Below are 50,018 nucleotides of genomic sequence, written 5' to 3'. Positions count from 1 at the left end.
CTGAGGGATGCCCCCCGATCTGCACCGACGACCCGATTCTGGACGTACCGCCGGAGACTGTATGCAGAGATAGTGCGTTGTGCGCGCCGTCGCGGGAGACAGAACCGGTAGCCCCTGTTCCTGGATCGATCGTGCCGATTCCCGAGATCTCCTTACCGGCGGTTCCCGAGCTGATCCCCGGTACCGCGCAACCACTACCAGTGCAACAGGGCCTCGAGCTCAGTGATCCGGCGGTGGCCCCGGGCGCCCTGGTGACGGCCTCGGGTTCGGGATGCCCCCCGGGCGCCGGGGTGGCCCTGTCTGTGGAGGGCGTCAGGGCGGGCGAAACACAGGCCGATGCGGCCGGCGCATTCGAGGCCCCGGTCAGCCCGGTTGTCGCCGACATCGGGCGCCATGAGGTGTCCGCCGAATGCGGGCCGGTCCTGACCGCGCCACTGGATATCGTGTTGGTCAGTCAGGCCACCGGATCGACCGCCACCTCGGTGGTGATCGTCTTCTTCCTCCTCATCGGCCTGCTGATCTACCGGCGCCGCCTGCTCGCACCCCAGTCGTACCGCGAGGAGCCCCAGTCGGATCTCGAGGAGCCCCAGTCAGATCGTGGGGAGCGGTCATGATCGCCCGGTGGCTCGTTGCGGTCGCGGTGGCGCTCGGCGCAGCGGTCTTCGCCGCTCCCGGCGCCGGCGCAGCCGAGCCAGTTCAGATGTCGGTGACCGTCAACGGTCAGGACGCTGCCTCGGCTGGCCCGACCAACCCGATTCGCCTCGACCCGCACAGTCCGGCCCGCGTCCAGATGACACTCACCAACAACACCGCAGATCTTGTCACCGTCGGTGCCGTCGACGTGTCCGGTCATGTCCTCGGGTTGACCTTCTTCTCGTATCACACCGCGGTCGGCCTGACCGTGGAACCGGGACAGACCCAGACCCTCGACTTCGAACTCGACCCGTCCGGCCTCGACGGTCAGGCCACCGGCCTGATCAACGGGACGGTCACCGTCATCGACGGGGACGGTGCCGTCCTCGCCGAGACGGCCACCGTCACCGACGTGCGCGGCTCGCTGGTGTCGGTGTACGGGCTGTTCGGGCTCGCCCTGGCAATCCTGACCGCGCTGGCGGTACTCGACGCCGCTCTCGGCATCGCCCGGCGCCGGCTGCACGAGAACCGGTGGCGGCGCGGCCTGCGGATGCTCACCCCGGGCATCGGGATCGGGCTGGTGCTGGCCTTCACCCTGTCGGCGACCCGGGTGTGGGTGCCGACCCTGGATCGGTGGCTGCTCCTCGCCGGCGGGTTCGCGGCCGGCTTCTTCGTGCTCGGCTATCTCACCCCGACCCCGGACACGGCGGAAGACGTGGACGAGGACTTCGGCGACGAGATGGACGAGGACGAAGACGTCATGGACGAGGACGAACGGACCGGGCGGATCGGGCGGATCGGTGAAGATCCCACCGACCGGTTCTCGCCGAGCACCCCTGCCTCGGTGCGGCCGCCGGACACCCGCCCCTTCACCGACCGAACCACCCCCTGACCGGAACATGGAAACCGACATCGATCGTGTTGCCGACGCCCTCCCCGCGTACGAGGTGGGCGGCGAACTCGGCCACGGCGGATGGGGAGTCGTGCTCGCCGGACAACACCGCGCCCTCGGACGTCCGGTCGCGATCAAACAACTCCCGCCCGCCTTCGCCACCGACCCGGGCATCCGGCGACGGTTCACCGCCGAGGGCCGGCTGCTCGCCTCCCTCGACCACCCGCACGTGGTGCCGGTCTACGACTTCGTCGAACACGACGGCCTGTGCCTGCTGGTCATGGAGCTGCTCCCCGGCGGCACCGTATGGAACCGGTTCACCCGCACCGGATTCAACGCGCATGCCGCCGTCGCGGTGGCCCTGGCCTGCGCCGCCGGGCTGACCGCCGCCCACAACCGGTCCATTCTGCACCGCGACATCAAACCCGAGAACCTGTTGTTCGCCGCGTCGGGGGCGATCAAGGTGACCGACTTCGGTATCGCCAAGGTCATCGGCGGCAACGAAACCCTGGCGACCAAGGCGGGCGATGTCCTCGGCACCCCGTCCTACATCGCGCCGGAACAGGCCCGCGGCGGCGAGCTCACCCCCGCCACCGACGTCTACGCCCTCGCCACCATGCTCTACGAACTCCTCGCCGGGGAACTGCCGTTCCCACCAGCCGACGACGCGATGGCGTTGCTGTTCATGCATGCCTTCGATGACCCCACCCCGCTGCAGGAGACCGCGCCCGCGGTCCCCGACTCGATCGCCGGCGTGGTGATGCGCGGACTCGCGACGGACCCGACCCTGCGCTACCCGTCCGCCGAGGCCTTCGGGATCGCGCTGGCCTGCGCCTCGACCGGACGGTGGGGTCCGGGGTGGCTGACCACCGAGGGCATCCCGGTGATGGGTGCCGACACCATCGTCTCGGCCACCGGTCTCGGCCCCCCGCACACCCCGACTATGACCGACGGCGACGAGCATCCCCCGTTGCCGCTGACCCGCCCCCACGCCGCACCCCGGCGGCCTGTCACGGGCTCTCCCGGAACCGAATCGCACCGGGCGGACCCGGCTGCAACCGCCGATCCGACGGCACCGACCGCGGCCACCGGGCCGACCGCCTCACCCGACGTGACGGCTCCCGGGTCGCGTGCCACCGAGCCACCGCCGACGGTGCGCCCGTCGATCACCGTCCACGCCCGCGGCGCCCGCCTGGCCGACGTCTCCGGCGCCGACCTCGTCAACGTCCGCACGGTCGTGAAGCTCCCCTCCCCCCGCATTCCGCTGCTCATCGCCGCCGCCCTCGCGGCCATCACCGTTCTGGTGGCCTTGCTCGGTCTCGGTGCGCCCCCGATCGATGTGCCCCCGATCGGCGCCGTCACCGTCGCCGGCGCGGACCCGGCCGGCGGTGCGCCCGTCCCCCTCGATCTGACCGCGCCGATACCGGTGACGGTGGCGGGAGCCGGACTCGCCGACGCCGCGACCCTGGCCCTCGACGTCCTCGACATCCCGGTCAAGAACACCGCCGCCGCACCCCTGATCAACCAGGGCGGTGCCGCGGCCGCGACCCTGCCCCCACTCGGCGGACAATACTTCGTGGCCGGAACCCTCACCGGAACACTGACCCTGCTCCAGGCCGGCCAGGTGATTGAAACGTGGACGTTCCCGGTCCGCACCACCCAGCCGGCGACCACCACCGCGGCCGCCGTCGGACTCGCCGCTCTGGCCCTGTTCGCCGTGGCCTACCTCGAATCGTTCCTGCGCTCGCTGCGCCGGGGCCGGGGCCGGATCACCGGAATCATCGGTGCCACCGTCACCGCCGGTGTAATCGGCGCCGTGATCGTCGGCGCCCTCTGGATTCTCACCGCCCGCCCACCGACCACCACCACCGTGGTGGCCTGTGCGGCAATCGCGGCGGGAGCCGGGGCCGCGGCCGCCATCGGCGCCGCCCGCATCGGCCGTCGACGCCGTTACCGCCGGACCCACCGCAACACCAGATCCGCGGGGACCACCACCGACCAGCGGTAATGCTCGTACCCGCGGACCGCATCGCCCGGGACCGATCCATCCCCCGGCGAGCCCATCCGTGGAGCCAGCCGCGAGCCACGAATCTGCCCGGAGAGCGAGGGCCCGATGCCGGCCGTCTGGTCCTCGCCGCAGCCAGGTGAACGGGGGAAGTGGGACTGTCGCCGCGGATCGCGGTATCCACCCGAGGATGAAAGAGTTTGTCGCACAGTGGATGGAGCGGTTACGGGATCGCCGGGGGATCGGGCAGGCCGATGGTGGGGCCCGGGAAGGTGATCCCGTCGGTGCCGACACCGACACCGCCGACGGTGATCCCGGGGAGGGAAACACCGGGGATGGTGACGGAGATGGTCGGTGCGGGCGGCGCAGCCGTGGGCTCGGGTGCGGTAGCTTCTTGCGGCTCTTCCCAGCTGTGGCTCTCCCGCGGGCCGGTGTCGGCGGTTGCCGCGCCGGCGATTCCCCCGCCGACGGACAGGGCAACTGCGGTGAAGGCGATCAGTGGGACAGCGAATTTCAGAGTGTTCGACATGGTCAAACTCCTTGCGTGATGAGGTCGTGAGAGGTCTAGGGCGCCTCGAATCGGTTCGGATATCGCCGAGGTCAGGCCTTCGGCGCCTGGGCTCACCGCCGATCCCGAGGAAGTCCTTCGATTGGGCGCCCGGGCGGGTCGGGAAGTAGGGGGTCTGCGGCGACGGGGAGCGGCACTGGTCCGTCCCACCCACCTGTTACCGGCCGGTCGCGCTGTGGCGCGCGTCGACGCGGGCTCGAGGATTTGGACGAAAGATGATCCCGGTGGTGGTGGCCGCAGGAGTGGTCGATGCGGAAGGGGAAGTTTCGACACAGCGTCTTCGGGGTGATTCGTCGCCGTGCCGTGCGGTGTGATCGACGGTGACGGAGTCGGAGCGGGCAGCGCACCACTGTCCCGATGTCCTCGATAACCCGGTGTTCTCGGGTGGAAGGACTCGCCGCAGGTCCCTGCGCGCATGTGGCCCCACCGGGCCGGCCCGTGTCTGCGTGGGTCGGCCCTGTGGAGTTCGCGATCCCTTCCGGGCAGGAGATCGCGCTCAGCAGACGAACGGAATCGGGATGAAGCAGGGGCCGGGGCCGCCGCCCTGCGCAGGTGCCTGCTTGATCGTGCCGCCGTCGCCTCCGGGGGCCACTCCACCGTTGCCGCCCGCACCGTCGCCTCCGAGGCCCCAGCCGCCGAACCCGCCGCCGCCGGTGGTCGGGCCCGTGGTGGCGTCCCCGGAACGTGCGTTGCCGCCGTCGCCGCCGCTGCCCACCTCGCTGTTGCCGTTGCCGCCGCCGTTGTTCAGCCCGATGGTCGGACCGCCGAAGGAAATTCCAGGGGCACCGGCACCACCGTCACCAGCATTGGCGTCGCCGCTCTCGGCGTTGCTCTGCGCGTCGCCGCCCGTACCGGGGGCGCCGACACCCGGTGCACCGACACCGGGTGCACCGGGAGCGCTGCCCCCCGCACCGCCGGGCGCCGCCGGTTCGGCGGACGCGATTCCCGCACCTGCAGACAGCGCGAAGGCTGCAATGGCAATCGCCGTGATGGTGCGCTTCTTGATGTTCGACATGTGAAACTCCTTGTGTTGCTTGCCGGTTTTGCTGTCCCGACAAGATTCCCGCGAAAGGAAGCGAATTGATATCCACGGCAGGTCTGAAGTTCCTCACCCCTCCTCAGGGCATCGATACGGCACGCCCGGCGCTGTTGTGTCACGGGCGGCACCGAACCCGTTGACACACACTCCCTTCGCCCGACACAAGACGGATCTCCAAACAAATTGGTGTAGTGCCGATTTCGGTACGGCAACACCGTCAACGGGACCGCACAGGGCATCCGGCGGTTCGTAGACGATCCACCGCCTTGCTATGAGATCGACAGGAGGAACGATCGGCACGAGCTCGACAGGGGAGCGGTGCCGAGGAGGGGCCTCCGCTGGCCCTGAGGTGGAAGTCGGTGTCTGATCGGAGTGTTCGTCCATGCCGAGCTCAGCCGGGTGTGCGGGCCGGAGGAGTCGGCCAGGTCGGTCGTGGATGCGCATGGAGCGGGTGCACGAATTCCATGGGGGTGAGGAACTTCCACCCCCCGGTCGACGATTCCCACTGCGTGTCCGGGAGAAGCTAGTAGGCGTTGATCGGCACGGATCGCTGCCACCCCCTCAAAGAAAGACTCACCATGAGGCCCACCTCCCTTCGTTCGGCTCTTCTGATCGGTGCTGTCGTACCCGCAGCCCTCCTCCTTCCCGCACTGGCCTCGGCCGCCGAGCCCACGTCGGAAGATAGCCAGTCGGCATTCGAGCGCGAGATCGACAAGATCGGGTGGCACGATGGCTTCGAGATCACCGTCCACAAGGTGACCGCGAACTCGGACGATGACTCGGCGACACTCGATTTCGACTTGAACTACAAGAACCTGGTCGGAGTCAGCCACACCCCCACCGACAAGGCCTACCTCGAGGTCGATGGCGCGGTGGTCAAGCTGTCCTTCGACAGTCCCGAGATCGCGGGCGGCGGGGAAGCCTCCGGCACGGCGTCCGCCTCCCTGAAGAGCCCGTCGGACGCACCCGACGTCGACGACGTCGTCGACAGTGTCGTCCTCGTTTACGGCCAGGCCGACGCGAATCAGACCCGAATCCCGCTCGCCGAACACGACAGCGTCGAGAGCATCGAGCCGAGGGGCATCCCGGTCGGGATGACATTCGGCACCGACATGGAGATCACCCTGGACGAGGCGTTCCTCTGGCCGAGCTACCAGCCCGGTGAGAAGGACAAGCACGAGGTCTGGGTCAAGATCAACGCAAATTGCGGGCGCTGCTCGACCGGCGGATTCTCTGATGTCAACCCCGGCGACTTCGAGCTGACAGGACCGGACGGTCAGTCCGGCCGCGGCGACGATCGCGGCGGATTCATCGCCGAGAACGTTTACTCGACGAGCAAGATCGAAGGCGAGTGGATCGTGTTCGTCATGGACGAACCGACCCCCGGCGCATACACCTTCCTGTGGGAGAACAGCAACCCGGCGAAACCCGCACAGGCCTCGACACAGATCACCCTCTGATCGACCGAAACGTCAGGCCGGCACGAGCCGAACGACGGACTCGAACGGGTCCACCCGGCCGCGGCCGGATGGACCCGATGTACGCGCCGCCGGGTGTGCGGTCCGGCGCTCACTCGCCTCGCGGATATCGGACCGCGATGTCGTGAACGCACCACATCACAACACTGCCGTGGCGGGGATTGAGCATCCACAACCGATGGGACCGCGCCGGTGCAGTCCGGATGTCACCGCACGGGTAACCCTGAGATGATCATGCCGTGATAACCAGCCTCGTCCTCGGCGCTCTCGATGCCGACCATCTCGCAATCGCGGTGCACGGCCGTCGCATCCTGGGGCTACGGACCCCGGGGTTCTTCACGGCCGACGTTCCCCGCGGATCTGCGCACCGACGAGAACCACAGACTCGGTGAGGCACTGAAGTTCATCGAGGACCATCTCTTCGGTGCAGCTGTCCTTCAGAGCATCGCACCGTTGACGTCGACGGACAGCCGGACGCCTGACGGCACCCGGCACGGCACGGCCGGGAATGTGCCGCAACCTGTGGTCGCTGAAAGCTACGTGGGCCGGTGGCCACCTCGGTGGCGGCGGCGTTCGTGGAACCGGGCTCGTTGTTGATCGAGCAGAATCAGCCGGTCGCGGTGGATCCGCTGGGCGATGGCGAACCGGACGGTGAGGGTGCGGTTGCGCAGGGCGGCGGCGCGGGCGGCGGCCCTCTCGTCACCGAGCAGGTGCGCGGCGGCCCGATCGCAGTCGATCAGGAAATGCTCGAAGGCCAGCCGGGTCGGCGACTGCTCGTCGATCCGGGACATCCCGCGGTCTTCGATCACCTGCAGCGGGACACGCAGCACCCGGTAGTTCAGGCGCGCCAGCGCCACCGGCACCGAATCCAGACGCATCGTTGCTCCCCACCCACCGCAGATGTGATGGTGTTGCCGGCGCGTGCCCGGGCGATCAGCCGTTCGGGTGGAACGGGACACCACGGGTGCGGCGGGTGCCGAGCCGCCCGAGGAGTGCCTGCAGGACAGCGGCGCCGCCGCCGAGGACTCCGGCCAGCACACTCACCCGCACGATTGCGGTAGTCACAGCGATCCCCCCGGCCGCTCGGACTCATGGGGGGCGAACATCGCCTCGATGCGGGCCTTGATCTCCGCGGTACTGATCGCGCCCGTACGCGCAGTGATGTGCGCCGGGGCGGTAGCAGGTGTCGATGTCGTGGCGGGCATCAGTAAGTTTTCCCTTCTCGGGTCCTTGGATTGGGATTGCGCTGGTCAGATCATGACGGTGGCGCCGGCGACGCAGACCAGGGCAACTACCGCGGCCAGGGCGCCGAGGAGCAGGGAGCCGGTCACCGCCCAGGCGGGTGCGGACGCCGCGGCCGCGGCGCCGAGGGTGATCGACGTCCCGGACCGCATGCGCGAGGTCGCCGGTTCGTCGGTCAGGGGTGTCTGGTGGGTGCGCATGCGGGTCATTTCCGGGTCCGGGGTCTGATAGTTGTGGTGCGGTGCGGGTTTTACAGGCCGACGACGGTTTCGAGGGCGTCGAGTTCGTCGGCCAGGTGTCCGAGCATCGGGTGCAGGTCCGGCACGGCGGCACGGCACCCGGTGAGCCCGAACGCGATCCGGTCGTCGCTGCTCGTGGCGGTGATGTTCAGGGCTTGGCCGGTGGTGGGGATCGACAGCGGGAACAGGGCGTCGAGGCGGGCGCCGTTCCAGTACAACGGTGTTTTGGGTCCGGCGACGTTGGAGATCACCACGTTGAACGGGGGCCGCATCGGGCCGCGCCGGCCGAGGAGCATCTCGATGGGACTGTTCTGAATGTCGAACCGACAGCACACCGGCCGAAGCGGCGGGGAATCATGAAGCCACAGGTCAAGGCGTTCTGAGGAAGAGTTCGGGATACAGTTAGCGACGCGTTGCGGAAGTGCCCACGCTGCCAGCAGCGACGAACCTTTCAGCATTGGCAATCATGGCTTGAGGACAGCGCCATACCGCAGGTGGTCGTATTCGCAGGTCATGCGAATAACCAACTTACTAGTTGACATAAGGTTGATTATCGGCGCTTCGGAAAGGTGCTTTTACCAGCATATTTGGCGCGTGGCTTTGGCGGTCCGTGAGGAGGTGATCGGAGAATAGACTCCAGACGTCAAGCAGTTGCCGCCGTACGCGGCACCCGGTCGCGGTGGGGCTCCGTGGGCGCGGCTCGGTGCCACGGCTCGGTGATGCGCGCTAGTGGCAGGGTTCGGACTCGGTACGCCCGATGAAGGGGGTCTTCTGGTGTCACTGTCGTTGGCCGCGTTGGCGGACCTGGCCGAAGAAGAGGGCCAGGGCACGGTCGAGCTGTTTGCGCCGCGGGTGCGGTTTCGGAGTGTGGGCCACAGCGACCTCGACGCGTGCCTGGACTGGTTCGCCGAACTGGTGATGACGGTGGACATCGACGACGCCGACGACGTTGTCGCCGGTTCACTCGACTTCATGGTGATCCGTCTCGGGACCGAGGATCCGATCGCGTTGTGCCTGGACCAGTTCGATGGTGATCGTGAGATGCTGGCCGGGTTGTTCGACGGCAATCAACTCGCCGAGCAGGTCGAGGAACAGTTCGAGACTATGACCGTCGTCACCGAGGCGGTCCTGATCCCGAATATCGCGTTCGTCACCGAACCGCTGCGGGGCCACGATCTGGGTCTGTGGCTGGTGGCTGAGACGATTCATCGGATGCTGCCCACCGGGATGGTGCTGATGTGGCCCTACCCGGTCCTCGACCCCGACCCCGATCCCGACACCGGCGTCGATTCAGAGCCTGACGCGGGCTCGGCGCAGATCACCGCGCTCGACAGTGCCATCGGCCGGCTGGCGGACCATTTCGGGCGGTGTGGGCTGACCCCGGTCGAGTCGGCGCCGTGGGCGCTGGGCATGTCGACTGCCTTCGAGGCGCTCCCCGTGGCCCGGTCAGGGCTCGGCGTGGTCCGCAGGACCGTGGTGTCACTGACGCTCGAGCAGCTCCGGGCCGCGTCCCCGCCGCCAGCATCGGACGAGTAGCGGACCGACGCGGCATCGTCCGCCCCGATCCCGAGGAGGACCGATGCGCGCCGTTCGTCCCTCTGGACCGGTTGGGGTGCGCCAGTGCGGTCGCGATCGGCGGCTAGGTGACAACGCCGCCGCGGTCGTCGCTTGACGCGGAAGTGTCCGCGACCCGATACTGGACGTGCCCACGGCATAGCGTTCGTGGGAAGTGGACCCGGGAGCTCTCCGGACGGTGAGTCGCCCGGGTTTTGCGTATCTAGGGCAGGGTATGCACTTCAATGATGTCGGCCACGGCCTTTCGGTGATGTCCACCCTTCCCCCACGCCCAGGCGATTACGTCAGGAACCCAGAGCATCGGCTCGCTCGTCGGTACCGCGTGCCGGAAGGGGAACCCCGGTCCACTCGAGGCCATCAGCGCCGCCCGGATGACGTGCCGGTCCTGTCGATCCTGATCGCAGGATTCGAGCCAGAGCTGACGGACACCCATCGTGTCGAGGTCGGAGACCATCGCAGCAAGGGCCTCGTCGCGGGCACGGCGCTCCGGGCGGCCGTGCAGCCGCGCGACATACAGGTGCGCCTGCACATCGAGCGCAACGACCCCACGGATGATTTCGTGCGCTCTGCGACTGTCGTGTGACATGTGGATCCGTGCAGCCCTCGGGGCACGCAACGCCTTGAGTGCCTTACGGGCCTCGGCCAGATCGGCGGGAGCGATCGTCGCCGCGCAGACAAGGTAGTCACCGCGACGTGACTCGTCCGCGAACGCATGCATCGCTCACCTGCCTCTCGAAGTTCGGTGACGGCAACTGAATCACGCGGGCGTCCAGCGTTCAAACCAGCCTGGTGATGCTCCTGTGGATAAACATCGGCCTCGGCTACGGGTGATCCACAATCCTGAATCGATGGCCGGCGGGGCCGGTGATCGTCGCCGACCGATGATCGTCTCCGGAATGACGTGGTGAAGGACACCCGTCCACGCCCGCCGCGATACGGCGAAGTGCTCCCACCTTCGGATGTGCGCGAGCGTCTCGGACGGTGGCGCATGAGGCCTTGATAGAACAGAGGGGCTGATTACCGATGGTGAGCCTTGAGGGGGGCGTGTGCGTTTCAAAGATGAGCACCCAGAGTTGTTTCGCCAACTACATCCGAACCGCAATGTCGGGGTCGATCTCGATTCGATCCCGAACTCGTCCCAGGAGATGCTGTGGTGGCGATGCCCCGTCGGTCACGAGTGGCGCGATACACCGCTGCAACGGCGATCGCACGCGACGTGGAAGAAGGGGAACCCCAACGCCTGCCTGTACTGCATCGCCCCTGGCTGCATCGTGCACAGTTGCGGTCACCGCAGACTTCGGCCCAGCGAAACCACCTTTCGTGTGCTCGCCCACCCGTGCGACAAGTGCGAGGTCAAAGAGCACACCCGCCTGATCCTCGACGCGCTCGACGATTCGGCTGCGGCCGCGGTCCGCATCCTCGACGACAGCCCCCTCTACGACCTGTTCTGCGGCACGGCGGCCGACACAGTCGAATGGTGGGACGAGATCTTCCCCCTGGTCGAGGCATATTTCGTGCGGATGGTCAGCGTGTACGTCGCAATTCAGACTGTCGAGCATCGTCCCACTCTGAGCTGTCCGACATCTACCGTGCTCGGCGCGTGCATGCTGCGCATCCTCGATGCGCTGCCGCAGGACTGTCGTGAGGAGATGCACTCGGCCGTGCCGGACGATGCCAGGCAATTTCGTTCCACGAACCTTCCCGGCCGGCACACTGCCGGGGTCGGATGGGCGCTGAAGAAGCTCGGCTTCGACATCCTCGACAGAGCCCTACCGGACGATATCGAGCGGCGCGTGCAATTCTGCGAGCGACAACGCTTCTCCGCGACCGGGGAGTTGCGGCGACTCTCGGCAGTCCGGCGGGCGATTCCGCTGGTCATGCTCACGCTCAAGCTGGAACCGGACACCGCGCAGAAGTTCACGGCGCTGGCCGCCGAGTACGACACCACGGTCAGCGCACTCATGCGGATTGCCCTGCACCGATTCCTGGAAACCCCCGGCCGCTACAAACATCCGATGCTCCGCGAGGCGGAGCGGACCGGACTGTCCGACAAGGTCGAGGTCATGGTCAACCCGTCCAGCAGGCAACAGATCTGGCGCCTCGCCGGCCGACATGGGGACAAGCTGGGCACCGCGCTTCTTCGGGTTGCTCTTCGGCGCCTGCTCGAGAAGCCGGGTGACCTCTCCGCAGACCTGGAGAACATTGCACCGGTGCGCGATCTTCGGCCCGAAATCTTTTCCGCCAGGGTGAATGTGCACTTCGACGCCCCGCTGCGGGACAGGCTCGACGCCTTGGCCGCACAGGTGGGGTCCGACCGCGCCGAGTTGATGCGTCTGGCCGCGCAGCGTGTGCTCGAGGCCCCGGGAATGATCGAGCAGGCTGTGAACCGTGAGATCTTCCGCGGCGAGAAGAACAGAGCGCATCTTATGGCCCGCCACGCCCGTCGCCAGGCGCGGCGCCGCACGCAGCCGGACTGATCGACCGGACGACCTCTTCACCCACACGAACTGATCGACCACGGCTGCTGGTTAGTGTGTGGGAGCCGGGTTGCGTTGCGATGTATCCGCCTGTGGCGGTTACCAGGCCACCTGCGGTGTCCCCCGAATCGAGCTCCTGTAGGATGTCGCGGCCGGTGGCATTTCGAGACGCTGCGACCTGCGCGTTTATCGTCTACCTCACGGTATGGCCACCACGTTCTGTCTCAATTCCCTGGCATTTCTTCCGCCGACGGCTACGCCCGGTGGGCCAAGCCTGGCGATGGGAACGGCGAACGGACACTCTCGCGCCTGACCACCGGCCACGTCACCACCGGACCGGACGGGGGCCACCTGTACCGGTCGCCAGTCCGTCGTGCCGCCCGAACCGCTGTCCACCCCTCGTCAAGGCGCTGGTCGACACCCGCACCGGACACGCCGCCATCGGCGAGCACCACCTCCGAATAAACCCTGGCCACGCCCAAACCTGATCTTGCGGTGAAACAGCGGGAAGTACATGCTTGGAGTGGTTGAGCACATCCATCGGAGCGGGGAGGATGGGATGGCTAGCTTCAGGGAAGACGTCATTATCGAGGACCACAAGCTCATCCTCAAGGATGGCGCCGGGAATGAGATCGGCAGGTTTGACCAGGACGGCAACCTCATAATCCGTAGGGAGATCGCTGGTACCGTCGCCGAACTCTTCCAGTTGCGATTCTTCGAATTGTTCGGTGGCCGCAATGTATTCCTGACCGTCGGCGCAGACGAGGCACCCGGGGCGGTTCTGCTCTTGGACGGCAACGGTGGCCAGGCGATAGGGCTTTCTGGCCGCGACGCTACAGTCCTTGTCGGCAGATCGGGAAATGGGGGGGACATCCGTGTCCGTGACGTGTCTGGGAGGGACGTTCACGTTGTGAACGGATTCGAGGCAACGCTGACGGTCGGCACAAACGGAAACGACGGCGACATCTTCGTCCGCGGCAGTTCCGGCGCCAACACGATCAGTATGCGAGGCGAAAGCGCCCTGTTGACCGTTGGTGTTACCGGGAATGCAGGAGACCTTTGGGTCCGCGACGAGTCCGGGCGGCCCGTGCTCGACATGGATAGCAAAGACGCCAGTCTTCGCATCGGCGTAGCAGGGAAGGGTGGAAACATCTTTGTCACCGATGACGCTGAGGTCGACCGCATCCATCTCGATGGAAACAACGGTGACATTCGGCTGATGGGAGCCGACCTGGCTGAAGAGTTGAATTCAACGGTTCCGGTCGAACCTGGCTCTGTACTGGTGGCGGTCGGTCCCGACGAGGTCGCCCCTGCCAGCAAGGCGCTCGACCGCCGGGTCATCGGTGTGGCCTCCGGCGCAGGTGACTTGCAGCCGGCGCTTCGGCTCGGTTCTCGTCCTGGCGAGCACCGTGTACCAGTGGCACTCGTCGGCCGGGTGTACTGCATGGCTGACGCGGTCCACGGCGCCATCGTCCCCGGCGATCTGCTCACCACATCAACGACCATGGGCCACGCGATGCGCGTCGATGACCCGCCCTCTGCGATCGGTGCAATAGTCGGCAAGGCCCTGGCGTCGTTATCGCGCGGCACAGGGCTCATCCCCGTGCTCCTGACACAGCAGTAGGTGACGATGGCAACTCTTAGCGTGCGCGAAATTGCCGAAACCGCCCTCGGTAGGACCGGCAACCTTTCTGTCAACACCGACGTGTACGGGTACATATTCCGCGACACAGACGGCTCCTTGTTCGGCACGCTGGACGCCGACGACACGCTTCCCGGCACCGGCCAACCGACGACGCGGTCGCTGAAACGTCACCTCCAGACGATCTCTGGCGACGCAACCGATCTCGTAGTGTTTCTCGTCGGGCACGAAAACGACTTCTCCGGCGTAGTCAGCCGCGACGAAGTCACCACGGCCCAATACGCTCTCCAAGTCGCCCGTGACCTGTACGCCCAGGTCGATCTGGGGATCCGGCGCATCAAATGGATGCGTATCCCCCTGGCCGAGGCTAACCCAGCGTATATCGACATTTACAGCCGAACGTTTGCTGGCTGGCTCACCGCCGACTTTTCAGGTCCAGACGGAGGCATCGACCTATTCCTGGTGCAGACCTGGGCTGGCGACACTGCGGGCCGTTCGGCCGTCCGGGGGCCGTGCGACAAGAACGAAAAGTTCGAGTGGACCGGCGCGGTCCTCGAACTCTCTCTTCCTCGTCGTATCACCGGGATACTCCTCGGCCACGAGGTCGGCCACTACCTCGGTCTCGAGCACTCGGGGCCAGCCACCAACATGATGAACAAATCGAGCTTCAACACCAGCACGGACATCACCGCCAGGCAAGGAGAGCGAATGCGCTCACACTGCAGCGTCAGTAAGGTTGGTGTGTTCTGATGCGCGAGTTCACGACCCGCCATACACTCCGTGCCCGGTTGGTTCGCCGATCCCGCTGAGGAGCGATGATGGCCATCGAGAAAAACCACGACCCCTTAGACCGCCTCACACCGAACCTCCGCGAACTCTTGGCTCCTCGTTGCGACGAGCGCCCCCCGGTCGTTGGTCTCATCTCACCCGTGGAGGTGGACAAGCTCGTCGCCATCATCACCCGCAGCCGCGCGTTCGACGAGCCAGTGAACCCGCATCGCGCGATCCAGGTATTGGCATCTTCTGTTCCACCAGAGCTTTCGGTGCCGATCCTCGACCGTATCGTTGGCGAACCTAGCGCGTCGATTGCCGAGCGTGTCAACGCCGCCAATGAGCTCGGTCGCCTCGCCACACCCGAGGCGGAGCGTGTGCTCACTTCGCTGATCAATGACCGCGATCCTCGGATACAACAGGTTGCGCTGGTCGGGTTGGGCATGTGTGCTGGACCGTCCGTACTGGGGCAATTCGACAACATGGAGGAACCACATCACGCGGCCGTCCGCCGTCAGCTGACACTCGCCCGTGCACTCATCGCCTACCGCGACGGCCTGGATGGCCCGTTCCTGCCCGAAGTCAAAGGCGCCCAGCGGCAGTCGGGCAAAGACGACCACATGATCACACCCACCCTACGCATGAAGTCTGCCGCGGAAACCACGAAGGACCGTGCAGCATTGAGCGGATCGAGGTACGGCATCGAATTCAGCGACCAGAGCTACGAGCTCACATGTGGACGCGCGGAATGGACCGTCTTCGTCAACCGCGAGCTCGGCCGCTCTATCACCGCACTTGACCACTTCTTCGAGAGGCCCTGGGTCGCTGCCATACTCAGTCGGTGGTTCGGCCCGCGCGTCGCAAACTCGCCTCAGTACCTGGTGTTCACCAGACCGTTCGGCGACTCGGCACGCATCGACGTGGTGCGCACCGACGGAGAGCCGGTGTATACGGGGACCGCCGAGCAGATCGGTCCCGCGTTCTCATTCGCGATGACCGACGTCGACCGACCGGGCACCGCTCCGACTAACGTCGCGGGAAAGATCACCTCGAAGGGCGCCAACCTTGAGGTCAGTGTCTCCTCCGCAAAGCGCGTGGGCGTACGCTCCGCCGAGCCAGTGATCGTGCCTTGACGTGTCCGCTCGTGTCACCACATTTTCGCAACCAGTTTGATCTGCGTCCCGCATCGGCAGGCCAACAGTCCCAACACGAGTAATCGACTACCCGATTCAGCCAGATGCTGCACGCGTCCCGGCTGGGTAGACGCCCCCCCGAACGATCTGGATCACGTCGAAGTGGGCGAGTCTCACCACCATGGCGGATCCGCCACCGGCCCGCCACTCGCCGTGAGATTCCATCGCCGGATTCGAGACCAACCACGCCACACGTCGAATGCAATCTCACCCAATTGGCCAACTGGCCACTGAGTGGCCATCCCAGATGAGATTTGGCCACGAGTCTCGAGACCCTAATGGGAGTCGATCAGCGAGCCTTCGACAGATAACGGATCGGGCGGGGGAAGCTGATCACCGAGCCGCCGGCCGGTGAGCACCGCGAGACCCGGGAGTGAGGGTCGATTCCTAACTGTAGAGCGTGCCCCGGCCGGTTGGTGAGGTCACCTGTAGCGCTGATGGGATGTCGTGCCGGGCTTCGAGCACTGATCCATTAGGTCGACGCAGGGTGTCCTTAGGCTCGAAATAGGTTGAGCGACAACCGAAGGAAGGGACGGTGATCAATGATCTTCATCGGCGACGACTGGGCCGAACAACATCACGACGTACATCTGATGGACGAGACCGGGCGACGGCTGGCATCTCGGCGGCTCCCGGAAGGACTGGCCGGCATCCGGCAGCTACACGAACTGGTAGCCTGCCACGCCGAAGACCCAAGTCAGGTCGTGGTCGGGATCGAAACCGACCGCGGCCTGTGGGTGCAGGCGCTGACGGCCGCCTGCTATCGGGTGTACGCGATCAACCCGCTCGCGGTCGCCCGCTACCGCGACCGCCACCACGTCTCCGGGGCGAAGTCCGATGCCGGTGACGCCAAGCTGCTCGCGGACCTGGTGCGCACGGACCGGCATAATCACCGCCCGATCGCCGGAGACAGCCCGGACGTGGAGGCGGTCAAGGTCCTCGCCCGCGGACACCAGAACCTGATCTGGTCCCGCACCCGGCAGACCAACGCGCTGCGCTCGGCGCTGCGCGAGTACTACCCGGCCGCGCTGGAGGTGTTCGACGACCTACACGACCGCGACACCCTGGCCGTACTCGGTCGCGCCTCGACTCCCGCCGAGGCCGCGCACCTGACCCTGCCGGCGATCCGCTCCGCCCTCAAAAAGGCTGGTCGGCAACGCAACCTCGACAGTCGGGCCCGCGAAATCCAGGCCGGACTGCGGGCCCAGCACCTGACCGCGCCGGCGCCGGTCGTCGCCGCGTTCGCCGCCACCACCAGCGCCGCAGTCGCCCTCATCGTCGAGTTGAACCGGCAGATCACCGAACTCGAGACCACCCTCGCCGACCATTTTGAGGCACACCCGGACGCCGACATCTACCGCTCCCTGCCAGGACTTGGTGTTGTGCTCGGCGCCCGGGTGCTCGGTGAATTCTTCGGACGACCCCGATCGCTACACCACCGCCAAGTCTCGCAGAAACTACGCCGGCACCTCGCCGCTGACGATCGCGTCCGGCAAGAAACGCGCCGTGCTCGCCCGCCACGTCCGCAACCGACGCCTCTACGACGCCATTGACCAATGGGCGTTCTGCGCACTCTCGTCCAGCTCCGGTGTCCGCGAATTCTACGACCAGCGACGCGACGCCGGCGACCTGCACCACCAAGCCCTCCGCGCCCTCGGCAACCGCCTCGTCGGCATCCTCCACGGCTGCCTCCGCCACCGCACCCGCTACGACGAACACATTGCCTGGGACCACCGCCGTTCCACCCAGGCTGCTTGACGACTTACGGCCCTGGGATGTCTACAGCTCCGCTGCGCTCCGCCCAGGAGAAAGAACATCGTTCTTTTGACCTGCTGGCCTTGGCGATTCTGATCGACGGCGGCCGGGGAACAACCCCTGGCGGCGCGAGCGCCGGCACAAGGCTCCGAGAAACTTTCTCCACCCGTACTCGCTGCGCTCCCAGGAGAAACTTTCCCGGCCCAGGGGTTGCACCCCGTCCTGATACCGCCGATCCGACTCTCCCTTGCCAGCAGGGCAAAAAGAACGATCAGGGGCCGCAGGTGCCTGGTCCCGAGCACGGGAGTCTTCCGTTGACCAACACCATCATTCTCGATTCCGTCTTCGACCCGTTCGACGTCGCGCGCGTGATCTACGCCGAAGTCGCTATCCCTGGTGATCTGGGGTTCGACGACCTCGACGCCGGTACCCGCACCGTCCTTCTCGGCATGGTCTTCGACCTCGACCCGGACGACCCGCGCATCCTCGCCGCACACCGGCCGGTGAACCCGGCCGATTTCGGCCTCACCGCCTGACCCCAACCACCTGATCACCGAAGGAGAACCCGATATGACCCGCAGCACCGACACCATCACCGGCATCACCGTCGAAACCGACGGCACCTTGCAGGTCACCGACATGCGCGTGGACGACTTCTGGACCAGCCGCCGGATCGCGGACGGGCGCGGCGCGGCCCTGGACGCCGTCCGCGACTACCGCCTCGCCGCCTTCCCGATCGGCGGCAACGGACGCCCCGGTGTGGCCTGCCTGCTCGCCGGAGCCAACCACCGCTTCGACCCACGCCAACCCGAAAACCATGCGGCCCGCGCGATCGTCGCCCGCTACGGGTGCGGCACCGACACCCCGATCCGGGGACGGGCCGTCATCCTCGCCGGATGGGAAACCGACCCGCGACCGATCCTCGAGCTGGTCGCGCGCGAGCTGGTCGCGCAGATCAACGCCGACCTGTTCGCGGCCCCCCAGGCGCGGATGCTCCGAACCGCCTGACACCACCAAAGACCCACTGAGAAAAAGGGAAACACCGGACAGCTGATACCTGCCCGGTGTTCTCCTCTCACCCTAGGAGAGAGAACACCATGACCGCAAACACCACCACAACCGCCACCGCCGCACACGCGGAACTGGTTTACCTGAACCCGGTCGAGGCCGAGATCGAACCCAACACCCGCGACACCGTCGACCCGGTCAAGCTCGCCGAACTCACCGAATCGATCCGCGAACACGGCGTCCTCCAAGCGATCAAGGCCGTCCGCTACGCAGACGGCACCATCCGCGTACGCGACGGCCAGTGCCGCACCCTCGCCGCCCGCGATGCCGGTCTGACCAGCCTCCCCGCCCTGGTCACCGCGGACACCGCCACCAGCGACACCGAACGCGGCATCCAGAGGATCACCCAGCAGATCGTCGCGAACGATCACCGCAACGACCTGACCGACGGGCAGCGCGCCGCCGGTATCGCTCAGATGCTCGACCTGGGCGCATCGGTGACCAAGATTTCCAAAGCGGTGCACCTGCCTCGTGCCCAGGTCAAGGCCGCCGCCGCCGTCGGCACGTCGGCCACGGCGCGCACCGCCCTCGATTCCGGTCAACTCGATCTCGAGCAAGCCGAAATCGTGGCCCGGTTCGAAGCGGAAGGTGACACCGAGGCCGTCGAAAAGCTGATGACCGCTGGCCGGTACCAATTCCGTTACATCGCGCAACGGCTGCTCGACGACCGCGCGGAGAAGGCCGAACGCGCCGCCGCCGCCCAGCCCTACCTCGACAGGGGATACACGATCCTCGCCGAAGAACCCCAGTACGGAACAGATGTCCTGCTCGCCGACCTAGTCGCCGACGACGGCAGCGAGGTCACCACCGCCCACACCGAGACCGACCCGGCCCGGTGGGCGGTGTGGCTGAGCAAGGACGAACGCTACTTCGACACCGAGAGCGGCGAGGAAGTCGACGGCGAGGAGGTGGACTGGTCCACCGAGAACCACCCCGACGCCACCCCGTACGAGGGGCACCGGCACGCGAACACGGTGCAAACCCGCCAGGTCTGGACGCCGGAGTACGTGTGCCTCGACCTCGACGGTGCCGCAGTGGCGCTCTCACCGGTACTCGCAGCCGCCCGCGCCACCGAGGGTGAAGGCACCGAGGACGACGCTGCCGCAGCCCTGCGGAGGGAAGCCGAGTCCAAGGAACGCCAGCGTAAGGAACGCCGCCAGGTGCGGGAGCTGAACAAGCAGGCCTCTGCCGCGACCACCGTCCGCCGCGACTTCCTGCGCACCACACTGCTGGCACGCAAGACCGCCCCGAAGGGCACCGCCGCATTCATCGCGGCAACCCTCGCCGCGGACTCCGGACTGCTCTCCGAGTACAACGCCAGCACCCTGGTTTCCGAGCTGCTCGGCTTCACCGACTTCAACATCGGCAGCGGCGTGCTCAAACTGCTCGACACCGCTACCGATAATCGCGCCCAGGTGATCACCCTCGCGCTGGTCGCCGCCGCACTGGAGGCCCGGATGGTCAACGACGCGTGGCGCTCGCGTCCCCGAAGCGCCGACCGCTACCTGACCTTCCTGACCGAGCACGGTCACACCCTGACCCCGGTCGAGGAAGTCATCGCAGGACAGCGCACCCCCGACCACGTCGAGATCGACTGACCAACCCCGGCCGGGGCGAGGGACCCACCTCGCCCCGGCCAGGGGGCCAGCCGGGTTACCGCGAACACGCGGTCGGCCGCACCCCGCGCCGACGACCCAGCCCCACCCCACCAGCGCACACGCGGCGCGGGCTGCGGCCGAAGGCGGACCACTCGCCACCGCGGCCGGCCCGTGGACCCGGCGCACCAACGGCAGGTGCCCCGATAAAAAGAAAAAGCGCCGAGAAGCGAAAAGAAAAACAATCCGGGCACCTTTTCCCTTTTCTCTTTCAGTTTTCTATCGCCACGCCTCCGCATCAAGGCCGCTCCTCGGAAACTTTTCCACGCGGTCGTTCACTCCTTTATTTCGCGGAAAACTTTCCCCGCTCACCTTGACGCTCCGGCGACGCGCCAGAACCTTCGCCAGTGCAAGGGAGGGCGAAGATATGGGCAGGTGGGACCGTTATAGTGGTCTGCTCATCGGGGTTGATCGTGTGCCGTCATATCGCGAAAGAATGGCGTATCAATCATCTATTAATGGCCTGTAAATTTCTCTTCGAATAACTGGGAAGGGCTTGGAAATGGCGCAATTTTTCGATAAAATAGACACAATAGGAAATTCGACGGAGGGGGGGAATTGTGACGGTCACCGTATACACCAAACCGGACTGCGTTCAGTGCAATGCCACCTACCGCGCCCTCGACAAAGAGGGGATCGACTATTCGATCGTCGACCTCACCGAGAACCCCTCCGCCCGCGACCGTGTGATGGGACTCGGCTACCTCCAAGCGCCCGTCGTCGTGGCCGGCGACCAACACTGGTCCGGTTTTCGCCCCGACCGCATCGCGGCGCTCGCCAACTGGGAAGTATTGCAGCCGATGCAACAAATAGTCCGGTGAAAACACGGAGTGCATGGTGGCTCGACCTCCGCAGATTTCACACCATCTGTTCCGTCGATACGAAGGGCTGACCGACATGGCCGCAGCACTCGAGTTGGTGCCCGTCACTGGGGCCACCGACGACACACCTGAAGACCCGATCGAGGCCTCCGACCTGGGTCTCGACGCCCATGCCGATGTCGAGGTCCTGTGTCTGTGCGCGCTGCTGTGGGCGCCGGCGGACGCCGCAGCCAGGACTGTCGCCGCCCTCGCCGTCACGGATTTCGAACGGCCCATCCACCGCGAACTGTTCACCGTGATCGCTCGGCTCGTGAATTCCGGAGTTCCGCACGACGCCACGATGGTCGCCGCCGAACTCGAACGCACCGGCAACCTCGCCGGCCATCACGGCGCCGAGCGATCGCGCTACCTGGCGAACATCACCACCCGAGGCGCCGACCACATCGCCCTCGACCACTACACCCGCACCGTCGTCAGCCAGGCTTACCGCCGAAGCTTCCGCGCCGCCGCACGATCCCTCGCCCAGGCCGCGGACCAGCTACCGGAAGATCAACTTTACGAACACATGTGCGTCCTCGGCCGCCGACAGCGCGCCGCCACCGAACGTCTCGACAACCTCCGAGGAGCAGGCCAGTGACCATCCACACCACCCCACCGGCCACCGACGACGAACGCGACGCCTGGCAACTCCACGAAGATGGGCTCAGCTGGATGCAGGTCGGGCATGAGATCGGCTGCACCGAATCCGCGGCGCGGGCTTTCGCCGCCGCCTACCGGCACCGCACCGACGTCAACGCGGCCCGCAATCAGATAGGCCTTTTCTGACGACAGCGTCGGCCGCGACGCCCGCAGGACACCCAAGCTCCAAGTAGATGCATCAATGTTGTGTCTGATACAACATGTGGGTGGAGAACGAGGCGCCCGGCTCGGCGCGGCTGATGCTCGTCGGCAATGTGGTGCATCTCGATCCTGCCCCGGCCATGGCGGAGGCGATGATCGAGGGATGGGCACGGCAGCAGCGGAGCCGGTTCTTGAAGGAGCTCACGATCGCGGCGCGGGTCCGGATGATCAGACGGTTCATCGAGTTCACGAACCAGTATCCGTGGCAGTGGACGCCGGCCGAAGCTGAGGAGTGGATTAGTTCGTTGCGGTCCGGTGAGCGTTCTCTCGCGCTCTCGACCGTGCGCGGCTACGAGATCACCATCCGGCTGTTCTGCGAGTACCTCACCGACCGTCGTTACGGGTGGACGCAGGTGTGTCTCGACCGGTTCGGCCGCGCGCCGGAATTGGTTTTCCACGAGGGGAATTCGGTTCTCCACGTGGCGGACTACGAGGGCACCCCGCGCCGCAGGCCCTTGAGTTACGACGAGGTGCAGGCACTGTTCGACGCACTCGACACCCGCGTCGATACCATTCGAGACAGCGGGCGAAAGGGCGCGCTGGCGGCGATGCGGGACTCGGCCATGCTGAAGTTTTGCTACGCATTCGGGCTCCGGCGAGGCGAGGTCTGCCGGATCGACCTGATCGACCTGCGCCGCAACTCGCAGGCTCCGCAACATCGGCAAGTCGGCTCGGTCGCGGTCCGGTACGGCAAAGCTACGAAGGGTGGGCCCGCCAAGCGCCGGACCGTGTTGACGGTTCCGGAGTTCGATTGGATCGTCGAGGTGATCGAGCAGTACGTCACCGAGGTGCGGCCCGCGCTGGCACCCGGTTCACATCCCGCGTTGTGGGTGAATGAGCGGGCGGGCCGGATTTCACCACGTTCGGTGAACCTGGCGTTCGCCGGCGCCCGCCGCGAGTGCGGTCTCGACAGCGCGCTGGACCTGCACTGCCTGCGGCACTCCTACGTCACCCACCTGATCGAGTTCGATTATCCCGTCCGCTTCGTGCAGGAACAGGTCGGACATTCGCATGCCTCGACGACCGCGATGTACACCGGAGTGTCGAATGAGTATCGCAATCAACTGATAGCCCGCGCACTGCGCACCCGACTCGGCGAACTGTGGAGCGAACAATGATCAAAAAGATGGGCTACGAGTGGCACCTGCGCCACAAGATGGCCGAGCGCGACATCTTCCACACCTCCGACCTGGTCCCGCTGCTCGCCGAACGCGGAATCACCCTCTCCCGTGAGCAGGTCTATCGCCTGGTCACCCAGCCGCCCCAGCGGTTGAGTATGGACACCCTCGTCGCGCTCTGCGACATCCTCGACTGCACCCCGAACGACCTGATCGAGCCGACGATCGTCAACCAAGCCGTCCGCAAGGCGGCGAACGCCCGCTCCTCCGGCCCTCCTACGGTCCGGCGGACCATCATTCGACGTCCAACCCCCGAACAGTGACACCGCGTCGGCCGTCGCTCGAGCCGCTCGGCGACGTGCGCCACCGACTGATCAGCAAGATCACCTCGGTGGCCCCTGCGGTCACCGACCAACACGCGCAACAGATCCTCACCGACATCGGGTCGTGGCGGGGGCTCGGGGCGCGCACCCTCGACCGGCATTTCGCCGGTCACCCCGACGCCTTGACCGTCCCGGACTCGCACGCACCGATCGGCTTGGTCCGCCTCGCCTACGCCCTGGACGCGGCCGGGCATCGGGTCGTCCTTCCCGCCTGCGTCCGCTGCGGCAAACAGTGGCCGCGGCTGATCCGTCTTGCTCCGGAGGGGCGCTGCTGCGAGTGGTGTGTGACCAGGGAGAAGACCACCATCTGCGCCCGCTGCGGCCGCCGGGGCCACCCCACCGCCGTCCGGCCCGAAGGCGCGATCTGCCGCCCGTGCTACCAGGTCGATCCCGAACGCGCCGAAACCTGCGTCGCCTGCGGCCGTTCACGGATACCGTCGCGACGCGACTCCGATGGGCGTCCGTTGTGCGGCACCTGCGCGCGACCGGTGCATCGCTGCGGATCCTGCGGGCGCACCGCTGCCGCGAAGGCCTTCGACGCCAACGGGCCACTGTGCTCACACTGCTACCAACGCCCCGAACGTGAATGCGGTGGCTGTGGGCAGATCGCACCGATCGCGCTCCGCGGCCGCGGCGGCGGCGTAGACCTGTGCAGACGCTGTCGACCCGACGTTCTCCACCACTGCGTCGACTGCGCCCACTTGCGGCCGGCGAAGGCGTTGTGGCCGCGAGGCCCGGTCTGCGTCCGTTGTCACCGCCGCGCGGTGGCGGCACCGAAGCGCTGTGCCGGCTGCGGCAACGTTCGGGTCCTCACCGGCGCCGACGCGGCCGGCCTGCCCATCTGCAGTCCCTGCGCCGGGCGACCAGTCGACCACCATCTCTGCACCACCTGCGGAGAAGCGGGCCCGCAGCGCTACGCGCGCACCTGCCGGCGGTGTTCGATACGACGACGCCTCACCGACCTGCTGGCCGAAGAAACCGGCGATGTGCGGGAAGAGTTGCTCCCGCTGGTCGAGCATCTCGTCGGGAAAGAACGGGCGGACTCAACGCTGAGCTGGCTCGAGCGCGCCAAGCCGGCCGCGCTGCTGCGCCACCTGGGCGCCCTGACGAGACCGGTCAGCCATCGCGATCTCGACGACCTTGCCCCGTCCGCGGCCCTGCACCACCTCCGCGCCGTTCTGGTCCACCTCGAAATTCTGCCCTACCGGCTCGAACCTCTCGGCCGGCTCGAACCGTGGCTCGACACAGTGCTCGATACCCTTCCGCCGCATCAGGTGTCGCTGATCCGGCCCTACGCACAATGGAGTGTGCTGCGCCGGGCCCGCCGTCGCGCGGTCCACCAGCGGTACAACGACCAAAGCGCTGCCACCGACCGCAGCAAGATCCGAATCGCGATCCGGTTGCTGCGCTGGCTCGACGACCAGCGCCTCACCATCGGCCACCTCGATCAATCCCGCCTCGATCACTGGCTCGGCGGCAACCGCGAGAGGGCCTCCGGGATCAACGGTTTCATCATCTGGCTGAGCCGACGCGGACTCATCGGTGACGACATCATCCTGCCCACGAAATCGACCGCCCGTCCCACCGAGGTCCTCGACACCGCCGACCACACCGACTGCATCCGCCGCCTTCTCACAGACACCGCCACCCCGGTAACAGTCCGCGTCGCAGGGCTGATGGTGCTGCTCTACGGCATTCCGCTCACCCGCATCCGGTTACTCACCACCGAAGCGGTCACTCTGCGCGACGGCGCAATCTTCCTGACCTTCGCGCGGAACCCGATGCAGGTGCCCCCCGCGGTCGCCGTGCTCGTCACCGAGCTGGTCGCGTCGGCCCGGAACATGACCACCGCCGCATCACGGGGCCGCGCCCACTACCTGTTTCCCAGCCCGGTCACCCCGGGAGTGCCGCTCCACGCCCACACCCTCAGCGTCTCCCTCACCAGACTCGGCATCCCTACCCGAGTCGCCCGCAACACCGCCCTGTTCACCCTCACCGCCGAACTGCCCGCCCCCGTGGTCGCCGATCTGCTCGGGATGCACATCCACACCACCACCCAATGGGCGGACTACACCCGCCGCGACTGGACCCACTACCTCGCCGCCCGCAACGAACCGGACGACATCGCTCATGCCCGAGTGGTCCGCACCGAGGTGCTTTAGGGCGGTTCTTTGGTGAAATTGCGCATGAAGTCACGGGCAACCTGGTGAACTTTGGTGTTGGTTCGTTGAGATATTTCCGTCAGACGTTCGAACGCCTCGTCGCTGGAGATCCCGTGGAGGGCCATCAGCACGCCTTTGGCTTGGTCGATCTCGGCGCGGGAGATCAGGGCGGCCTGGAGTTGCTCGACGTGGTCGCGGGTCCGTTGCCACCGTTGGGCGTTACTGATCGCAGCCGAGGCCGCGGTGGTGAACAGCCGTACCAGTTGTTCATCGAAGGGATCGAAAGCTTCCGGACGGAAGCTGTACACGTTGAGTGAACCGATGAGTTCGGAATCCTGGCCTCGGTCGTCGAGAAGCACGGGCACGGAGAGGTAGGCGTGGATCCCCGCTTCCTCCGCGGCTGCGGTGAACTCGGGCCACTCGTGCCGGTGTTGACCGATAACCGCACGAATCGGACTACGGCTCTCGGCCGCTTGCAGGCAGGGTCCGCGGCCGGCGGCGTACTGACTTTCATCGATCGGGATGACAGTGTCATCGGTGGCGGCGATGGTCTCCGGCGATCCCGTGACGAGGCGGGTGACACTCGCGGCGTCGGCCTCGGGGATGGCCGCGACCGTCGTGTGAGCCACGCGCCGAAGCGCCTCCTCGAGCGGTTCCCGGGCGACGGCCTCATCGCGTAATACCCCGAGTGTCTCGCTGACGACGTCCAAGGCATGCGTTACCTCTGCCATCGACAGTCCCTGGGCGAAATCCTCGGCCACGGCGATCCTCCTCCATCAGGCCCGAATGGACCTGGCCAATACGGCGGCCGGGCCTGCCGGACGTGCCCTCGAGATTACGCTGTACACAGTCCCCGAGTGAGTGCGTGTGGGCAGGCCTCCGGCTATCACTGGGATGGCAGATCGGGAAGCGCGGTGGTCTCGGCGTCGAGCAGTGCGTTGAGCCAGATCAAGGCCTCGACCAGGGTGGTGGCCCGCACCGCCGGGTCGGGTTCGTGTTCGGCCGCCGCAAGATGAGCCCGGGCGGCACCGCGGTCATCGGCCAGCAACGCCAGCACCGACTGCGCGACCCGGCCCTGCTCCGGCGGGAGATCGCCGGCACCCATTGTGCGGCCCGCGGTGGTCCGGACCTCGAGGACGAACGACTGCCCCTTCTGCCCCGTGCCGAGGCGGGCGGTGACCACGTCCGCGAGCGAGTGGACAAGCCAGGTCAGTACATCCCCGTAGAAGCCCCGCCGCCCCGGCGCATTACCTGGCGCGTGCACGAGCGGGGACAACTCCGCCGACAGCGCCGCATAGTCTCGATCGGCGACCAGGGCGATCAACCGTCCGGCGAGCAACCGGGCCTGCGGATACGCCCGGCCACCGTCGTCCGAACTCATGACCCTCGGATACCCGCCCAGACCGGGAGAACACTCATCGGGTCCCCGAGAAAAGCGGGAACCGGCGGGCATGCGCCGCATCCTGTTTCGCGTCCCCGGCTCGCTGGATGCGGGTTCATCAGGCCTTCGATCAGCTTGTGGCCGCCTCGCAGCAGGCGAACATGAAACTGCATGACATCGCTGCCTGACTGGTCGCACGGGCCAACAACCGCGGACACCACCACGCCACCATCTCCTGGATCGGAAATGAATGCCACGCCAGCCCCGAAAGACCCGGGGGTGTCGGTGGCGGCGGACCGAAGGCTGCGAGACCGGCGCAGTAGCGGGCCGAGTCGAGGAAGCGAAAAAGAAGAGCAGCCCGTGCTCTAGCGGAACCGGTGGTCACCGGAACCCCACCTTCTACGGTTCCCCCAGTTCTCGCGAATCTGCTAGCCGTGTGTGGTCAGTGCCACAAGAAGTCCGCGGGCTCTCGGGGCCAACGCCGCGCACTTCGATCCCACGATCTCCGGTGGACGGGTCACCGCGCCCGGACCTGCTGCTGTGTCGGGTTCTGTGGCACGCTCGGTGACACGCCGGTGCCCGTTTTGCTGTGGCGCCGGGGTTTGTCGGGCAACGTTCTTGCTTGTGACGGTACCGCCCAGCACCGCAGGGCCCGTGCGCGCGGGCCCGCGCATCCGGGATAATCTTCTGCGCTCCGCGAGCGTGTGCGCGCCGATCAGCTCTGCAGACCTGACCGGTGCACTCGGCCCGCGGATCCGGGCCCTCGCTGCCGCGGGCCTCGGTGGGTGCCGATGAGGAATCGGACTGCCCGTCGTACCGAAAGAGATCGATACGACGATGTGGCCGCGATCTTCGAGCTCATGGCGGCGCTCGAGGAGGATGATCCGCAACGGGCCGTGCTCCGGGAGCAACTGATCGAACGGTGCCTGCCCCTCGCCGAACACATCGCCCGCCGATTCCACGGCCGTGGAGAACCGGTAGACGACGTGCTCCAAGCCGCCCGGATCGGGTTGATTCAGGCGATCAACCGCTTCGACGTTGCCTGGGGTTCGCATTTCTTTCGTTCGCTGTTCCCACCATCATCGGAGAGATACGTCGGCACTTTCGCGACACCGGCTGGTCGGTCCATGTGCCGCGCCGGCTACAAGAACTGCACAGCATGCTCGACCGGGCCACGGCCGACCTTGCGCAAGAGTTGGGCCGTGCCCCGACGTTGAGCGAATTGGCCACCGAACTCGATCTCGGCCCGGAGGAAGTATCCCAAGGACTCCTCGCCCGCCGCGCCTACAAGATCGAGTCGATCGACCGAATCTCGCGGAGAGGTGCCGGCGACGAGGACGATGGGGCACTGCTGGACAGGCTCGGGCGCGACGATCCCGGTCTCGAGTTCATCGAGAATCATCACACGCTGCTCCCACTGCTGGCGACTCTGTCGGAGCAGGAACGAACTGTGCTGAGATTGCGGTTCTTCGGGGAGATGACCCAAACCCAGATCGCCGAGCGAATCGGAGTCTCGCAGATGCAGGTCTCCCGCATTCTCACCAGGACACTGGCGCAGCTTCGAGAGAAATTCGACTGAATCGACACCTCATCCGGTCGCCGTGACCGAGAGGCTGCCGTTCAGCCACCGCAGCATCCCGAGGTGCCGCCGCGATGATCCTCACCGATGGAAACCTGGCTCGGGTTGGCCGACCTCGGAAGGCGAATGAGTCTTCTCGCGCTGGGGGTAGGCACGAGTGCCACCCTGCCGGTTCGACCGTGACCGGATGAGAAACACCAACCCACTCGCCGAGGACGTATCCCTGAGGGGATTACCACCTTGCCTTCGTCAAGTTGCCGTTGGGATGTCCGTTCCGGTTACACGGCGGCCGGATAGGTTTCCGGCGGCTCCGCGTCCTGCCATTGTGGGGTGCGTTCGAGGGGCGCCAGCGCAGTGGTGCGGTCGATGTGGATGATCGCGTCGAATTGCTCGGCGGCTCGGGCCCGGAAGTAGTGACTCTGCCGCTCGGTATCGGGCCGATAGATGACACCGATAGCGCGTTGAAGCATCCCGGAGGACAGCACCTGCGCTGCCCGGGACCGAGTGTCGAACCTCAACCAGAACTCGGCTTGCCCGACGTCGTGAAAGAAATTCTCGATGCTTCCCCACAGCGCAGGGCGCACCTGCTTGCGGTCGGCGGTCCCTCCCCAGTCGTCGGCGGCAGTGACCGTCCCGCTGTAGGTGCTGAAACCGATGATCCGACACTGGTCGGCGTAGTGATCACGGATCAGCTGACCCACATTCAACTCTCCGGCCGAGCCCATCTCGGTCGCGCGGGCGTCGCCGAGATGCGAATTATGCGCCCACACCACTAATTTCGCAGGCTCGCCACGCTGAGTATTCAGGTGTTCCCGGAGAGCTTGAACGGTGTCGAACATGTGCTGATCGCGCAGATTCCAGGAGGAAATCCGGCCGGCGAACATCGTTCGGTAGTACTGCTCGGCCGCCCGGACCAGCCGGGCGTTCTGCTCGGCGTAGAACTGCTCGTCCTCGGCGATCATGCCGTCGCGGCGGGCGTGCTCGACGGCATGGCGTTGCATATCCACCAACTGCTCGAGTACCTCGTCTTCGCACGACTGACCGGCGCCGAACGCGGCCGCGAAGCCGTAGTTCTGTCCGTCCCCCTCGAGACTGTCGAAACATCGGTAGCGCTCGCGAGCACGGCGCGCGGCCTGTGGGTCGACGTCGTCGAGGTAGGCGATCACATCCGCCGCCGAGCGGTAGAGGCTGTACAAGTCCATCCCGAAGAATCCCACCTTGTCGCGGGCTTGCGGCGTTGCGTCGTTGCGTGCGCGGAGCCACTCGATGAAGTCGACAACCACGGTGTTTCGCCACATCCAGGTGGGGAACCGCTCGAACCCGGCCAGCGCGGACTCGGGTGTGCTGTCCTCGCCCCGGCCCTGGACGTACCGGTTGACCCGGTAGGCATCGGGCCAGTCTGCCTCGGTCACCACCGCGCAGAAACCCTTCTCCTCGATCAAGCGCCGGGTCATCGCGGCCCGGGCGGCGTAGAACTCGTGGGTGCCGTGCGAGGCCTCCCCGATCAGCACGAATTGGGCGTCACCGACCCACTCGAAGAATTCCTCGTCCTTGGGGACACCGTTCGGACAAGCCATGCTCGCCGCCGAAACGATCGCGACCTCGTTGCCCTCGTCGACGGCAGTGGAGCCGGCGGATGCGGCGGCCAGTAGGGAGCGCACCTCCTCGTCGCTGGTTTGATCGAAGTCCCAGTAGGAGGCACCCACACCGTAGAACGGTGTCGGGGTGGTGGCGCAGATGATTTCGTCGGCGAGACGGCGCAGCTCGGTGCAACTCGATTCTGACGCGGCCGGGACCGCGACCACGGTTCGCGCCGGTTCCAACCGGTGCAGTGCCTCGAGCGCGGCCCGCATCGTGGCGCCCGTCGCAAGCCCGTCGTCGACCACGATCACCGTCTTCCCGGCGACGTCGAGGGGCGGGGCGCCGTCCCGGTAGACCCGCTCCCGACGCAGCAATTCGCGACCCTCGGCCTCGGTGACCCGCTGCAGATCGCAGGGGTCGACGTGCTCGGCGCGGAGCACATCGTCGTTGGTCACCATCACACCGCCACTGGCGATGGCGCCCATCGCCAACTCCGGGTGCCTGGGTAAACCGAGCTTTCTGACCACGAACACATCGAGTGGGGCACTCAGGCGTTTAGCCACCTGGTACGCGACGGGAACTCCGCCACGCGGTAGGGCCAACACCACCACATCGTCACGGTCGCGGTAATGGTCCAGCAGCACCGCCAGAGCCCGTCCGGCGTCTGCTCGGTCCTGGAACGTCTTCGCTGCCATATGTGCGCGCTACCCACCCCCGGCGCCCGCCAAACCGGACGCACCGCGGCGAATCGTTGACCTTGTTTCCGGAACCGGATACCCGGCCGTGTGCCACCGAGGCAGCCGCACGACGGGGTGCCGAGATGCGCTGTCATGGACTTAAAAGCCGAGACCGGAAACAGAGGAACGCTGTGGACATATGGGCCGAACAGCCCCAAATCCCCCACTTCCATGCCGACAGCAGGCTGGCGCCGTCTCCGCCCCTCGACATCCAGCTGACCGAACCTCGACCGGTATCCCGACCCCCATCTTGTGGCGCCGCGGACCCATCCCGCCGCACCGTTCGGGGAGGTCAGTCAAGCGGGGATCGACGGTTCACATCTCGCATTGGCGGGTACTGCACAATCATGAACACACGCTCCGCAACCTTGATCGCAGGCGCCTCGTTGACCGCCCTCGTGGCGGCCGGATGCGGCAACGACAACGGATCGACGGAGCGAGTCGAGGCGCCCCCCACCTCCCTGGAGACCACGGATACCGGCATGCCCACTCCGCTGCCCGGCGCACCGGAAGGAGCCTTCCAGTTACCCGGGGAGGTCGGCGACGACAACGCCTTCACCTACGACGAGGCCGCCGTCCCCGTGGGTTCGGCCGTGACCATTGACTCCGAGGAGCAGGACGGCCGCACGACGGTCACACTGAACGCGACCGGTCTCGCCCCCAACCGTGATTTCGGGGTGCACGTGCATACCCAGCGGTGTGGACCGCAGCCGCCGGATTCGGGGCCGCACTATCAGAACGATGCCGATCCCGCGGCCACCCCACAGAGTCCGTCGACGGACCCGGCTTACGCCAACCCGCAGAACGAGATCTGGCTCGACATCACCACCGATCAAAGCGGCGCCGCGCAGGCGTCGACGACCGTGAACTGGGAGTTCCGCGGCGGTGAGGCCCAGTCCGTGGTGCTGCACGCGCAGCGCACCATGACCGGTCCCGGCCAGGCCGGTATGGCCGGCGAGCGCCTGGCCTGCATCGATACGGACTTCTGACGCAGCCCACCTGCCAATGTTGTTGACTGGCCCCGCTGGCTCGGGAGCTGTGCGGGGCTGCGCCTCGAGTGGGTGATCATTGGCATCAGACACAGGCAGATCGCAGAACCAGGTTGGGGCGGCGAGACGGGACCTCGCCGACTTCTTCCCCCTCGCCCAGTCCACGAGCCGCACGAGCACCAGGAAGTAGGACATTTTTCGCTGCCGGCCTGGGTAGTCCCGGACTCCTGCCTGGATCGTGGTCACCGCTGAAATAGCGTCACCGAACCATGATTCGCTGATCTGTTCGCGGAGCTACCCAGTTAGTCAAGCAGTTCGGGCGTAACCGGAGGTCACGAGGCGGCGACGTGGACCTCGCCGGTGCCGTGCTACCGCACCCAACGCCGGTTTGCGTGCTCGATCGTCGGGTACCCACCGACAATCGAACCACTGGAAGCACCGGAGAGGATGCGGCGAATGCCCATTTGTGAAACGTGCGGCAACGACTACGACAAGTCCTTCACGGTCACCCGCGGTGACCGGTCCTCGGTGTTCGACAGTTTCGAATGCGCCGTCCAGGCGATGGCCCCGCAGTGCGATCACTGCGGCTGCCGCATCCTCGGCCACGGCGTCGAAGCTGCCGACACCATTTATTGTTGCGCGCACTGCGCCCGCCAATCCGGGCACGGCGGCGAAGTCGCCGATCGCGCCGCCACCGGTTGAAGAGCCCGGTCAACATTTTACGATCCGTCATCTGGCGGCATTCGGCGATTGCGACGAATGCCGCGGACACGCAAACCAAGGTTTTGCGCCGACGCCCGCCCGTGCTTTTGTTTTCGTGCCCCCGGCCCCCATTGCTCGGTGGCCTCGAATAGTCGTTCGCGCCTCTCAGCATTCGGTCACAACACCAGCGCCTTGTCGGCTGGCGGAAAGCCTGCCCGCGGCCGTTGATGACGTCGACGTCCCAGTCTTCCGGTGCACTCGAAATGGCGACCGATTCGATGATTGGCGTGTTCGGGCGGTCGCACCGGAGACTGTTCGCGGACCCTCCGCCGACCCGGGTTTCTCCTGTTTGCTGGCTCAATGATCGGGTAACGCGGTCAGTGCACGCACGATCACGTTTCGACAGGTAACACAGGAGTGAGTGAGCGATGAGTGATGAAGAGACCGGCGTGGTCACCGGTACGAAAGACAAGGACTACAACTTGATCTGGTTCGTCGAAGCCTCGTTGAGCAATGCCTTGCGCATGGAGAATTACATTCAAGACGCCGAACGCGACGGCGACACCGAACTCGCCGACTTCTTCCGGCGGGCCCAGACCGAAAGCCGCAAGGGCGGCCGAGAAGGAAAGAAACTGCTCGCGGCCCGGCTCGGCGGCTCCAATCTTTGAACGGCGGGCGGGTACTCGACGGTGCGGTCGATGATTGTTGTGTCTCCGGTCCGCACCGCGCCAGCACGGTCGATGATTGTTGCGCCGCTGCGCCCGGGATGCACCGGAGTCATTCGCGCGCGTCATCCTCACGCGAGGGTGATGCCCGTGTCCTCGGCCGATTCAATCTCGATTCGGACGCGTGCCGCGCATCCGCTCACCGGCGGTGTTATTCGGCGGTGCGGGTCTGCCGGCGATGTTGGGCGGTAGGTGCGCTGCCGGGAACCAGTTGATATTCGATGGCGTCTTCCTTGTCCGGCAGGCGGAATGCCAAGTCGTGGGCATCGAACAAGGTAAACCACTCGTCCCAGGAAACATGCTCGAGATACGGTGGTCCCTCCTCGGTGCCGGTGAAGTCGACGAACAACCTTTCCGTGCCCTGCCTGTCTTCTGCTGCCTCGTCCGTCACCTTCGCCGGCACACCGCCGTGCTGTTGAATCCACCGCCGGATCTTCTCGTGATCGGTGGTGGCGTGGGCGTCGATGGTCATCGGTACCTCGATCATCAGAGTCGGCGTTTGGGCGAATGTGCTAATGCTGGACGGGTCCGGTGCCGAGGAGATCGGCGTAATCATCGGGTAGTTGCGCCGCGACGTCGTCGAACTCGCCGCCGGTCAGGGATGCCTTCAATGCGGCCATCACCGCCCGCGCGTGCTGACGGGCCTGCTCCTTGCTGCAGCCCAGGCCCTCGTCCTCGGCGACTTTTTCGTAAAACTCATCGACCCCGAAACGCTCGCCCGGCCCGGTAGCGGGCAGGGTATCGGTGAACGCCGGCGGCAACTGCGCGGCGAGGTCCTGCGTCTCACCACCGGACAGCCGCCGGCCCAGCACCCGCAGCGTCGCCCGTATCGCGCTCTCGCCGTGTTCGATGGTGTCGAGCCCCGCGGTGCTGCGAACTGCGGAGACGAATTCTTCCTGGTTCATTTGTCCTCCACTCATGTGTGTGTTCCGCCAAAGATGCGGGGACGCAGCATTACCGGTGTGTGACGGTGGTGCGCTCCGTGTAGCGCCTCGACGAGGTTCACCGCTCCGTGCCGCGGCGGGTGATGGCGTCGCGGAGGCGGTCGAGTAGTCCGGCGATCGGGCCGAGTAGCGTCGCGGCCGGTGGCTCGTCGGCGGCGAAAGGATGCGGGCGGGTCGGCGCGAGCTTCTTGACCGATTCCACTTTCCGCCCGAGTTCGAGGAGTTCTCCGGCGGTGAAGACCATGCGCATGCGGGGGAACAGGACGCCTTCCTCTTCGGCGACGTGGCCTCGGATCTCGCGCATCAACGTGGCCAGTTCGGTGTCGAACCGGGAATTGGTAGGTGCCAGGGGCTCGAGGCGCTGCATCATTTCTTCCGCGCGGGCATGTCCGTGGGTGGCCCGTTCCGCTTCCAATTCGCCGAGCTCGATTTTCACCGCCGGATAGAGCGCCGCCTCTTCGGCCGCAGCGTGGCGGACCAGCTCGATGGTTATCTGATCGACCAGATCCTTCTTTCGGGCGGGGGCGCCCGCACTCCCCGAGACATCGAGTCCCTCCAGTTCGGCGAACATCCGTTCGACCTTGCGGTGATCGTGAGTGAGGACTTCGATGACGTCGCGTTGCTCTGTCATGCCTGATCCTTCTACCCGGTGTTTCGTCGTACTCGAGCATCGAGTACCCCCGTCGTCCTCACCCATTCATCCCGTCCGACGGCAGTTGCAGGCGATCCGGTAGATCGGGGAACGGAACGTCGAGCAAGGTATCGAGACACATCAACGCGTCCACCAGGATCTCCGCTCGGGCCACCGGGTCGGGTAGGCGCCCCGCCGCCGCGAGATATGTCCGGACGGCGACATGCTCGCCGGTGAGCTGAGCCGTCACCGTCCCCAACAGTCCACGCAACGACGCGGTCAGTTCCTCAGCCGCGAGCTCCTCGCCCTCGGTGGCGGACACGGCGGGCACGAGCACGTCACCGTCCTCGATACCGCTCTCCTGGTCGACGATCACCATCGCGATCGCGGTGATCACCCACCCGAGCACCCCGCTGTACGAGTACCGCCCCGACTGCGTCGGGGGGCACACCAGTGCCAGAACTTCCTCGGCGAGAGCGGGGATGCTCCGGTCACCGAGGAGCTGGATCAGATATCCGGCAACGGTGGCATCGGAGGGCACGCGCTCGCCCGCATTCGACGTCATGGTCTTCGAATGCCCCTCGATCCGCTGTTCACACCCATCCTGTCGCGGAAGTGTCACGCGGCACCAGCACACATTCGACGCACGGTCGGGCACCGTAAGAGGATGAGGCGGCGGGCACAGTGCTTGCCCTGCGGAATGATTCCCGGCACGGCGGCGTTGTAATGATCGGCCTGCGGGAGTGTGGGCACGTACGGGGCTGAACGGTTTCGACTGCGTACGTTGAGGTAGGGGAAGCGTGTCGGTGCAGGCAAGAGACCACCGTAAGCGTCGCTGCAAACATATAAGCGCCGATTCCAATCAGCGCGACTACGCACTCGCTGCCTAAGTAGCGACTGCGTGTCTGTCAGTCCGGGCTCGCCCTCGGCCCGGGTACTGGCATCAGCTAGAGGGCTTTACCGTTCGGCTCGGTCGCGGAGCCGAACGGGACAACTAACAGCGACTGGGATCGTCATCCTGGCTTGTTTGCGAGACTGGGAGATCCAAGTAGAGGCATAGCAAACTGCACACGGAGAAGCCCTAGCTTTGCTGCGTAGGACCCGGGTTCAATTCCCGGCAGCTCCACGAAAACCGGGTCGGTGAGCCCTCTAGCTCACCGACCCGGTTCTTTCTTTTTGTGCTGGAAACCATGGCCGTGGCCGCGCATCTCGAGGCAGACGGTCGGCGAGGACCAGACCTGCCGGCCCATGGGAGATGAACCGATCGTGCTCGATTCACCAGGCAGCGTCGACACGACGCCGGGATCCCGATCCCCGTCCGGGAGGTGTACGTGCCGAGAACGTCAACGTCCTCACACTGTCGACGAACCCAGCGGGAGGACACGACCACGGACCGAGCTCAGTCGGTCGTTTTACAACTGGGACCGGGGGTACGCGAAGGGCACGGAAAGGTGAGGAGGAATTGTGACCGATCAACCCGAGGAACCGAACCTCGACGACGTGATCGACCCGACCGAGCAAGCTCCACGGGATCGACGTGAACACGGTAAGTCCCCTGACCGCCTCAACGATGACTATCTCGAGTACCGCACCGAACAAGAAAGGATCGCCGCCGGAGTCGATGACTACGATCCGGATCAGGTACCCCCTGCCACCGAATGAGCGCCCGGATTCGCTCCCTTCCGTAGCCATGACCGTCCGACCCTCCGGCGAAATCGGGAGACCGCGAACGGAGGCCGGCGGCGAGTTACTCCTGCGTCGATGTCGCTGGCACGGTCGGGTGATCAGGGACAGGCGGGACGGACCAGGACGTAGATCTGCTGAGTTTGCTCTGGGGTCGGCCGCGTTCCGTTGTTTTCCGCGAGGGAACCGATCGTGGATTTCACTGCCTGTTCGTCGGCACCCTGGGCGATGTCCGTGCACGATGTGATGGCGATTTGCTCGATGTCCTCGTCGTCGCGGTCTCGTGAGAGATCGGCGTAGCCGGTGCGAAAGGATACGACGAACGCGGCGAGTTTGGCGTCATCGAGACGAGCTTCGGCGGTCTCCTGCGCGCTATCGAGCTCTTCCCGCGCACTCGATACCACTGCACTGCCCGAGGGCGCGCTGCTGAGCTGGTCGGAGGTTTGGGCCGAGTCTTCGTCTGTGCCGCATCCTGCGAGCACAATCAAGAAGATCGCGGTGATGGCTGCGCGAAGGGCTTTCGTCATGCCCGCTGGGTGCCCTGGTCCTAGGCGATCAAACCGGGGCATTATTCTGGGGCGGCCGTTAGCTCTCGGCAGCCGGGTACGACTGCCGCCGCAGTGCCCGCGCGAGATGTGCGGCGTTGCGGGCAACGGTGGCGTTTGGGGAGGTGACGGCGTTTCGAGCCGCGTACCCCGGGACTCGTAAACGAGCGGACAAGTGGAACACCGGGTGAAAACCCGTCCGGCTGCAGCCCTCGACGCAGACCAGGATTCGGTGACCCACCGAAGAGTGGGAGGAGGCGGTGAATGAGCGAGCGAACACCCGGGACGTCACCGGCCCGGGCCCGGACCGACGCTGCCTTGCTCGGGTTCGTGCACACCTGCCTGAACAACATGACGTGCCTGCAGGAGGCCATCGAGGCGGCCGACCGCGTCGGTGATGCGGAACTGGCCGAGTTCTTCCGGCGGGCGAAGGTGGCCAGCCGCGCCGGCGCCATCGATGGCAAGGTTCTGCTCGCCGACCGACTCGATGATGATGACGACGTCGGTGGCGGCGGTCGATCCGTGTGATCCGGGCATGAGGGAGCACACTGCGGTCCGGCGGATGTGGGTGCAGAACGTGGTGCTCGGGATCGGCGCGGTGTTTCTGGGCGTCGGTGCGCTCGCCTTCCTTCCGGAGATCACGTCGGACTACGATCGGCTGTCCTTCGCCGACTCCAGCACCGGTACCAAACTGTTCGGCCTGCTGGAAGTGTCGATCCTGCGTAATGTCGAGCACCTGCTGTTCGGCATCGGGGGACTGATCTCGGCCCGCACCGCACGGGCGGCGCGGGTCTTTCTCGTCGTCGGCGGAGCCGCCTACCTGATGTTGTGGGCCGGAGAGCAGCTCATCGACCTTCCCGGGTCGTCGAGCGCCCGGCCGCCTGGCACCGCCGACACCTGGATCCACCTCGGCGTCGGTGTCGGCCTGATCGTGTGTGGACTAGTGGCCATCGTCCTCGATCACCGCCGGACACCGCACAGGTGACTGTCCGCATCGGTGAGGCAGGAAGCCGATACCGGTGACGGACATCGTCGGCGGGTAGGGCTCGGAGGCGGAGAGCTGCGAATGCCGGGGCGGCACGAAGTTGATTTTCCTCGCCGGGGTGCGATCCTCGGCCATCAGGGACACTGCCGCCCACACCCGCCGACCGACCATCCTGTTGTGGCGACGCCGTTCTCAACGTCTGTGGGTTTCTCAGGAAACTTGTCGGAATCCTCAGCCCGGTTGCCTATCCCGTTAACGAATTCGCTAGTCATGCAACAGATGTCCTGCCCTGACGAAGGGCTTGATGTGTGAATGACGATGCCGTGTGGTGCCGCTTCGGTGCCCGAGTTGATGTTCCCGTATTCGCCGGGGGCGAGTGAATCCCTACAGGGGCACGGAGCCGCCCTCGTCGCCCGGGAGGTGCAGCTGCGCTGTCCGTTACGCGGGACCGTCGTTACTCGGTGGCGGTGTGGGGAGTCCGAGATGGTCTTGGATGCGGTCGATCTTGCGTTCGATGCGCTCCATGTCTTCGGCCTCGACCTTGAAGATCCAGTGCCGGGCACCCATCAGCAGGATCGCCTGGAACACCAGTTGCAACCATTCGCTCTGCCAGTTCTCGAAGGTCGCCGCGAGAAATTCGGGCCAGTAGTCGGTCCAGCTGAACGACTGGCCGTGTGATTGCTGCTCGTTGCGGAAGCTGATCATCTGGGTGACGAACTGGGCGAGCCAGGACCCCAGGAACAGCACCACCAGCACGTACACCGCACCCCACCGTCGCACGTGCCGCACCACGACTACCTCCACCTCGGCGGGATCAGTGCTGCCCACGCTATCGGGCTGCGGCGGTCGAGTCGGTGAACCACGCAGGGCGTGGCGCGAAGCCTCCTCGGGTGTGAACCGATGCAATCGGGTACCCGACCGGTGTACTGGCGAGATGAGGAGGTTGCCATGCCGCGATCGTCGATCAAGGACGAGAAGGTGTACGAGGAAGTACGCAAGGACGGTGCATCAAAGCAGAAGGCGGCGCGGATCGCGAACGCCTCCGCGAAGCAGGGCCGCTCCGGCACCGGCCGAAAAGGCGGGAAGTCGCCGTCGTATGAGGACTGGACTGTCGACGAACTGAAGAAAAAGGCCAAGGACGTTGGTTTGTCCGGCTATTCATCGAAGCGAAAGGGTGAGCTGATCGACGCCCTGCGCAACCATTGACCGAATGCGCGGCCGTCGTGCCGAGACAGTCGAGCAGTCTCGGACCGTCGAAGTCGTGGGGCGCATGCCGGGAAACGATGGACGCGAGATCGGACTCGTTAGGACTGCAATTCCCTGCGGGACGATCACCGGATCTCTCGTGAAGTGGATTCGTGTAGCACAGTGGGTGGTGCTGACCGCCGGCCGGCATGTTCGTGGTGTGGGCCCAGGGAGACCACAGTATCGACCAAATTGCTGTCAGCGTCGGTCAGGGCCGAGGTCGCGATCGTTGCCACAGTCGGCAGTGGTGTGTTCGAGTCCTGGGAAAGTTTCGTCAGCATCGCGAACGCGTGGGCGGCATCGATCCCGAACCGTGCGCGGGCCTCTTCGATCGGCACGGATTCCTCATCGAAGGCGTGCCCGGTCTTGGCGCTGCCACGCCGTGATGACGCGTCCCTCAGCCGGTAGGCGACGTCTCAGGAGCCAGTCGAGGCATCGATCCGACCGGCCGGCACGATCCCTTCGCTGACCAGCAACGGCGCTCGTCCTTCGGTGTCGGTCGGGTCGGTTCGATCGAGCGGGCCGCCGAAAGGCTCTCGCCTCATCCGGGCAACGAATGTGCGTGTGCGATGCACGGGCGCTCGGGTGCCGTGTTTCGGTCAATTCTTGGTGTGCCCGATCAGATGTCGATCCAGTGCATCGATAGTCAGTTCGATCACCGCGTCGAGGGTGCCGGGCTCTTCGAAGAGATGAGTGGCGCCGGGCACGAGGGCGACCTCGACCTTCTGCGCGGCGGTCATCTGTTCGGCAGCCTGGTGATTGAGTTCGATGACCGTGGTATCGAGGGCACCGACGATCAGCAGAGTAGGTGCGGTCACTCGGGCCAATGCCGCACCGGCGAGGTCGGGACGGCCACCGCGCGAGATCACCGCACGAACGCGTTGTGGCCGCTCGGCGGCGGCGATGAGCGCCGCGGCGGCTCCGGTGCTCGCACCAAACGTCACCACCGGCATGGGTGCCGTCGGGTCGTGGGATTCGAGCCAATCGAGCGCGCCGATCAACCGCTCGGCAAGCCGTGGGATATCGAAACGGTATTCACGGGTCTCGACGTCGACCAGTTCCTCATCGGCAGTCAACAGGTCCATCAACAAGGTGGCGTAACCGGCCCGCTGCAACGCGGCCGCCACTCGGCGGTTACGCGGACTGCGGCGGCTACTGCCGGCTCCGTGCGCGAACACGACCACGAATCGGGACCGCGGCGGCGCGTCGAGATCACCGTTGACCAGCCCCTCGGCCACTGGAAGCGTCACTGCACCCGCTGCGTACCCATCAGCGACCATCGCTGCCGCTCCCTTCCTGACTGCTCGCCCGTGCCAGGTGGCAGATCGTGACCCAATCCCTTTCCGGCGTACCCGTCCGTGCCCCGGTTAATCGGAACCTGTTGCCGGCGGCGGGCGCGACTACGCGTGCCGGCGGCGGGCGCGACTACGCGTGCCGGCCATCGGTGAAGATGTGTGGGCTCGTCCCCAGGATGACGATCCCAGTCGCTGTGGTTCCGGGGGCATCGGATCTGGGCTGTGTCCGGGCGGGGATGACGTAGCTCCGCGAAGAATGTGGTCAACGGCTTACGCCGCTTTCGGCCGTCGAGAATTGAAGGTTATTCGACAAACGCTAGGCCTGCGAGAATCCGCCGAGAAAGTGTCGATAACCCGAGTCGGAAATCTATGTCGAAAAACCCCAGCGAAGGGTATTTTCGACACATGCTGATCGGCTACGTGCGTGTCTCCACCGCAGACCAGAACACAGACCATCAAGTCGACGCCCTCCGTAAGGCCGGCGTCGACGCCAAGAACATCCACATCGAACGGGCCGGTGGCGCCAAAGCAACACGGCCCCAGCTGGATCTGGTACTTCAGCGGGTGCGCGAGGGTGACACCCTGGTGATCACACGACTCGATCGTCTCGGACGGTCGGTGCTGCACCTGATCACCCTCGGTGCCGAGCTACGCGAACGCGGTGTCGGTTTGAAGGTCCTCGAGCAGGGAATCGATACCGCCACCGCCGAAGGCCGCGCCATGTTCGGCATGCTCTCGGTCCTTGCCGAGCTCCAGCGCGAGCTGATCGTGGCTAACACCCGCGACGGGCTCGCTGCCGCCCGAGCCCGCGGACGCAAGGGCGGCCGGCCCCCGAAGCTCAGCCCCGACCAGATCGAACTCGCTCAACGGCTGTACGACGCCAAGGAACACACCGTCGCGCAGATCGCCGACATGTTGAAAGTGCCGCGCACCACGGTGTACGGGCACTTGAACAAACGGCCCGCCGCGAAGGTCACCAAGTCGGCGACATCGAAATCAGCCGGGCCTGTCCCGAGGGCATCGCGAGCATGCTCCACGTGCGGGAACGAACCTACAACCCGCGCGGAAGCGGCAAGCCAACGTGCCGACCTTGCCGTCGATTGGCTCCACCCAGATCCGGATGACCCCGAGACGTTGATCGTTCGAAATCACTGCCGCCATTGTGAACCCGGGCAGCTTGCATTCGATATCGCCTGCACCATCTGCGGAGACGGGCCCATCCTCGCCGGCGCACTCGCTGACCAGGCCATGGACGGCAGCCTGTCCGAGGCGGTTCGGCGATGGCTCACCACAGCCGGATGGGTCCTCACGCCACACCTGCTATGCCCGGACCATACGTGAGAGCGATGGCGATACCGCCTCACGCGTCGGCGAACTCATGACCGTCGGAACGAATACTGCACATTTTGAATACGACACCTCTACCAGTCGCAGCCTGACACCCCGATGTCCGCGAGAAAGGATCGAACCGGCATGAGCGCCGCACTCTCCGTCGTCCCAGGCACCCCCGAGCTTGCCGGTGTCGACCCGATTCAGCCCGAAGACTACGCAGATGACCTGCACAACGACGTCGAAGCGCTGTTCCTGTGCGCCCTGCTGTGGGCACCGGCCGAAGCCGCCACCCGAGCCGTCGACATCCTCGAGACCACCGACTTCGAACGCACCACCCACCGGGAGTTCTTCCGCCTCATCACCCGGCTGATCCGCGGCGGTGCACCCCACAACCCGGCCATGGTCGGAGCCGCCCTCGAGCAATCCGGTCACCTCGCCGGTCACCACGGATCCGAACGCTCCCGCCACCTCGCCAACATCACCACCCTCGGCGCCGAACACACCGCCGTCGACCACTACGCCCGCGCCGTCTTCAGCCAGGCCTACCGACGCTCCTTCGCCGCCGCAGCCACCGCCCTCACCCAAGCCTCACAGCAACTCCCCGAAGACCAGCTCTACGAGCACATGTGCGAAATCGGCCGCCGCCAACGCGCCTTCACCGAACGCCGCAACACCCTCAAAGGAGACAACCGATGAGCCTCGACCACCACGTCCACACCGACGACGAACGCGACGCCTTCCAACTCCACGAATCCGGCCTCACCTGGGCCCAAGTCGCCCACGAGATCGGCTGCACCGAGGGAGCCGCCCAATCCTTTGCCGCCGCCTACCAACACCGCACCGACACCGCCGCCGCGGAATCCCAGATCAGCCTGTTCTGACGCCCTGATACGCACCTGCTCACCAACGCCGACGAAAGGAGCCGCTTGCCGTGATCGGAAACCCGCAAGGACGAACAGAGCCCGCGGTCGCGGACGTCCGACCAGCCGCCGTCATCGACCCAGCAGGGACCGCCATCCTCGACAACTTCCTGCGAGCGCACTACCTCCGCACACTCACCACTGACGGCAACGATCACACAATCGAGTAGCCGGCCCGAGCTCGACGCCGAAGCTGCGTGTCAGACCCTTCGGGAATGCTGTCAGCACACGGCCCCAGCAGAAAGGTCCCCATGGCAGTGGCAGCACTCTTCGCGATCGGGGCGCTACTGATCTGGGCATTCGGCTCCATCGCCGCCCGACTCATCGGTGCCCTCATCATCTTCGAAGGACTGCTCCGCATCGGATTCACCGGCCCCCGCCCCCTCTCGGTTGCGATCCTCGCCACCGGAGTCGCCGCATGGCTGCTCGGACACTGGATCTGGGCGTACAAACACAAGGCCTGGCGCACCCGACTCGCCCTCAACGCCTACAGTCTCCCTGGCCTCCACCACCTCGCACCCATCGGAACGAACCACGCACCACACCCCACCGTGAAGTGGCCGTCATAGCGGTAGATGTGATTCACCCGCCGCACAGGAGGAAAGTTAATGCCCCACAGCCAGTTCCCACCCTTCGAACTGCACTTTGGCAGCGACATCGATCACTATGACGAGTTCTACCCACCTGATCCCGGATTCGGCTACCTGTACGTGATCGAATTCGACACCGGGTGGATCAAGGTCGGAAAGACCACCAACTGGCTACGACGCCGCAGCGACAACCTCGCGAAATATCGGAAGCTCGGCTGGGCCGTGACCCGGGCCCCATGGAAATCCTGCCTCCTGTCCAACAAAAGTCCAGACGATCGAACCCCATCCGACCTCGGGGCACTCGAGCAACGACTCCTCCGTGAAGCACGCCGAACCTCCGACCAACGCGAGTTCAACCCGTCCGTACGCGGCATCGGCCGCGACCCCTCCAAACCTGCCGCAACCGAACTATTCAGCGGCTGCTCATTCGACTACCTCACCGCCTACGCCGACGTGCTCGCCCGCACCGACGCTTTCCGATAGCAATATGGTGGGCTGCCGACCAGCGCTCCTGAAACGGCGGGTAGGCGGATGCCGCTAGACCTACAGGTCAGGCGACGCACCCGAACAGAAAGCTCAATCTGGCAGGGAGTAGTGGTAAGTGACAGGTGGCGCTGGACGACCAGGCCATTGATCAACCCCACCGACACCCGGTCGGCGAACGAAATGAGGGGAAATGGCAGCAGATTTTCGCGAGCTGACCGAGCGTGTGGGCTTTATCCACAACGCAGAAACACATGAACAGATCGGTGCAGGACGCCTCGACCTGTCACCGAAGGCAATCACGTTCGAGATGCCGGTCGACGACGATGTGACGACAAAGCTTGGTTTGTCGCAGTTTCCGACGTCGGACGAAGAACTTAGTGAGCGGTTCGTCTTCCGTGACCGGCACGGAAAGGTGGGACTTGGGCGATGCAACCTTCGTTCGTCGACAAGCAACTGGGGAGGGGGTCTACCCGGCTGGGTTCGGCTGGACGCGCAGTATGCCGTCGAGATCGGCACGCTAGACCAGGACTACTGGGCTGTAAACGGTCTACGCACCGAAATTGCAGGGCTTGCCGCATGGACGGGGCTGTCGTCCGTAACCAGTGAACCAGTTACCGACGAGCATGGCCTAATCAAGGGCGTCACCCAGAACGCGGTGTCAGGCGATCCGATCGAGATTGGGACCTCGTTCGGCCTGTCGATGTATCCCCACTTCTCAGCGACGGAGTCACGAGCGAACGGACGGTACACGCTCACGGAAAAGACCTTCGTTCAGACAAAGACTGAGGAGGCAATACCGTGGGAGGAGCACGTGCGTGCGCACCAGAGCATGCAGGACCTGATCGTCCTCGCATATTGGTCAGCGTGCGGGCTACAGGTCGCATCCGTCAGCAATGACCGTTACCCGGTGACTTCACCGGGATCTGGCCAGCGGATCGCTGACAAATGGCGTGAAGTCACAGCGACGTGGGGCGGACGAGGCAACTGGGAGACCCCGATGGAGTTGCCCGCAAATAAGCGAGAGCTCTTCGATTTGGGCGACCTCGGAGTTCGCAATGTGCGGCGTTGGATCGATGAGTCGGAGGACTGGCTTCGAATCGTCGGACCCCTCACGTCGTCCCAGTTCCAGAAAAATCCTCCGATCGAAGCGAAGTTCATGCAGATAGCCGTTGCGGTGGAGGGGCTCGGATACCGAATTGGGAAGCAAGAAGGTCTGATCAATGAGCAAAAGACTAGCCTCGCCTTTCCGAAGTACCTCGAACTTATCCACCAGTCCCTTGACTGCTCCATTGAAACCGTTCTTGAAGGTAGTCCAGACAACGGGATTGGCGCTTATTCAGATTTCGACTCATGGGCTAAGGAATTCAACAAGACATACAAAGAGGCGAAGCACGCGGACCATCCCTTGCCCGATTATGTTCGGGCCTGGGTGCTGGCGGAGTCCGGTGCACTGTTAGTTCGGTTATGGCTGGCGCGTCATTTCGGCGTCGAGCGAGAACGGTTAGAAAAAAATGCAAGATATCTTAACTAGAATTCGAGTGCGCGTTGAGATGCTGTGACACAGTGGATTGCCTTGTGAGCTGTTCGGACAAGTCGACAAGATGAGCAGCTATCGAGTGGCAGTAGCGTAGCGCTTCTGGACCCGAATCGAAGTTATAACCCGATCGACTTTTTGCGGACGGATTTGAAGGAAGTTTGACCGTCATCCCCCATCGGTCTTCGTACCGTTCCATCCAGCAGGTAGTGGCACCATCAGTCAGCGGATCATAGTGTGCCACACAGTTTCGGTAATCTGCGAGTGTTTCGCCGTAGGTGTCCCAACTCAACCTCAGCTCGGACCGGAACGGTTCCGGGATGTCAGGCGATTCCACTGCCTTACGTATTGACTTCCATCTTCCCTGTGGTCCAGGAGCGTAATGCTTCCACAGTACTTTTCGAATCGACTCATAAACGCGCTTTGCCGACCCCAGTAGTGCGTCGATTTCATAAAATACTCGCGGGTTGTTGAAATTTCCTTCGGTGGAGTTGGAGCTAGGGTAGGTACTATCAAATAGCCGACAGCCGTCGGTGTAAAGTCGAATCAGTTGATTCAAATGATACAGTGTGGCTAACAGGCAATACCTCACATCGCTTTCTTCGTAAAAGTCGGCGACTGCGTGGGGTCGGTTAACCTGAGCCAGTTGAATCGCACGCTCATTCAGAGACGATCCATCGGAATCAACTATCGCGAAGTCGTAGCCGGAATAAATTGGCAACCGCGTTGTCGCGAGGACGTTTAGGGGTATTTGAATTTCGCTGCCTGTGGCGATAATGCCGTGCTCAAAGATGTCTGATTCGGATGGATAGGCACCGCTCACGACGGTTCACTCCTTCAGGTAATGACCAAAGGGCGTGTCGCCCAGGCATCGTGAAGAAGCGTAATCACAGGGTTTGTGGATGCCCCGACTGGTGCGCGAACACGCGTCGGCTGGCAGTAGCCTCATCGTTCCGTCCCAGCCACCTGGCCTGGCCGACGCCGCGGCTCTCGGTGCAGGCCGCGTATAACGTGCGCAAGGCACGACACTGACCGATATCTGGATGAGGGTTGTTCGGCACGCGTTTCGGAATCAACCGATTGCAGTCAGGTGTCGATTCCACTGTCGCAGCGACCCGACAATGTGTCACAGAGATCAGGCAGGATGCTCGACATGGAAATCCATACTTCGAGAGAGTTAACCACGTGAACGATGCCGATCTCCAATCCGATCCTCGTACCGTTCTTTTTGCCTTCAACGAGGCAATTTGGGGACAGCGCTCCATGAAAGTCGCCTTGTCGCACAGCGATCCGCTTTTACGGACCTGCCTTGCCCAACAATGGCTGAGCCCCATGGTAGATAAGGCGCGGTCGGAAGGGTACGACCCAGATTCTGTCGCCAGGGCAATCGCCGAGCTTGATGACTCACACCCCCTGTGGGAACCGTTCGAACGAACCATGTTGCGCGGATTCGATGACTGGCCAGATTTACATACCGATGAGTGGGCCGTAGGGGCACACGATCGCCTTATCAGCGCCGACATCGAAACGGTATGGCTCTACGACCGAAGGGGTAAGACAGGAAACCTCGTCCACGGAGATGGCGATCCCTACGTCCCGTACCTTCTTAAGCTCGGGAGCGACGGGTGGAAGGTATTGAACGTGTGGAGTGAAATCGTACCGGTCCCGGGATGGCCGCCGACTCTGAGATAGCAGCCCTGGATGGCGTTTGGCCGCGGGCGAGATATGGGGCAGAAGTCGTCGATCTGGCGGGTTTGCCGACTCATTACTCCAGTCGCTGAAATCGGTGGTTTCTGAGCCTCAGGGCTGTTCGGATCGTCGGCGAGCGAGTTCGGCGCGTACTGCGTCGTAGGTGAGGAACGGTCTTCCTGGTTCCGCATGTGGGACGGCCTCGCGCTTGAGATCCTCCAGGAATTCTTCAAGCCGTTCCGTAGTCCACTTATCCAGTCCGGTGACGCGGCGGTTGTCAGGCATGGCTTCACTATCCACTCCATGTCCGACATCCGTCACGCCGGGAACTGTGTTCGCTCCCCGGCGTACATGCTCCGGGGGCGAGCGGTGCCGGACCGCAATCGATCGTTTCCGGTCCTCGAATCCGGCCGATAGCTGGGTAAGCAACGAGAGGAGCGTAGGCGTACCCGGTGCGGCCGCGTCAATTAGACGAAGCGTGGTTCGAAGCCGATACCCGCACTCGGTTTCCCAGCTGCTCAAGCATATGATTCAGCGCTTCTATCTCGGCCGGCTCGTCGCTCATTGAGGCCAGCAGATCGATGAGAGCCTGTGCGCGATCCTCACTTGGCAACTCCATGGCTCCGTCCGAGGGTGCTTTCAGGCCCTGAGTCTTGAGGTGTTCCAAGTACTTCACCACGCCAATAGCGTCGCGGAGGCCGAGAGGTTGATCCGGTTCGACCTCGTTGTATGCCATCCCCGTGGCGAGAGGAACCGAGGACTCGGAGAGTCGGTCTGGTTGGGTGTAGATGTTGCCTCCGGCATACATGTGGCGGGTCGCATCCAACAGAACAGGAACCGGCGCTTCGGCCTGCGGAATCATGGCGTACGGCGGTTCGGGAGAACGGACAAACGGCACGTAGAGTTCGGCGTAACCCGCGACCGCGAGGCTTTCCTTGTCAGCGAGTGGCTTACTCGGCCATCCGCTCGGTGTGAGACTGAAAAGTGCGGAGCCGTTAGGTTCCACAGTCCAGCCTGTACGGGCGTAGTAATTGCCACGAAAGTAGTCCCACCGGAACTGCAAGAAGGAGAACTCCCCAACGGGCGAAGAGACGGACCACGACCCAAAGAAATTATGGAGATCTGCGCGTACAAGTTTGGGCTGAAGTAGCCCAGACAATTTGATTTCTGAGGTTCGCCACTCGACCTCGAACCTGATCGCGCTGTCGGAAAGGTTCGTAACTCGCAATTCGTACGCGGTGAATTCCGTCGGCTTCGGCGGCTTCTTCGGCGGCACCTGCTGCAGCCAAGGAGGCTTGTGCTCTCGTGCGGTGTAGAAGTTTGAAACGAGCATGAGGTGACCTTCCCCGTCGATGGACGCCCGATCTGCGACACGCCTGGTGGAGAAATGCCGACGCGTGGGATGGTCGGTCCACTCCCTCGCTGGCGGCTCTCCTGATCCCCTAGCGCCACGAACTATGCCCTCAGCAGCCGTCGTACTTCCATGTGTCATCGTTGTTGTCGTAACTCCATGAGCCAGAGCCCGGGCCGTCGCCTTGATTCGTCGAGGAGGAAAACCGGACTGTGGCGTGTGGTCCGGCGACTTGTTCGATCACGTATGGCGATTCAAGGGGTTCCAAGTTCGCAATGTTTGTCGCGATGTCCTCAATCCACTTCTTTCGATCCTCCTGCTGGCATCCACTGGTAAGGGCGACTGCTGCCGCTTCCTCCCCTCTGCCCTGTTTGAGGCGGGCGAGGAGAGTTTGAAGATCCTCGTCCAGTGTCTTTCGGATTGGACAGTCTCGGTCTCGTGGTGGGGGTGGCTCGAAGCCAAACGGCCACACGGTAGTTTCGTCGTAGCAGATGTCGTCGAGCTTGGCGCCGGTGAGATTCGCGTCGCCCAAGATGAGGTTCCTCAATCTGCTTCGGTCGTACGCGGTGTTACCGAGAATGGCGCCGTTCAATCGTGCGCCGGTCAGATCGGCGCCGGATAAGTTGGTACCCCGCAGGTCGGCCCCCCAGAGGGTGGCACCAATCAACTGCACACACAGATCGTCCTTGGCTGCCGGCTCGGGGTTGTCGATGCAATCCATGTGAGCGTGTTGGGCGCGTATCCCGGTTAGCTTCGTTTCCTGCATGTTGGCGCCACGGAGATCTGCTCCATTAAGCGTGGCGGACCACAGGTCAGCGCCTTCGAGATTTGCGAAGCGAAGGTCGGATCTTGTGAGATCCGTGAGCAGCAATCTCGTTTCAATCTCTGGGGTGCTGGTCTCCTCTTCGCCGGTCGCTGGGGCGGCGATCTCCTGTTTGACGTCGTCATTTGGCGCTGGCGTGCATTGAGGGGTCCCCGGCGGCCCGTCCCCTGTCAGGCGACAATTTAATGCTGCACCCTCTAGGTTCGCGCCCACGATAGAGGCACCATTCAACTTTGCACTACTGAGGAGGATCCCTTGCAGTTGTGCACCATCGAGATCGGCCAACGTGAGGTCCGCGCCGGTGAGGTCGGCGGATCGGAGCACGATGTTACTTAGATCCGCGTGAGCGAGGTTTGCTCCCTGAAGTTTGATGCCCGGAAGATTCATCCCCTGCATCTCACCGTAGGACCGGTCGATGGGGTCCTTGCTCGTAATGACCTGCTCACGGAATGCGCGCACTAGCTCGTCGCGACTACTCGTCAGTTCGCGCTGGGCCTCGAACGACGATTGGAACAGGAATACCAGCAGGCCAACTATGACCGCGAACACGCCATCTTTGAACCACCAGGCCGGCTGGGGGCCCGACTGCTTCGGCACCCACGTCGACGGCTCCCGCCAGGAGAACGGCTTGCGCGGAATTGCCGGAGGGCTAGCC

52 protein-coding genes, 1 other RNA gene and 4 pseudogenes are annotated in these 50,018 nt (G+C 64.9%); 36 read left to right on the top strand and 21 right to left on the bottom strand.

Annotated features, from left to right (window positions below):
- Window positions 1-131: 131 nt before the first annotated feature.
- From MLGJGCBP_RS45655 to MLGJGCBP_RS45645, 3 genes are read left to right on the top strand one after another with little or no spacing between them, the layout of a single operon-like run.
- The gene (locus MLGJGCBP_RS45655; protein ID WP_201453370.1) at window positions 132-614 is read left to right on the top strand and encodes a hypothetical protein; all 483 of its coding nucleotides are present in this window, start codon (window positions 132-134) and stop codon (window positions 612-614) included.
- On the top strand, window positions 611-1,525 hold the full coding sequence (locus MLGJGCBP_RS45650) for a hypothetical protein (RefSeq protein ID WP_160098407.1): 915 nt from the start codon (window positions 611-613) through the stop codon (window positions 1,523-1,525). The genes MLGJGCBP_RS45655 and MLGJGCBP_RS45650 overlap by 4 nt, the downstream gene beginning before the upstream one ends.
- A gap of 7 nt (window positions 1,526-1,532) precedes the next feature.
- Window positions 1,533-3,533 (top strand): serine/threonine-protein kinase, encoded by a 2,001-nt coding sequence (locus tag MLGJGCBP_RS45645; RefSeq protein ID WP_160098409.1) that lies wholly within the window; start codon window positions 1,533-1,535, stop codon window positions 3,531-3,533.
- 220 nt (window positions 3,534-3,753) lie between these two features.
- Here MLGJGCBP_RS45645 and MLGJGCBP_RS45640 read toward each other — a convergent pair whose 3' ends face one another.
- Window positions 3,754-4,059, bottom strand: a complete 306-nt coding sequence (locus tag MLGJGCBP_RS45640) for a hypothetical protein (protein ID WP_160098411.1) — start codon at window positions 4,057-4,059, stop codon at window positions 3,754-3,756.
- 535 nt (window positions 4,060-4,594) lie between these two features.
- Window positions 4,595-5,113, bottom strand: a complete 519-nt coding sequence (locus MLGJGCBP_RS45635) for a hypothetical protein (protein WP_160098413.1) — start codon at window positions 5,111-5,113, stop codon at window positions 4,595-4,597.
- A gap of 602 nt (window positions 5,114-5,715) precedes the next feature.
- Here MLGJGCBP_RS45635 and MLGJGCBP_RS45630 point away from each other — a divergent pair.
- Window positions 5,716-6,597, top strand: coding sequence for a hypothetical protein (locus MLGJGCBP_RS45630; protein ID WP_236581312.1), 882 nt, complete (start codon window positions 5,716-5,718; stop codon window positions 6,595-6,597).
- A gap of 554 nt (window positions 6,598-7,151) precedes the next feature.
- On the opposite strand, the gene MLGJGCBP_RS45625 is transcribed toward MLGJGCBP_RS45630, so the two are convergent.
- The 5 genes and pseudogenes from MLGJGCBP_RS45625 to MLGJGCBP_RS45610 all read right to left on the bottom strand — a co-directional run.
- Window positions 7,152-7,493 carry a hypothetical protein gene (locus tag MLGJGCBP_RS45625; protein ID WP_160098417.1) on the bottom strand — a complete coding sequence of 114 codons (342 nt, stop codon included), beginning with the start codon at window positions 7,491-7,493 and terminating at the stop codon, window positions 7,152-7,154.
- Window positions 7,494-7,548: 55 nt separating this feature from the next.
- Window positions 7,549-7,680 carry a hypothetical protein gene (locus MLGJGCBP_RS53390; protein ID WP_268960770.1) on the bottom strand — a complete coding sequence of 44 codons (132 nt, stop codon included), beginning with the start codon at window positions 7,678-7,680 and terminating at the stop codon, window positions 7,549-7,551.
- Entirely contained in the window at window positions 7,677-7,820 is a 144-nt protein-coding gene (locus MLGJGCBP_RS45620) for a hypothetical protein (RefSeq protein WP_160098419.1), read from the bottom strand. The genes MLGJGCBP_RS53390 and MLGJGCBP_RS45620 overlap by 4 nt, the downstream gene beginning before the upstream one ends.
- A gap of 45 nt (window positions 7,821-7,865) precedes the next feature.
- A complete protein-coding gene (locus MLGJGCBP_RS45615; RefSeq protein ID WP_160098421.1) occupies window positions 7,866-8,066 on the bottom strand; it encodes a hypothetical protein in 201 nt (66 codons plus the stop codon).
- Window positions 8,067-8,107: 41 nt separating this feature from the next.
- A pseudogene (locus tag MLGJGCBP_RS45610) lies at window positions 8,108-8,398 on the bottom strand (WS/DGAT domain-containing protein); the annotation flags it as partial.
- Between the two features lie 472 nt (window positions 8,399-8,870).
- Between MLGJGCBP_RS45610 and MLGJGCBP_RS45605 the strand changes: the two are divergent.
- On the top strand, window positions 8,871-9,632 hold the full coding sequence (locus MLGJGCBP_RS45605) for a hypothetical protein (protein ID WP_160098425.1): 762 nt from the start codon (window positions 8,871-8,873) through the stop codon (window positions 9,630-9,632).
- A gap of 241 nt (window positions 9,633-9,873) precedes the next feature.
- On the opposite strand, the gene MLGJGCBP_RS45600 is transcribed toward MLGJGCBP_RS45605, so the two are convergent.
- Window positions 9,874-10,389 (bottom strand): hypothetical protein, encoded by a 516-nt coding sequence (locus tag MLGJGCBP_RS45600; protein WP_160098427.1) that lies wholly within the window; start codon window positions 10,387-10,389, stop codon window positions 9,874-9,876.
- Window positions 10,390-10,717: 328 nt separating this feature from the next.
- Between MLGJGCBP_RS45600 and MLGJGCBP_RS54540 the strand changes: the two are divergent.
- The 15 genes and pseudogenes from MLGJGCBP_RS54540 to MLGJGCBP_RS45530 all read left to right on the top strand — a co-directional run.
- Window positions 10,718-10,912: pseudogene (locus MLGJGCBP_RS54540) on the top strand (zinc-ribbon domain-containing protein); the annotation flags it as partial.
- Between the two features lie 81 nt (window positions 10,913-10,993).
- Entirely contained in the window at window positions 10,994-12,148 is a 1,155-nt protein-coding gene (locus tag MLGJGCBP_RS52650; RefSeq protein WP_442972120.1) for a CopG family transcriptional regulator, read from the top strand.
- A gap of 523 nt (window positions 12,149-12,671) precedes the next feature.
- Complete coding sequence (locus MLGJGCBP_RS45590) at window positions 12,672-13,772, top strand: hypothetical protein (protein ID WP_236581313.1); 1,101 nt, start codon at window positions 12,672-12,674, stop codon at window positions 13,770-13,772.
- Window positions 13,773-13,778: 6 nt separating this feature from the next.
- A complete protein-coding gene (locus MLGJGCBP_RS45585; RefSeq protein ID WP_160098433.1) occupies window positions 13,779-14,540 on the top strand; it encodes a hypothetical protein in 762 nt (253 codons plus the stop codon).
- Window positions 14,541-14,605: 65 nt separating this feature from the next.
- On the top strand, window positions 14,606-15,694 hold the full coding sequence (locus MLGJGCBP_RS45580; RefSeq protein WP_201453178.1) for a HEAT repeat domain-containing protein: 1,089 nt from the start codon (window positions 14,606-14,608) through the stop codon (window positions 15,692-15,694).
- A gap of 602 nt (window positions 15,695-16,296) precedes the next feature.
- A pseudogene (locus tag MLGJGCBP_RS45575) lies at window positions 16,297-17,512 on the top strand (IS110 family transposase).
- Between the two features lie 311 nt (window positions 17,513-17,823).
- Window positions 17,824-18,045 (top strand): hypothetical protein, encoded by a 222-nt coding sequence (locus MLGJGCBP_RS45570; protein ID WP_160098437.1) that lies wholly within the window; start codon window positions 17,824-17,826, stop codon window positions 18,043-18,045.
- A 34-nt stretch (window positions 18,046-18,079) separates the two neighbouring features.
- Window positions 18,080-18,517, top strand: coding sequence for a hypothetical protein (locus MLGJGCBP_RS45565; protein WP_160098439.1), 438 nt, complete (start codon window positions 18,080-18,082; stop codon window positions 18,515-18,517).
- Between the two features lie 89 nt (window positions 18,518-18,606).
- Window positions 18,607-20,175, top strand: a complete 1,569-nt coding sequence (locus MLGJGCBP_RS45560; RefSeq protein ID WP_160098441.1) for a ParB/RepB/Spo0J family partition protein — start codon at window positions 18,607-18,609, stop codon at window positions 20,173-20,175.
- 617 nt (window positions 20,176-20,792) lie between these two features.
- Complete coding sequence (nrdH, locus tag MLGJGCBP_RS45555) at window positions 20,793-21,053, top strand: glutaredoxin-like protein NrdH (protein ID WP_160098443.1); 261 nt, start codon at window positions 20,793-20,795, stop codon at window positions 21,051-21,053.
- A gap of 76 nt (window positions 21,054-21,129) precedes the next feature.
- Window positions 21,130-21,690 carry a DnaB-like helicase N-terminal domain-containing protein gene (locus MLGJGCBP_RS45550; protein WP_160098445.1) on the top strand — a complete coding sequence of 187 codons (561 nt, stop codon included), beginning with the start codon at window positions 21,130-21,132 and terminating at the stop codon, window positions 21,688-21,690.
- Window positions 21,687-21,878: a hypothetical protein gene (locus MLGJGCBP_RS45545; RefSeq protein WP_160098447.1), complete on the top strand. Its 192-nt coding sequence runs from the start codon at window positions 21,687-21,689 to the stop codon at window positions 21,876-21,878. Before MLGJGCBP_RS45550 ends, MLGJGCBP_RS45545 begins: the two co-directional genes overlap by 4 nt.
- Window positions 21,879-21,991: 113 nt before the next feature.
- Window positions 21,992-23,071: a tyrosine-type recombinase/integrase gene (locus MLGJGCBP_RS45540; protein ID WP_160098490.1), complete on the top strand. Its 1,080-nt coding sequence runs from the start codon at window positions 21,992-21,994 to the stop codon at window positions 23,069-23,071.
- On the top strand, window positions 23,068-23,394 hold the full coding sequence (locus MLGJGCBP_RS45535) for a helix-turn-helix domain-containing protein (protein ID WP_160098449.1): 327 nt from the start codon (window positions 23,068-23,070) through the stop codon (window positions 23,392-23,394). Before MLGJGCBP_RS45540 ends, MLGJGCBP_RS45535 begins: the two co-directional genes overlap by 4 nt.
- Window positions 23,391-25,616 (top strand): hypothetical protein, encoded by a 2,226-nt coding sequence (locus tag MLGJGCBP_RS45530; protein ID WP_160098451.1) that lies wholly within the window; start codon window positions 23,391-23,393, stop codon window positions 25,614-25,616. The genes MLGJGCBP_RS45535 and MLGJGCBP_RS45530 overlap by 4 nt, the downstream gene beginning before the upstream one ends.
- Here MLGJGCBP_RS45530 and MLGJGCBP_RS45525 read toward each other — a convergent pair.
- On the bottom strand, window positions 25,613-26,377 hold the full coding sequence (locus MLGJGCBP_RS45525) for an ANTAR domain-containing response regulator (RefSeq protein ID WP_236581316.1): 765 nt from the start codon (window positions 26,375-26,377) through the stop codon (window positions 25,613-25,615). The genes MLGJGCBP_RS45530 and MLGJGCBP_RS45525 overlap by 4 nt on opposite strands.
- 125 nt (window positions 26,378-26,502) lie before the next feature.
- Entirely contained in the window at window positions 26,503-26,997 is a 495-nt protein-coding gene (locus tag MLGJGCBP_RS45520; protein WP_160098453.1) for a hypothetical protein, read from the bottom strand.
- A 791-nt stretch (window positions 26,998-27,788) separates the two neighbouring features.
- Between MLGJGCBP_RS45520 and MLGJGCBP_RS45515 the strand changes: the two are divergent.
- Window positions 27,789-28,576 (top strand): annotated as a pseudogene (locus tag MLGJGCBP_RS45515) (SigB/SigF/SigG family RNA polymerase sigma factor).
- A gap of 278 nt (window positions 28,577-28,854) precedes the next feature.
- On the opposite strand, the gene MLGJGCBP_RS45510 reads toward MLGJGCBP_RS45515, so the two are convergent.
- A complete protein-coding gene (locus tag MLGJGCBP_RS45510; protein WP_160098455.1) occupies window positions 28,855-30,852 on the bottom strand; it encodes an erythromycin esterase family protein in 1,998 nt (665 codons plus the stop codon).
- A 389-nt stretch (window positions 30,853-31,241) separates the two neighbouring features.
- Here MLGJGCBP_RS45510 and MLGJGCBP_RS45505 point away from each other — a divergent pair, with 389 nt between their 5' ends.
- The 3 genes from MLGJGCBP_RS45505 (at window position 31,242) to MLGJGCBP_RS45495 (ending at window position 33,253) form a co-directional block, all read left to right on the top strand.
- On the top strand, window positions 31,242-31,883 hold the full coding sequence (locus tag MLGJGCBP_RS45505) for a superoxide dismutase family protein (protein WP_160098457.1): 642 nt from the start codon (window positions 31,242-31,244) through the stop codon (window positions 31,881-31,883).
- Window positions 31,884-32,339: 456 nt separating this feature from the next.
- Window positions 32,340-32,585, top strand: coding sequence for a hypothetical protein (locus tag MLGJGCBP_RS45500; protein ID WP_160098459.1), 246 nt, complete (start codon window positions 32,340-32,342; stop codon window positions 32,583-32,585).
- A 428-nt stretch (window positions 32,586-33,013) separates the two neighbouring features.
- Window positions 33,014-33,253 (top strand): hypothetical protein, encoded by a 240-nt coding sequence (locus tag MLGJGCBP_RS45495; RefSeq protein WP_160098461.1) that lies wholly within the window; start codon window positions 33,014-33,016, stop codon window positions 33,251-33,253.
- A 208-nt stretch (window positions 33,254-33,461) separates the two neighbouring features.
- Here MLGJGCBP_RS45495 and MLGJGCBP_RS45490 read toward each other — a convergent pair whose 3' ends face one another.
- The 4 genes from MLGJGCBP_RS45490 to MLGJGCBP_RS45475 form a co-directional block, all read right to left on the bottom strand.
- Window positions 33,462-33,782, bottom strand: coding sequence for a hypothetical protein (locus MLGJGCBP_RS45490; RefSeq protein WP_160098463.1), 321 nt, complete (start codon window positions 33,780-33,782; stop codon window positions 33,462-33,464).
- A gap of 40 nt (window positions 33,783-33,822) precedes the next feature.
- On the bottom strand, window positions 33,823-34,215 hold the full coding sequence (locus MLGJGCBP_RS45485) for a DUF2267 domain-containing protein (RefSeq protein WP_160098465.1): 393 nt from the start codon (window positions 34,213-34,215) through the stop codon (window positions 33,823-33,825).
- A gap of 97 nt (window positions 34,216-34,312) precedes the next feature.
- A complete protein-coding gene (locus tag MLGJGCBP_RS45480) occupies window positions 34,313-34,885 on the bottom strand; it encodes a hemerythrin domain-containing protein (protein ID WP_160098467.1) in 573 nt (190 codons plus the stop codon).
- Between the two features lie 58 nt (window positions 34,886-34,943).
- Entirely contained in the window at window positions 34,944-35,450 is a 507-nt protein-coding gene (locus tag MLGJGCBP_RS45475) for a hypothetical protein (RefSeq protein ID WP_160098469.1), read from the bottom strand.
- Between the two features lie 192 nt (window positions 35,451-35,642).
- Here MLGJGCBP_RS45475 and ssrA point away from each other — a divergent pair.
- Both ssrA and MLGJGCBP_RS45465 read left to right on the top strand, forming a co-directional pair.
- Window positions 35,643-36,014, top strand: a transfer-messenger RNA (tmRNA) gene (gene ssrA / locus MLGJGCBP_RS45470).
- Between the two features lie 335 nt (window positions 36,015-36,349).
- Window positions 36,350-36,547 (top strand): hypothetical protein, encoded by a 198-nt coding sequence (locus MLGJGCBP_RS45465; RefSeq protein ID WP_160098471.1) that lies wholly within the window; start codon window positions 36,350-36,352, stop codon window positions 36,545-36,547.
- A 122-nt stretch (window positions 36,548-36,669) separates the two neighbouring features.
- On the opposite strand, the gene MLGJGCBP_RS45460 is transcribed toward MLGJGCBP_RS45465, so the two are convergent.
- Entirely contained in the window at window positions 36,670-37,095 is a 426-nt protein-coding gene (locus tag MLGJGCBP_RS45460) for a hypothetical protein (RefSeq protein ID WP_160098473.1), read from the bottom strand.
- A gap of 282 nt (window positions 37,096-37,377) precedes the next feature.
- Here MLGJGCBP_RS45460 and MLGJGCBP_RS45455 point away from each other — a divergent pair, with 282 nt between their 5' ends.
- Together MLGJGCBP_RS45455 and MLGJGCBP_RS45450 are read left to right on the top strand one after the other, a co-directional pair.
- Window positions 37,378-37,641: a hypothetical protein gene (locus MLGJGCBP_RS45455; protein ID WP_160098475.1), complete on the top strand. Its 264-nt coding sequence runs from the start codon at window positions 37,378-37,380 to the stop codon at window positions 37,639-37,641.
- A 7-nt stretch (window positions 37,642-37,648) separates the two neighbouring features.
- A complete protein-coding gene (locus tag MLGJGCBP_RS45450; RefSeq protein ID WP_236581319.1) occupies window positions 37,649-38,098 on the top strand; it encodes a DUF4383 domain-containing protein in 450 nt (149 codons plus the stop codon).
- Between the two features lie 438 nt (window positions 38,099-38,536).
- On the opposite strand, the gene MLGJGCBP_RS45445 is transcribed toward MLGJGCBP_RS45450, so the two are convergent.
- Window positions 38,537-38,926: a DUF6766 family protein gene (locus MLGJGCBP_RS45445; RefSeq protein WP_236581712.1), complete on the bottom strand. Its 390-nt coding sequence runs from the start codon at window positions 38,924-38,926 to the stop codon at window positions 38,537-38,539.
- Window positions 38,927-39,046: 120 nt separating this feature from the next.
- Between MLGJGCBP_RS45445 and MLGJGCBP_RS45440 the strand changes: the two genes are divergently transcribed.
- Window positions 39,047-39,304 (top strand): DUF7218 family protein, encoded by a 258-nt coding sequence (locus MLGJGCBP_RS45440; RefSeq protein ID WP_160093651.1) that lies wholly within the window; start codon window positions 39,047-39,049, stop codon window positions 39,302-39,304.
- Between the two features lie 638 nt (window positions 39,305-39,942).
- Here the strand turns inward: MLGJGCBP_RS45440 and MLGJGCBP_RS45435 are convergent.
- On the bottom strand, window positions 39,943-40,623 hold the full coding sequence (locus tag MLGJGCBP_RS45435; RefSeq protein WP_160093652.1) for a dienelactone hydrolase family protein: 681 nt from the start codon (window positions 40,621-40,623) through the stop codon (window positions 39,943-39,945).
- A 420-nt stretch (window positions 40,624-41,043) separates the two neighbouring features.
- On the opposite strand from MLGJGCBP_RS45435, the gene MLGJGCBP_RS45430 reads away from it, so the two are divergent.
- The 7 genes from MLGJGCBP_RS45430 to MLGJGCBP_RS45400 all read left to right on the top strand — a co-directional run bounded on the left by MLGJGCBP_RS45430 (window position 41,044) and on the right by MLGJGCBP_RS45400 (window position 45,497).
- Window positions 41,044-41,979 carry a recombinase family protein gene (locus MLGJGCBP_RS45430; RefSeq protein ID WP_160093653.1) on the top strand — a complete coding sequence of 312 codons (936 nt, stop codon included), beginning with the start codon at window positions 41,044-41,046 and terminating at the stop codon, window positions 41,977-41,979.
- A gap of 132 nt (window positions 41,980-42,111) precedes the next feature.
- Window positions 42,112-42,666, top strand: a complete 555-nt coding sequence (locus MLGJGCBP_RS45425; RefSeq protein ID WP_160093654.1) for a DnaB-like helicase N-terminal domain-containing protein — start codon at window positions 42,112-42,114, stop codon at window positions 42,664-42,666.
- A complete protein-coding gene (locus tag MLGJGCBP_RS45420; RefSeq protein ID WP_160093655.1) occupies window positions 42,663-42,851 on the top strand; it encodes a hypothetical protein in 189 nt (62 codons plus the stop codon). Before MLGJGCBP_RS45425 ends, MLGJGCBP_RS45420 begins: the two co-directional genes overlap by 4 nt.
- A 50-nt stretch (window positions 42,852-42,901) precedes the next feature.
- Window positions 42,902-43,060 carry a hypothetical protein gene (locus MLGJGCBP_RS45415; RefSeq protein WP_160093656.1) on the top strand — a complete coding sequence of 53 codons (159 nt, stop codon included), beginning with the start codon at window positions 42,902-42,904 and terminating at the stop codon, window positions 43,058-43,060.
- Between the two features lie 81 nt (window positions 43,061-43,141).
- On the top strand, window positions 43,142-43,459 hold the full coding sequence (locus MLGJGCBP_RS45410) for a hypothetical protein (RefSeq protein WP_160093657.1): 318 nt from the start codon (window positions 43,142-43,144) through the stop codon (window positions 43,457-43,459).
- A 39-nt stretch (window positions 43,460-43,498) separates the two neighbouring features.
- Window positions 43,499-43,963, top strand: a complete 465-nt coding sequence (locus tag MLGJGCBP_RS45405; protein WP_160093658.1) for a hypothetical protein — start codon at window positions 43,499-43,501, stop codon at window positions 43,961-43,963.
- Window positions 43,964-44,156: 193 nt separating this feature from the next.
- Window positions 44,157-45,497 (top strand): HEPN domain-containing protein, encoded by a 1,341-nt coding sequence (locus tag MLGJGCBP_RS45400; RefSeq protein ID WP_160093659.1) that lies wholly within the window; start codon window positions 44,157-44,159, stop codon window positions 45,495-45,497.
- Here the strand turns inward: MLGJGCBP_RS45400 and MLGJGCBP_RS45395 are convergent.
- The 3 genes from MLGJGCBP_RS45395 to MLGJGCBP_RS53910 all read right to left on the bottom strand — a co-directional run bounded on the left by MLGJGCBP_RS45395 (window position 45,490) and on the right by MLGJGCBP_RS53910 (window position 49,960).
- Entirely contained in the window at window positions 45,490-46,323 is an 834-nt protein-coding gene (locus MLGJGCBP_RS45395) for a hypothetical protein (RefSeq protein WP_160093660.1), read from the bottom strand. The two genes, MLGJGCBP_RS45400 and MLGJGCBP_RS45395, sit on opposite strands and share 8 nt — an antisense overlap.
- A gap of 1,329 nt (window positions 46,324-47,652) precedes the next feature.
- The gene (locus MLGJGCBP_RS45390) at window positions 47,653-48,522 is read right to left on the bottom strand and encodes a hypothetical protein (RefSeq protein ID WP_160093661.1); all 870 of its coding nucleotides are present in this window, start codon (window positions 48,520-48,522) and stop codon (window positions 47,653-47,655) included.
- A gap of 130 nt (window positions 48,523-48,652) precedes the next feature.
- Window positions 48,653-49,960 (bottom strand): pentapeptide repeat-containing protein, encoded by a 1,308-nt coding sequence (locus MLGJGCBP_RS53910; RefSeq protein ID WP_160093662.1) that lies wholly within the window; start codon window positions 49,958-49,960, stop codon window positions 48,653-48,655.
- Window positions 49,961-50,018 lie beyond the last annotated feature (58 nt).

The organism is Rhodococcus sp. T7 (genome assembly GCF_009872365.1).
Classification (GTDB): Bacteria; Actinomycetota; Actinomycetes; order Mycobacteriales; family Mycobacteriaceae; genus Rhodococcus_F.
This window is presented reverse-complemented; position numbering and strand designations above follow the sequence as displayed.

Excerpts from the sequence above, each read along its gene's own strand:
- MLGJGCBP_RS45650 (WP_160098407.1), top strand. The coding sequence starts at position 611 with ATGATCGCCCGGTGGCTCGTTGCGGTCGCGGTGGCGCTCGGCGCAGCG.
- MLGJGCBP_RS45645 (WP_160098409.1), top strand. The coding sequence starts at position 1,533 with ATGGAAACCGACATCGATCGTGTTGCCGACGCCCTCCCCGCGTACGAG.
- MLGJGCBP_RS45640 (WP_160098411.1), bottom strand. The coding sequence starts at position 4,059 with ATGTCGAACACTCTGAAATTCGCTGTCCCACTGATCGCCTTCACCGCA.
- MLGJGCBP_RS45635 (WP_160098413.1), bottom strand. The coding sequence starts at position 5,113 with ATGTCGAACATCAAGAAGCGCACCATCACGGCGATTGCCATTGCAGCC.
- MLGJGCBP_RS45630 (WP_236581312.1), top strand. The coding sequence starts at position 5,716 with ATGAGGCCCACCTCCCTTCGTTCGGCTCTTCTGATCGGTGCTGTCGTA.
- MLGJGCBP_RS45625 (WP_160098417.1), bottom strand. The coding sequence starts at position 7,493 with ATGCGTCTGGATTCGGTGCCGGTGGCGCTGGCGCGCCTGAACTACCGG.
- MLGJGCBP_RS45620 (WP_160098419.1), bottom strand. The coding sequence starts at position 7,820 with ATGCCCGCCACGACATCGACACCTGCTACCGCCCCGGCGCACATCACT.
- MLGJGCBP_RS45615 (WP_160098421.1), bottom strand. The coding sequence starts at position 8,066 with ATGACCCGCATGCGCACCCACCAGACACCCCTGACCGACGAACCGGCG.
- MLGJGCBP_RS45600 (WP_160098427.1), bottom strand. The coding sequence starts at position 10,389 with ATGCATGCGTTCGCGGACGAGTCACGTCGCGGTGACTACCTTGTCTGC.
- MLGJGCBP_RS45585 (WP_160098433.1), top strand. The coding sequence starts at position 13,779 with ATGGCAACTCTTAGCGTGCGCGAAATTGCCGAAACCGCCCTCGGTAGG.
- MLGJGCBP_RS45580 (WP_201453178.1), top strand. The coding sequence starts at position 14,606 with ATGATGGCCATCGAGAAAAACCACGACCCCTTAGACCGCCTCACACCG.
- MLGJGCBP_RS45565 (WP_160098439.1), top strand. The coding sequence starts at position 18,080 with ATGACCCGCAGCACCGACACCATCACCGGCATCACCGTCGAAACCGAC.
- MLGJGCBP_RS45560 (WP_160098441.1), top strand. The coding sequence starts at position 18,607 with ATGACCGCAAACACCACCACAACCGCCACCGCCGCACACGCGGAACTG.
- MLGJGCBP_RS45550 (WP_160098445.1), top strand. The coding sequence starts at position 21,130 with ATGGCCGCAGCACTCGAGTTGGTGCCCGTCACTGGGGCCACCGACGAC.
- MLGJGCBP_RS45540 (WP_160098490.1), top strand. The coding sequence starts at position 21,992 with ATGCTCGTCGGCAATGTGGTGCATCTCGATCCTGCCCCGGCCATGGCG.
- MLGJGCBP_RS45535 (WP_160098449.1), top strand. The coding sequence starts at position 23,068 with ATGATCAAAAAGATGGGCTACGAGTGGCACCTGCGCCACAAGATGGCC.
- MLGJGCBP_RS45520 (WP_160098453.1), bottom strand. The coding sequence starts at position 26,997 with ATGAGTTCGGACGACGGTGGCCGGGCGTATCCGCAGGCCCGGTTGCTC.
- MLGJGCBP_RS45510 (WP_160098455.1), bottom strand. The coding sequence starts at position 30,852 with ATGGCAGCGAAGACGTTCCAGGACCGAGCAGACGCCGGACGGGCTCTG.
- MLGJGCBP_RS45505 (WP_160098457.1), top strand. The coding sequence starts at position 31,242 with ATGAACACACGCTCCGCAACCTTGATCGCAGGCGCCTCGTTGACCGCC.
- MLGJGCBP_RS45500 (WP_160098459.1), top strand. The coding sequence starts at position 32,340 with ATGCCCATTTGTGAAACGTGCGGCAACGACTACGACAAGTCCTTCACG.
- MLGJGCBP_RS45495 (WP_160098461.1), top strand. The coding sequence starts at position 33,014 with ATGAGTGATGAAGAGACCGGCGTGGTCACCGGTACGAAAGACAAGGAC.
- MLGJGCBP_RS45490 (WP_160098463.1), bottom strand. The coding sequence starts at position 33,782 with ATGACCATCGACGCCCACGCCACCACCGATCACGAGAAGATCCGGCGG.
- MLGJGCBP_RS45485 (WP_160098465.1), bottom strand. The coding sequence starts at position 34,215 with ATGAACCAGGAAGAATTCGTCTCCGCAGTTCGCAGCACCGCGGGGCTC.
- MLGJGCBP_RS45480 (WP_160098467.1), bottom strand. The coding sequence starts at position 34,885 with ATGACAGAGCAACGCGACGTCATCGAAGTCCTCACTCACGATCACCGC.
- MLGJGCBP_RS45475 (WP_160098469.1), bottom strand. The coding sequence starts at position 35,450 with ATGACGTCGAATGCGGGCGAGCGCGTGCCCTCCGATGCCACCGTTGCC.
- MLGJGCBP_RS45460 (WP_160098473.1), bottom strand. The coding sequence starts at position 37,095 with ATGACGAAAGCCCTTCGCGCAGCCATCACCGCGATCTTCTTGATTGTG.
- MLGJGCBP_RS45455 (WP_160098475.1), top strand. The coding sequence starts at position 37,378 with ATGAGCGAGCGAACACCCGGGACGTCACCGGCCCGGGCCCGGACCGAC.
- MLGJGCBP_RS45450 (WP_236581319.1), top strand. The coding sequence starts at position 37,649 with ATGAGGGAGCACACTGCGGTCCGGCGGATGTGGGTGCAGAACGTGGTG.
- MLGJGCBP_RS45440 (WP_160093651.1), top strand. The coding sequence starts at position 39,047 with ATGCCGCGATCGTCGATCAAGGACGAGAAGGTGTACGAGGAAGTACGC.
- MLGJGCBP_RS45435 (WP_160093652.1), bottom strand. The coding sequence starts at position 40,623 with ATGGTCGCTGATGGGTACGCAGCGGGTGCAGTGACGCTTCCAGTGGCC.
- MLGJGCBP_RS45430 (WP_160093653.1), top strand. The coding sequence starts at position 41,044 with ATGCTGATCGGCTACGTGCGTGTCTCCACCGCAGACCAGAACACAGAC.
- MLGJGCBP_RS45425 (WP_160093654.1), top strand. The coding sequence starts at position 42,112 with ATGAGCGCCGCACTCTCCGTCGTCCCAGGCACCCCCGAGCTTGCCGGT.
- MLGJGCBP_RS45420 (WP_160093655.1), top strand. The coding sequence starts at position 42,663 with ATGAGCCTCGACCACCACGTCCACACCGACGACGAACGCGACGCCTTC.
- MLGJGCBP_RS45410 (WP_160093657.1), top strand. The coding sequence starts at position 43,142 with ATGGCAGTGGCAGCACTCTTCGCGATCGGGGCGCTACTGATCTGGGCA.
- MLGJGCBP_RS45405 (WP_160093658.1), top strand. The coding sequence starts at position 43,499 with ATGCCCCACAGCCAGTTCCCACCCTTCGAACTGCACTTTGGCAGCGAC.
- MLGJGCBP_RS45400 (WP_160093659.1), top strand. The coding sequence starts at position 44,157 with ATGGCAGCAGATTTTCGCGAGCTGACCGAGCGTGTGGGCTTTATCCAC.
- MLGJGCBP_RS45390 (WP_160093661.1), bottom strand. The coding sequence starts at position 48,522 with ATGCTCGTTTCAAACTTCTACACCGCACGAGAGCACAAGCCTCCTTGG.